Raw genomic sequence first — 57,082 nt, forward strand, 5'->3', positions numbered from 1 at the left:
CGCGGGGCCTGCGCCGCGGCCGGGCCTACGGGCGGAGCCGCTGCTTGAGCGCCGCGATCGCCTCGACCGGGGTCGGGTCCACCCCCCGAAGATACGCGAGGTAGACGCTCGTGAGATCCCCGATGAGCACGAGCGACAGCAGGCGGGCGAGCCGGCCTTCGCCGATTCCCGTGACCTCGTGCGCGGGATGCGGCATCGCATCGCGGGCGGCCGCAATCAGCCGCCGCGCCCGGTCGGTCTCGCGGCCGGAGTATAGCACGACCATCTCGAGCAGGGCGATGATCGGCTCCGGCGCGCCCCACCCGACCACCTCGTTATGGGCGGCCTCCGGAAAGACGTTCCACGCGGCGAACGTCTTGCTGTTCTCGTTGAACTGGCACTTCCACCGGCGGGCGGCGGGCTCGACCTCCGGGCTCGCCGCATAGACGACGGGGATGCGGTCCAGGAAGCGCGCGGCGAGCCGTTTCGCGGAGTTGTCTTCCTCCGGGACGTCGGGGCCGAGTGCTGCGGCGAGCGCGTCCAGCACCTGCCCCGCCTCCTCCACCTCGCCGCCGCACGGCGGACACAACTGCCGGCGCTCCAAAACGGCCAGCACCGGCCCGAGCAGGTAGCCCAGCGACGCCCGCGGCGGCAGACCGCCCGGCACGCGGACGACCGTCTGCCCCCGGTCTTCCAACAGCGCGGCGAGGCGTCCGCCGGAAGTGACGCCCAGCATCGCCGCGCCCGCCTCGAGCGCGCCCGTCGCCGCCTCCAGCGTCTCGTCGGTGTCGCCCGAATAACTGGACGCGACGACGAGCGACTGTGGTCCTATATAGGAAGGAAGCCGGCCCTCGCGCACCACGCAGGCCGGCAACCCGGCGTCGGGCACGGCCGCCAGGAGCAGATCGCCGCCGATCGCCGACCCGCCCATGCCGACGATGACGAGGTGCGCGGGCCGCCCGCGCGACGGCGCAAGCGGCGCGGCGTGGCCGAGGCGCCATCCCTCGCGGAGCTGGCGGGACAGCGAGAGGGCGATGCCGAGCATGTCCGAGGGGTCGGGGGCGCGATGCACCGCTCGATCGTCGAGGCCGGGCATCCTTACTACTTCAGGAACTGCGGGTTCCCGCCCTGCCGCAAGGCGCGGGGGCCTACCGCAAGGCGCGGGGCCTACCGCAAGGCGCGGGGCCTACCGCAGGGGCATGGGCGTCTCGGCCCGAACGATTCGAGGTACATGCCTCTCCGGGGCCCCCAGGCGTCGATCGCGCTCGTCCACTTTACGAGCCCTCCGGTCATCGGCGGCGTGGAAGCGGTGCTCGGGCGGCACGCCCGGCTGCTGGCCGAGCGCGGCTGCGACGTCCGTGTCGTCACCGGCCGCGGCGGGTCGCTCGGCGGCCGCGTGCGGGTCCGCCGCGTTCCGCTCCTCGACTCCCGGCATCCGCGTGTCCTCGCCGTCACGCAACAGCTCGCGGAGGGACGCGCGACCCCCGCGTTTGCCGCCCTCTCCGCGCAGGTGCAGGAGGGCCTCGAGCGGGCGCTCGCCGGGGTGCAGGTCTGCGTGGTACACAACGCCCTCACGCTGCACAAGAACCTCGCCCTGACCGCGGCGCTGCACCGGATCGCGGCCCGCCGGCCGCCGGTCCGATTCGTCGCCTGGTGTCACGACCTCGCCTGGACGAATCCCCAGTACCGCGACGAGCTCCATCCGGGGCAGCCGTGGCGGCTTCTGACGACGCCGCTACCGGGCGCGACGTACGTCACGGTATCGCGGGACCGCCAGCGCGCGCTGAGCGCGGCCCTGCGGGTCGGGGCGTCGCACATCGAAATCATCCCGAACGGCATCGATCCCGCCGCGTTCCTGCGGCTCACGCCGACCGCCCGGTGGCTCGCCGAGACGCTGCGCCTCTGGGAGCAGCAGATCGTGCTGCTGCTGCCGGTCCGCATCACGCGGCGGAAGCAGATCGAGTATGCGCTCCGCGTCGCCGGCGAGCTGGTCCGCCGCGAGCTCACGGTGCGGCTGCTGATCACGGGGCCCCTCGGCCCCCACAACCCGCGCAACCGCGCTTATCTCGAGGAACTGCGGGCGCTGCGGGCCGCGCTCGGGCTCGAGGAACAGGTCGTGTTCACCGGCGACGTTCCCGGCCCGGACGGGACGCCGGTCGAACTGAGCGATCGCGTCGTCGGCGATCTGTACGCGATGGCGGACGCGCTGCTGCTGCCGAGCCGCGAGGAAGGGTTCGGGCTGCCGCTCCTCGAGGCCGGTCTCGCCCGGCTGCCGGCGTTCGTGAGCGAGATCCCGCCGTTCCGCGAGATCGGCGGGGACGCGGTGCGGACGTTCGGTATCGAGGACTCGCCGGCGGCCTGCGCCCAACGCGTCATCCACGGCCTCATGGACGATCCCGGCTACCGCCTGCGCCGGCGCATCCTGAGCACGTACACGTGGGACGTCATCATGCGGGATCGCATCGTGCCGCTCTTGACGCAGCTCACCGCGGCGGCCAAGCCCTCGTGACGCCGGACGGTCCCGGCCCCCGGGGCGGCGCCGCCGCCCCGGGCCGCCCGTGGCGCTCCGCCGTTGACGCCTGGTTTGCGCGGAACACCTTCCACGCCCGGACGTTCGGCGACCTCACGCGCCTGGCGGCGTTGAAGCGCCGCCGGGGGGTCACGATCAGTCTCGGGCTTCCGGCCCTCAACGAAGAACGCACGATCGGCGACGAGATCACGGTCCTCCGCCGCGCGCTCATGGAGGAGGTCCCCCTGCTCGACGAGATCGCGGTCATGGACAGCGGGTCCTCGGACCGGACGGTGGCGGTGGCGCGCGCCCTCGGCGTCCCGACCTACCAGCACGCGGAGATCCTGCCGGAGACCGGCACGTTCGACGGCAAGGGCGAGGCGCTGTGGAAGAGCCTGCACGTGCTGCGTGGCGACCTCATCGTCTGGCTCGACACCGACATCCACAACATCGACCCGCAGTTTGTGTACGGACTGGTGGGCCCGCTGCTCTACGAGCCGCGCATCGCCTACGTCAAGGGGTACTATCAGCGGCCCCTGCAGGACGGGACGTCCCAGTCGGCCACCGGCGGGGGCCGCGTGACCGAGCTCACCGCCCGGCCGCTGCTCAACCTGTTCTTCCCGGAGCTCTCGGGCCTGATCCAGCCGCTGGCCGGCGAATACGCCGGGCGCCGCGAGGTGCTCGAGCGGCTGCCGTTCTTCACCGGCTACGGCGTCGAGATCGGCCACCTGATCGACATCCTCAACCGGTTCGGCCTCGACCGCATCGGGCAGGTGGACCTCGACGTCCGGGTCCACCGCAACCGGGGCCTGCAGGCCCTCTCGCTCATGGCCTTCGCGATCATTCAGGTGGTGATGGCCAGGGTCGGCGACCGCGCGGGCCATCCGCTGCGCGCGGAGATGAACACCGCGATGAAGCTCATCCGCACCGTCCCCTCGCTCGCCCTCGACGTGACGGAGCTGCGCGAGCACGAACGGCCGCCGATCCTGACCGTCCCCGCCTACCGCGGCCGCGCGACGGCCCCCGCGGGGCCTGCCCCGCGCCTTGCGCGGGGCGCCGCGGCGCAGGACTGACGCGGACGATGTCGGCCGCCGAGATCCTCCGCCAGATCGCCGGCGACGTCACCAACCCGCGCACGTGGGCGGGCATGGTGGAGGCCGCCGCGACGCTGCTCGCGATCGCGCTCGCCGCCTGGGGCGCCCTCCGCGTCGTGCCGGCCGCCATCCGCCGGGCCGGCCGGCGCCCCGGCCGGCCCGTCACCTTCGGTCCGCTCGCCGAGAGCGCGGCGCGGTACGCGATCGCATTCGCGGCGCTCATCCTGATGCTCGGGGTCGTCCACGTCAACATCACGGCGATCCTCGCCAGCGCCGGCATCGTGAGCCTGGCCCTCGGGTTCGGCGCCCAGTACGTGATCCGCGACCTGCTCGCCGGCCTGTTCCTGCTGTCGGAGGGCATCGTGCAGGTCGGCGACGTCGTGCGCGTCGACGGCGACACCGGCACCGTCGAGCGGGTCACCCTCCGCACGCTGCAGATCCGGAAGTTTAACGGCGAGCTCCTGACGATCCCGAACGGCGCCGTCTCCCGGATCGGCAACCTGAGCCGGGGCTTCGGCCGCGCGATCGTCCAGGTGACGGTGCCGTACGCGGCGGACGTCGGGCGCGCGCTCGAGGTCCTGCGCGACGTGGGACGCGAGTGGGCCGCTGCCCACCCCGAGGAGCTCCGGGGCGACCCCTCCGTCGACGGCATCGTGGATTTCAAAGACACGGGGGTCACGGTCCAGCTGTCCGTGCAGGTGCCGCCGGGCCGCCAGTTTGGCGCGGAAGCCGCCCTGCGCCGGCGGACGTTGGAGGTGCTGGCGGAGCGTCAAATCAAGATCGACACGCGCGTTTCTGTTACAATATAAGCGGCAGACTAACCCAGTGCGCGGACGTTCGCGGCGGGACCGGGGGTAACCGGCTCATCCTCTGAGCCGGGGGGGACCACCGGCGTCGAAAGTTGCGGCGCGTTTCCCGAGAGGCCACATGGCAAAAAGCGACGCGTACCTGGTCTTCACGCTGCACACGCATCTTCCGTTCGTGCTGAACCACGGCCGCTGGCCGCACGGCAGCGACTGGCTCTGCGAAGTCGCCGTCGAATGCTACCTGCCGCTCGCGGCCGCGTTCCGGCGCCTCGCCGAGGACGACGTGCCCGCCGCCCTCACGATGAACATCTCGCCGGTGCTCTGCGAGCAGCTCGCGAGCGCCGCGTTCCGCGAGGAAGTGGACGCCTACCTCGCGCACCGGCGGGAGGCATGCGACAGCACGCGCCGGCATTTCGTCGACCAGCACGATGAGGGCCTCGCCGCGCTGACCGACTACTGGGCCGCGCAGTACGATCGGGCGCGGGCCGATCTCGACGCGCTGCACGGGGACATCCTTGGAGCGTACAGGCGGCTCGCGGAGCGCGGGACGGTCGAGCTCATCACGACGGGGGCGACGCACGGCTACATGCCGCTCCTCAGCCGCGACGAGAGCGTCGACCTGCAGTTCCGGGTCGCGGTCGCCACCCACACCCGGCACTTCGGGCAGGCCCCGCGCGGGGCGTGGCTGCCGGAATGCGCGTACCGGCCGCGATACGAGTGGACCCCGCCGGTCGGTCCGCACAGCGGGAAGAAACGCTACCGCCGCCGCGGCGTCGAGGAGCACCTCGCCGCCCACAACCTCGGATTTTTCTTTACCGACACGCACCTGATGCGGGGCGGACGTGCGCTGTCGGCCTACGGCGATTACTACCCGCGGCTCCGGACGGTGCAGGGACCGGAGACGCAGCTCACCCGGCGCGGCCGCGACCACAGCCCGTACGTGCCGCACCGCGTCGCTTCGCGCGGAGGCACGGGCGACGCCGCGGCGTACGTGCGCGACCCCGAGACCACGCTGCAGGTCTGGAGCCGCGACGCCGGCTATCCCGGCGACGGCGCCTACCTCGAATTCCACAAACGCCACTTCCCCGGAGGGCTGCGCCTCTGGCGCGTCACCGACCCGAAGGCGGACCTCGGGCTGAAGCAGCCCTACCAGCCGGAGCGGGCCGACGAGCGGACCCGGGCCCACGCCGCGCACTTCGTCTCGCTCGCCGGTGACGTCATCGACCGCCACGCCCGCCGGCTCGGCGGGCCGGGGGTGCTCTGCACGCCGTTCGACGCGGAGCTGTTCGGGCACTGGTGGGCGGAGGGCCCCGCGTGGCTGGAGCGGGTCTTGCGCCTGACCGATGATCGCGGCGTCACCGCCACCACCGCGTCGGCATGCCTGGATCAGTTCCCGGTCCAGCAGGCCGTCACCCTGCTGGAAGGGTCGTGGGGCGAGGGCGGCGACCACCGGGTCTGGCTGAACAAGGACACGGAGTGGACGTGGGAGATGGTCTACCAGGCGGAGGACGACCTGTGGAGTTTCGCCGCCACGCCGGGGTGGGCGCGCCATCCGCTGCTGCGGCGGCTCGTCGCGCAGCTCGGCCGCGAGCTCCTGCTGATCCAGGCGTCCGACTGGCAGTTCCTCATCACGACGTGGGCGGCGCGCAACTACGCGGAGACCCGGTTTGCGGAGCACTGCGCGGACTTCCGCCGGCTGCACGAGTTGGCGAAGCGGGTGCGCGACGGGGGCGCGCTCACGTGGGACGAGGAGCAATTCCTCGGCGGCAAAGAGGCGCAGGACTTCTGCTTCCCCGACATCGCCGAGCATATTGAAGCCGCCGCGGCCCTGCCGCAACCATAGATGCGCAGGCGGGCGGCGCTCCATCGGAAGCCCCGGGGCCCCCGGGCGCCCGCGGCATCTCGGCGAATGCCCGGGGTGGGATAGGTGGCGGGGCGGTCGCGGGTCCTGGGGCTGATCCTCGCCGGGGGCAGGGGCGAACGCCTGCAGCCGCTCACGAAGGATCGCAGCAAGCCCGCGGTCCCGTTCGGGAGCAAGTACCGGATCATCGACTTCGTGCTCAGCAACTTCATCAACTCGCAGATCTACTCGCTGTACATCCTCGTCCAGTACAAGTCGCAGTCGCTGATCGACCACATCCGGCGGGGGTGGCGGCTCGGCGGGCTCGTCCCCGAGCAGTTCATCATCGCCGTCCCGCCGCAGATGCGCTGGGGCGACAGCTGGTACCGCGGCACGGCGGACGCGGTGTTCCAAAACCTGAACCTGGTCCGGGACGTCGATCCGGATCTCGTGGCGATCTTCGGGGCGGACCACATCTACCGCATGGACCTGCAGCAGATGATCGACGCCCACCTGTCCCACCGGGCCGACGTCACCGTGGCGACCCTGCCGACGCCGCTCGAATCGGCGACGGGGTTCGGGATCGTCGAGACGGACGAGGAGGGCCGCGTGATCGGCTGGGAAGAGAAGCCGGCCTCGCCGCGGCCGATGGCGGGCGATCCGACGAAGGCGTTGTCCTCGATGGGCAACTACATCTTCAACACCGACCTGCTCGAGGACGTCCTCGTCGAGGACGCCCGGCGCAGCACCGACCACGACTTCGGCCGGACGATCGTGCCCGAGCTCTACCCCTACGCCCGCGTCTTCGCCTACAACTTCACGGCCAACCAGATCCCGGGCCTGCGGCCGACCGAAGAGCGCGGCTACTGGCGCGACGTGGGGACGATCGAAGCGTTTTGGCAGGCCAACATGGACCTCCTCGGCGACGCGCCGGCGCTCGATCTGGACAACCCGCGGTGGCCGATCCTCGCCGCGCCGTTCGAGGGACCGTCGGCGCGGGTGATCACCGGCGAGGTCACGGACGCGATCCTCGGCGAAGGCACGGTGATCGCCGGCGGCACCGTCCGGCGCTCCATCCTCGGGCAGGGGGTCGTCGTCGAGCGCGGGGCCCTGATCGAGGACAGCGTGATCATGGACAACACGATCGTCGGCGGCGGGGCGCGGATCCGGCGCGCCATCATCGACCGGTTCAACGTGATCGACGCCGAACAGACCATCGGCTGGGACCGCGCGCGCGACGTCGAGGCCGGCCTGCTCGATCCGCAATCCGGCATCGCGCTGATCCCGCGGGGCACGACCCGCGTGCGGGGAGCCATCCCGATCGCGCGTTGAGCCGACCCTGATGCCCCCGGGGACCGCGGCCGCACGGCTCGTCTGCGTGCACGGGCATTTCTATCAGCCGCCGCGCGAGAACCCGTGGCTCGAGGCCGTCGAGGTCGAGGACTCGGCGCGACCCTACCACGACTGGAACGCCCGGGTGACGGCGGAGTGTTACGCGCCGAACGGCGCCTCCCGCGTGCTCGACAGCGAGCGGCGCATCCTCCGCATCGCCAACAACTACCGCCGCATCAGCTTCAACATCGGTCCCACGCTCGCCGCCTGGATGGAGCGCGCGGCGCCGGACGCCTACGCGCCGATCGTCGCCGCGGACCGCGAGAGCACTCGGGAGCGCGACGGACACGGCAACGCGATCGCGCAGGTCTACAACCACATGATCCTGCCGCTCGCGACGCGCCGGGACAAGGAGACGCAGGTGCGCTGGGGGATCGCAGACTTCCTCCACCGCTTCGGCCGCCGGCCGGAGGGCATGTGGCTGCCCGAGACCGCGGTGGACACGGAGACCCTCGAAGTGCTGGCCGCGCAGGGCATCACGTTCACGATCCTCGCGCCGACCCAGGCGGCCCGCGTCCGGCCCCCGGACGGCGAGTGGACCGACGTGAGCGGCGGCCGGATCGATCCCCGGCGGCCGTACGTCTGCCCGCTGCCGAGCGGCGGGCGCATCGCGCTCTTCTTCTACGACGGTACCATCGCCCACGGGGTCGCCTTCGAAGGCCTGCTCAACAGCGGCGACGCGTTCGCGGCCCGGCTGCTCGGCGCCTTCGCCGCCGGCGACCCTGGCCCCCAGCTCGTGCACATCGCGACGGACGGCGAATCGTACGGCCACCACCACCCCTTCGGGGAGATGGCCCTGACCTATGCCCTCGCCATGATCGAGGCGCAGGGCCGGGCGCGCGTCGTGAACTGCGCCGAGGTCCTGGCGCAGCGCCCGCCGGACCACGAGGTGCAGATCGCCGAGCCGACGAGCTGGTCGTGCGCGCACGGCGTCGAGCGGTGGCGCTCGGACTGCGGCTGCCGGGCCGGGCACCCGGGGTGGTCGCAGGCGTGGCGGCGGCCGCTGCGGGAGACGCTCGACTGGCTGCGCGACCGGCTGGGCGAGGCGTTCGAGCGGCACGGGCCGCGCTATCTCCGCGATCCGTGGGCGGCGCGCGACGCCTACATCGACGTCGTCCTGGACCGCTGGCCGGACAGCGTCGAAGCGTTCTTTGCGCTGCAGGGCCGGCCGGACCTCGACGACGCCGGGCGGATCGCCGCGCTGCGGCTCCTCGAGATGCAGCGGCACGCGATGCTCATGTTCACGTCGTGCGGCTGGTTCTTCGACGAGGTGTCGGGCATCGAATCCGTCCAGGTGATCAAGTACGCGGCGCGCGCGCTGCAGCTGGCCGAGGAGTTCGGCGAACGGCTCGAAGACGAGTTCACCCGCCGGCTCGCCGAGGCCAAGAGCAACGTACCCCGGTGGCGCGACGGCACGACGGTGTACCGCCGCCTGGTGCGGCCGTCGTTCGTCACGCTGCCGCGGGTCGTGGCCCACTACGCGATCAGCTCGCTGTTCGAGCCCTACGCGGACACGGAAGAGCTGTTCTGCTTCACCGTGCGGCGGCACGACGCCCGGCGCGAGAACGGCGGCGCCCACGTGCTGGCGATGGGGCTCGTCACCGCCACGTCCCAGATCACGAGCGAGTCCGCCACCGCGGCCTACGCCGTGCTCCACCTCGGCGGCCACGACATCCAGTGCGGCGTGCGGGCGGACGCGACGCCGGAATGGTACGAGGCGATGAAGCGCGGGGTGGGGGACGCGCTGCTCGAGCACGGAGCGAGCGCCGCGGTGCGCATGTTGGACGCCCAGTTCGGCGGGTCGCTCTACGGCCTCCGCGACCTGTTCAAGGAGGAACGCCGCAAGATCCTCGAGTTGCTGATGGAGGAGCGCCTCGGACGGTTCGAAGGGGTCTACGACGCGCTGTACGAGGAGTCCCGGCCCCTGATCAGCTTCATGCGCGACTCGGACGTACCCGTCCCGCCGGCGTTCCAGATGGCGGCCGAGGCGACGCTGATCCGGCGCATGACCGCGGAGCTCCGGAGCGCGGTCACGGAGCCGCTGTCGGACCGCGCCTTCGACCTGGCCACGGAGATGGCCGCGTTCGACCTCCCCGGGCACTGGACCGACGGCTCCCCCCTGCTTCGCCGCGCGATCGAGGCCCGCGCGGAGGGCCTGCGGCGGCGGCCGCTCGGTCCCGACCTCGATCAGGTCCACCGGCTGCTGGATCTGGCCGAGGCCCTCGGCATCGCCCCCAACCTGTGGCAGGTCCAAAACACCTATCACGCCGCGGCGATGTCGCATCGCGACGAGCTGCGCGACACCGACGACGCGTCGGATCGCACAGCACTCTTCTGGAAGCTCGGCGAGCGCCTCCACTTCAACCTGGACGCGCTGCGCGGCGCCGCTGTCTAGCCGCGTGTCTGAGCCGGCTCGACCGCGCTAGCCTCGGTGGCGCACCCGCAAACAGTGGCCGATCCCGAAACGGCCCATCACGGCCCGCTCGACGGCGCCGAGGCCCGCGGCGGCCGCCGCGGCGGCGTCGACCACCTCGGGGTGCTCGACGGAGTACGCACGGCTTTTCCAGCGGATCACGCACCCGCCTGCCGCGCGCACATTGCGGTACCAGTCGGTGTGCTCGCCCCAGGGCATCGGGATGAGGAACCCGTCGCCGGCCGGCCGCACGACGACCGGGGTGCGGAACGTTCTCCCGGAGCGGCGGCCGCGGTGCGTGATCACGCCGTACAGAGGCAGGAACCGCGTGCCGGCGAGCAGCAGCACGAGCGGATTGAACAGTCGAGTTGCGCCGAGCAGCACTCCGTGAGAACGTGGGGTCGAGGAAGGATTTGCGCTGGACATGGTCATCTAATCAGATTCATCGAAGGTGGTCGTGAATGCTTACGCCGGCAATGGCCAGGTCCAACACGAGCGCGGCCACGGCCAGCAGCAAGAACCCGATCGCCAAGCCGAACTGCGGGGAATAGTCGCCCGCACGCACGTGGGTGTAGATGGCACAGACGAAGAACAGGATGAGGCCGATTGCGGCAGCCGTTCCGATCAGTGGCACGCCGATGACGCCGAGCAGCAGTCCGGCCGCGCCCGCTGTTTTGAAGGTGCCTATCGGGAAGGTCAGCCAGGATTCCGGCACGCCTGCCTTGACCATGGCGGGGACGATCGGCCTGAAGTGGACGAGGGCGGCGACGCCCGAAAAGGCGTTCGCGGCGACGGCGAGGAGGGTGACAACGACGTAGGCGGTAAACATTATCTTAGACCGCCCGCAATTTGTCCGGATTCCCGATTGCCCACACCGTCCGAATCCGGTCGTGATCGACCTCGATGCTGACCACAGCAAACGGCGTTCCGCCCGCCCGCTGCACCAGAAGCGTTGGTTTCCCGTTCACGTTGGCCACCGCATACCGCGCGTCGGCGGGCGCGAACCGCGCGGTCACGCCGATCAGGAACCGCGCCGCATTCAGGCGGCCGTGCACCGGCCGCAGCGCCGCGCCCGGCACCTTGCCGCCCCCGTCGGCCCACACCGTCACCTCGTCCGCGAGCATCGTCATCAGGCCGTCGAGGTCGCCGGTGCGGGCCGCGCGCATGAACTGTTCCAGCAGGCGGCGGTGCTCGTCGGGACTGGCCTCATACCGCGGGCGGTGCTCGGCGATGTGCTCCCGCGCGCGGCTGAACAGCTTGCGACAGGCGACCTCGGAGCGGTCGAGGATCGTGGCGATCTCGTCATACTCGTACTCGAAGACCTCGCGCAGAAGAAACACGGCCCGCTCCGCGGGCGTCAGCCGCTCCAGGAGCACCAGAAACGCGAGCGAAATCGTGTCGGCCTCGGGCCCGGCCAGTTCGGGATGCGCCGCGTCCAGCACCGGTTCCGGCAGCCACGGGCCGACGTACGTCTCCCGCCGGACCCGCGCCGAGGTGAGGTGGTTGAGGCACAACCGGATCACAATCGCGGAGAGGTAGGCTTTCGGCGACTCGATGCCCTCCAAGGGCGCCGGCTGAAAGCGCAGGTAGGTATCCTGCACGATGTCTTCGGCCTCCGTCGCGCTGCCGAGCATCCGGTACGCCAGCGAGAAGAGCAGCGGACGGTACTCCTGGAAGACGGCGGCGTGGCCGCCCTGCGCCGTGCTCACGTCACCGCTCCACCGAGTCCAGACTGCTTCATGGTGCACCTCCCTGTTCGGGGTCTCAGCCATAGGACCGGGGAGGTGCCGATTTTGTGACGCGCGAGGCGTTAGATCGCCGGGCCGGGCCGCGGACGCGGGTGCGGGAGCAGCGCCGGAAAGAGAATCGCGAGCACGATCCCGAGCAGCATGATCCCGCCGATCAGGACCGTCCATACGACCGCCGCGCGGGTCCACACCCGCTGGCAGGCGAGGAAATCGTCGAAGTCGCGCCACCGGCGGGTTTCCCAGGCGATGCGCTTGCCGTACAGCCCGTAGACGATCCAGACGATCCAGGTCGCGGGCGGCACGATCACGCTGAACACGAACGCGATCGCCGCATGCCCCCACGCCCGCATCGCGAGGAGGTAGATCCAGTTGAAGAACGCGGCCCCGTAGGACCCGGACTCGATGACGCGGCGCCGGTACGCGTCGTCGGCGGCGATGGCCACCGCGGGTGCGCCCGGGAGAACGGGGCCGCCCGGCGCGGCCCGCGGGGTCTCGCTCATGCCGGGGCCACTTAGATGGGCCGGCCCGCGGCACCTGCCGCGCCGGCCGGCCCTTGACAGACGGCCCCGGCGGCGATATAGTTCAACCGCATGGTTGAATATCCGCACCGAACGCTCGATACCGTGTTTGCCGCGGTGGCGGACCCGACGCGGCGCGCCATCCTCGACGCGCTCGCCCGCGGCCCCGCCAGGATCACCGAGATCGCCCGGCCCTTTCCGCTGTCCCTCAACGCCGTGTCCAAGCACGTCAAGATCCTGGAGCGCGCGGGGCTGGTCCGGCGCGACGTCGTGGGCCGGGAGCACTACTGCCACCTGGATCCCCGGCCCCTGCGCCGCGCCACCGCCTGGCTCGAGCACCACCGCGCGTTCTGGGAGGCGCGTCTCGACGCGCTCGAGCGGCACGTCGCATCGACCCGCGGGCGTCCGCGCCCCGGCGTCCCGCGGATCGACCGGCCGTAGCACGTCCGACACGGAGGTCCCGATGGCGGCCGACGAGGAACGCCGAGACCGGCTGGTGGTGCGGAAAGTCATCCCCGCGCCCCGCGAGGAGGTCTTCGCGCCGTGGATCGATCCGGAGAGCCTCCGGGACTGGATGTGCCCCGGAGACATGCTGACCGCCGACGCGCAGATCGACGCGCGGGTCGGCGGCGCGTTCCGGATCGTGATGAAGGACGCCACGCGGGCCGTCCACCACACCGGAGAGTACCTGATCCTCGAGCCGCCCTCGAAGCTCGTCTTCACGTGGATTTCCAGCAGCACCGGCAACCGGCCGACGCTCGTGACCGTCGAGCTCTTCGAGCACGGCGACGCCTGCGAAGTGGTCCTCACCCACGACCGCTTCGTGGATCCCGGCGAGGTACGCCGTCACACCCGCGGCTGGGGCAGCATCCTCGACAAACTGGCGGACCGGTTTGCGCGGCAAGGAGGCACGGCGCGATGAGGCCGGCGTCTCGCTGCGAGGTCCGACGCATCCCCGGGAGGTAGGCGCATGCCGGAACGTCACACGATCGTGTCCCACGACAGGTGGCTGGAGGCGCGTCGGAAGTTCCTCGTCAAAGAGAAGGCGTTCACGCGGCTGCGCGACCGGCTGAGCGCGCAACGCCGCGCGCTTCCCTGGGAGCGCGTCGACAAAAAGTACGTGTTCGACGGCCCGGACGGCAAAGAGACGCTGGCGGCATTGTTCGAGGGCCGCCATCAATTGGTCGTCTATCACTTCATGTTTCTCCCGGAGTGGCACGCCGGGTGCCCGAGCTGCTCGTTCTGGGCCGACAACTTTGACGACAATATCGTGCATCTCGCCCACCGCGACGTCACGATGGTCGCCATCTCCCGCGCGCCATATCGGAAACTGGCGGCCTACAAGAAGCGGATGGGCTGGCAGTTCAAGTGGCTCTCCTCGTTCGGCAACGACTTCAATTTCGACTACCAGGCCTCGTTCCGGCCGGACGCATTGGCCAGGGGACGCGCCCTGTATAACTTCAAGATCCAAAACCCGGGCATATCGGACCGTGAAGGGGTCAGCGTCTTCTATAAGACGAAGGGCGCTGTGTTTCACACTTACTCGGCCTACGCCCGCGGGATCGACATGTTGAACACGGCCTACCACTACCTCGATCTCGTGCCCAAGGGCCGGGACGAGGCCGGCCACGCCTTCACGCAGTTTTGGGTCCGGCGGCACGACGAATACGACCGGCCCGCCCGCCGGCGATAGGAGGGAGCCATGTCCGAGCCGCATGCACGACCGGCCGCAATTTTGGGTGCGGCGCCGCGATGAGTACGGTCGGTAACCCGCACGGGAGCGCCGGCCTAGTCCTCGGCGGGCTCGCCGGCGTCGCCGGCGCGTCGTGGATCCTACCTTGCCACCGGCGCGGGGCTGGGTCCCGCCATGCGCGGGACGGACATGACCGGCGGCGGCATGATACCGATGGCGCCCGGGTGGACGCCCGGCTACGCCGCGCTGATGCTCGGCATGTGGACCGTCATGACGACGCTCGCCGGCCTCGTGGTGGCGGCCGTCGGAGTCTACCAGTTGACCCCGCTCAAGCGCTTGGCTCACGGATGAGCGCGCGCAGGAGCAGCACGGCCGCGCCCTTGTCGAGCGGCTCGTTCAGGTTGCCGCACTTCGGGGACTGAATGCAGGAGGGACAACCGGCCTCGCAGGGACACGAGTCGATCACTTCGAGCGTCCGGGCGAGCAGGCCGTCCAGCAGTTCATACCCCTTCTCCGTCACGCCGACGCCGCCGGGATAGCCGTCGTAGATGAAGATCGTGGCGCGGCCGGTCTCGGGGTGCACCGGGTAGCTCACCCCGCCGATGTCCCACCGGTCGCACATCGCAAACAGCGGGAGCAGGCCGATCGCGGCGTGCTCGACGGCGTGGATGCCGCCCGCGAGATCGAGCCCGCGGTCCTCGACGTCGCGGGCGAGTGACGGCGGAAGGACGAGCCACAGCGCGGTCGTCCGCAGTTCTTCCTCCGGCATGTCGAGCGGATGCACGCCGAGGACCGTCTCGCTCGTGAGTTGCTTGCGGCGGTATTCGACGACCTGCTGCGTGACGCGTACGTCCCCAAAACAGGCGACGGCACCGGTGTCCCCGCCGGCCGGCCGCGAGGCCCGCTCCCCGAGGATCGCAAGATCCGTGAGCACGCGGGCCTCCGTGTAGTAGCCGCCGTCGTTGCGCTCGACGAGCGCGAGCCGCGCCTCCAAGTCCAGCCGGGCCACCCGGTAGGCCTCGCCCTGGTGCAGGTAGATCGCCCCCGCGTGCACCTGCTCGAAGGCCCGTGAGGCATCCACGGTGCCGATGAGCCGACGCGATGTCGCCTCGACGATCCGGTAGGTGTCGCCCGACGCCGCCCGAATGTCGACGTGCCGCGCCGGGTACGTCCCGCTCCGCAGGTGCCACTTGTCGCGGCGCCGCACCAACTCGCCGAGCCCATCGAGGGCGGTCGCGACTTCCACCATGCGCGGCCCAAACAGCGCCCCATCGACCGGCGCAAGCGCAAGCTCGGCCGCGGCGCAGCGCAGGTGGGCGGCGAGAATGTACGGGTTTTCGGGGTCCACCGTGGCGTGCTCAACCGGCCGCCCGAAGAAGTACGCCGGTCGCCGCATCAGGTACTGGTCGAGCGCGTCCTCGAGCGCGATCAGCACCGCGAGCGCCTCCCCGGTGCCCCGCCCCGCCCGGCCCGCCCGCTGCCAGACGCTGGCCATCGTCCCCGGGTAGCCGACCATCACGGCGGCGTCGAGGGCGCCCACGTCGATCCCGAGCTCGAGCGCGCTCGTGCTGACGACGCCGAGCAGGTCGCCGCGAAAGAGCCGCTGCTCGATCGCCCGCCGTTCCTTCGGCAGGTACCCGGCCCGGTACGGGCTCACGCGGGCGGCCACCTCGGGCTGCTCGGCCAGGGCGTCCGTCGCGTACCGATAAATCAGTTCGGTGATCTTACGGGCCTTGGCAAACACGATCGTGCGCACGGCCTGCCGGACGAGCGAAGCGAACAGCCAGGCGGCCTCCGCGTACGGACTGCGCCGCCGCATCTCGGCGCGGCCAACCACCGGCGGATTCCACAGCACGAAACGGCGAGGCCCGCGGGGCGCGGCGTCGTCCGCGATGAGCCGCAGCGGCCGGCCGGTGAGCCGCCCGCCGAACTCCTCCGGGTTGGCGATGGTCGCCGACGTGCAGATCACCTGGGGATCGGCGCCGTTGACCCGGCAGGCCCGCCACAGGCGCCGCAGCACGAGTGCCACGTGGCTGCCGAACACGCCGCGGTACACGTGCATGTCGTCCACGACCACGTAGCGCAGCGAGCGGAGGAACGGCCGCCACCACCGGAAGTGCTGCGGGAGGATCCCGACGTGCAGCATGTCGGGATTGGTGAGGAGGATCCGCCCCGCCTGCCGCAGCCGGCGGCGCTCGTCGGCCGGCGTGTCGCCGTCGTACGTCCCGTAGACGAGCCCGGGGAGCAGCGAGCCGAACTCGCCGATCGCATCGGCCTGATCCTGCGCGAGCGCCTTTGTCGGATAGATGAACAGCGCGCGGGCGTCGGGATCCCGGACGAGCGTCTCGAGGACGGGCAGCAGGTAGCACAGCGTCTTGCCGCTCGCGGTCCCGGTCGTGACGATGACCGACGCCCCGTCGCGCGCCGCGTCGAGCGCCGCCGCCTGATGCGCGTAGAGCCGGGCGACGCCGCGTTCGCGAAGTGCATGAGCCAGCGGCGCGGGGAGGGGCCGCGCCGGGTCGGCATACCGCCCCGGTCGCGCCGGGAAACTCTCCTCGTGCACAATCTGGTCGCGGTAGCGGGGATCGCCGCGGAGTTCCTCGAGGACGGCGGCGAGGTTCATGTCGTGCTGTTCGGGACGGAGCGGTTGGACGCCTCGCGGACGCTGCCGCCCGACCGGCGACGACAGGCGAAGCGCGTTACGTCAATGGCCGGCGAACCTGAACCCCACCGGGAGCAGGATGGAAACGACGAGCAAACCGAGGACCCAAAAGAACTGCCGGTCCATCCTCGCAAGGAACTCGCTTCTGAGGCTAATCTCGATCCGGTGCATCTCGCCTTGCAGGCTGCTCTCGATGCCGTGTATCGCCCTTCCGAGCCCTGCGATCTCCGCGCGAACTTGTGCGAATCCTCCCCACCCAGTATAACATCGGCCATCCTGGAGCGTGATCACGGCATGAGTGTAGATAAAGGCGCCCTCACGATCGCATCCTCTCGACGGTGATCAAACGATCTTGTAGATCTCGGCTCAAGATTTCAAGAGCGCGCCGCTCGAGCACAAAGACGGGCCGCACCCGTTTGACCCAACGAAGCGCGGCCCATCGAACTATCGTCGCCTGGGCTCTGTCACCGCCGCCGAGGAGCCGGAATGCCAAGGCGGAATCGACTCGAGCTTCGGCAGGCCGGCTGCCACGGCACACCACCCGCACCCGGGGGTCGTCGGCGCCGCCGCGGTCGAGGAGAGCGTCAACAAACGCGCAAAGTATCGATCGATCATCGTGGACGCCGTCATCCTCCAGATCGCCTGACTGGGCGGCTGCCATGGACGACGGTGCGGCGGCGACGGCCCCGAGTGGTGACGGCGCTGGCTCCAGAGGTGCCGTCACAGGGAGAAGCGGCCTCGAGAACGGGGCGCAATCAGACGACCGCCCTGTCTTGCGCCACTGCCATACGAGACGGTGCCGGATCGCGATGTCGATCGTGTGCGGCGGGACATCCGGGACAAGTGCACGATACTCAGGCCGCGCGTGAAACGGCGGACACCACAACCGCGCCGGCGGAAGCCGGGGACAGCGGACCACGATCTCGTCCTCGAATGCGTCGACACCTTGGAGAGACTCGGGACGCCGCAGCGGCACTTCGATGGCCCGCGTCTGCTCGCTCTCCTGTCTGCCCGCGCCTCCCCACCCTCGACTCCGTGACACTTGGTTGACGACCGCTGTGCCGAGCGCACGGCTCAGCCGCGCGGCATCCGGGTCCGCCAACGACGGAAAATAAATCTTGCTGACGAAGTTGGCCGTGATCGCCGCCCACCCGGCCGATCCGTATACGGCCTCCCCCTGCGCGTCGCTTTGCACGGTCGCAAAGATCGCCACGTCGCGGCTGCGAAAGGTTGCGAGGTGGTCGGCCAAACCCGGGAGCGGGCCCCAGGCAGGCAACTCCTCAAGCACAAACAACACGGGAACTGTGTGCTCCGGTCCGCGGGGGAGCAGCAGAAACGCGGCCAGCGTGCGCATGAACACGTGGCACAATACGCGGAGCCGGGGCAGCGCGGCCTGAGGTACGCCGACAAGCAGCAGCGTGGGTTCACGCCGCAACCGCGCCAGATCGATCTCGTCCCACGATCCCGCGGGATGGCCCTCCACGGTCGCCCGCGAGACGCGTTCGTCCGCCCACGGGTCAAGGCGCGCGGCAATGCCCTGCAGGATGCCCGCTTGATCCTTCGGCAGCATTGCACGGTACGCGCCAAGGCGGAGCGCAAGATTGGAGGCCTGAGGGTGGCGGCGGGCGTAGGCGGACACCGCCTCAGGGCCGGCTTCGGCCAAGGCGCGAAGCCGGCTCACGGAGCGGCCTCCCTCGTCTGAGCACAGCGCCCATGCCAGCACCGCACAGACATGGCGTTCCGCACCCGTCCAGTACGCAGGATCGGCTTCCTCGCTCGGACCGTCGGGAAACAGCTGTACGGCGAAGTCATATGCGGCGGCGAACGACCGGCACGCCGCGAGCGGATTCCATCGCAGTGTGGCGGAGTCGAGCGGCGCAAAGACGAGCACGTCACGGCGGTTGCGCCACCATTCGGGTGCAGCACCGGCAAGACTGTCGCGCTCGGCATACTTCAGATCAAATGCCACCACGGAGACGCCGGCGCGGGCCGCCTCGAGCAGAACGGGCAGCGTGAGCGCCGTGGTCTTGTGCGCGCCGGTAAGACCCGTCACAAGAACGTGCCGGGCCAGATCCGCGTTCGGGAGACAGAGCAGCGGCCCCCGCAGAAGCCGCGGGACCGGCGCGTCCGACAGCCGTCGCCACGCCCCGACCGCGCGCGGCCAGGTTGGGAGGTATCCCAGCGGAAACCAGGCGGCCTCCGTCGGACGGAGCCGGGCCCGCAGTTCACTCCTGCGCGCGAACCGCGCACCGGGGCGCACTGTCTAGCGCACGAACGGAATACCGTACCCCTCAGGCACCGCGCGGAGCGTCACGCCGCACCGCCACCCTTGCCAAGTAATGAATGCGAAGACGGCGTACCCGTCTCTTTCGTAGGTCGCCAAATCGGCGATCAGGGGGGCCCACGCTTTCACGGATTCGAGGAACGGGTCACCCGGCGTGCGCAGGCTCGAGGACATACGCATGAGATCGTCGTGCTCACCGGCCTCCCCGCGCCCTGTCTCCCGGACCGCGGTTGAAAGCCGCGCCGCAATGTCTGGGAGTCGCGCGAGGCGACCCTCATTCGACGAGAACGCGCCGGGCGGCGACGCCGCCGGGCCGGTCACGAGAATCATGACGGCGCCTGGCCCGGGACAACCGTTCCAGAAATAGGGGACAAAAGGATACACATCGACGTCGACCGGGGCCTCCGGCCAGTGACGCGCGATCTCAACGCGCCCCGCGGCCCCGTCGACGAACGACAGAACCGCGGCCGTGGACCCGGCCGGGTGAATCTGGCCCCGAACCGGCTCCGCGCCGTCGCACAACAGGCACAGCATGGCAACAACGGCAACCAAGCCGGCCGCGCGACGCGTCTTCGCGCACGCCGAGAGTCGGGCGCGGCGGTTCAATGCCAGGACCTCCGGTGACCGCGCAACGGGGTGGCTTCCTGGGCGCCCCCGTGCCCGCTCGCGCCTGCCGGCGGCACGTCGAGCGGGATCACGGCATCGGTCACGTTGACCTCCGGAATCCGGTGCGCCGCCCGGATGTACGAGGCCGCGATCTGGCTGCGAAGCCACATCGGACCTGCCAGAACGGCGTCGCCGAACGACGCCCCCTCCACGAACTGCCCAACGAGCCTCTCCACTCGCAGCATCGCGTAGACGCCCACGCCCGTGCCGACCAGCATGAGAAACAGCAACGCGGTAAGACGCCACAACAATGACCCGAGTGCCACCGGGCCCACGTCCGCCGGCGGAACGGGCAACGCCGCCGCGACGTCACGAAACGGCACAATCACCGCAAGATACAACGTCGCCGCGTGGACCACTCGCACGCAGAACACGACGAGGCCGACGCGAATCACGATCAGGGCCCACCTGGCGGTCCACCGCTGGGTGGACGGAGTCCCGAGCAGCGCGACCGCCAGCGGCGCCAGGAACAAGGCAAGCAGCAGCGTCAGGTGCGCGAAGAACAGAATCCCAAGATAGACGGCGGCGCCGACTGCGAACAGCACAACGCCCAGGCCGGCGCCCGCAGCGAGCACGGCTATGGCCCACGGATAGGCGAACCACGCGGACGATACGCGAAGCATCTGTTCAAACTGCGGCACCAGCGTGTCCTGAACAAACTGCACCCACGTCTGACCGATGAGCCCGTTGAGCACGGCGGCCCCCGCGCTCCGAAAGGTGTCAAAGCCCAGGAGAATCACGCGCGTGAGACCGCCGATGCCGGAGAGCAGTCCTCCGGCAAGAACCAAGCGGGCAAAGGCGCCGACGAGGTCAGGCTCGCGGCCGGGGCGGATCGAAATCGCGACGTGGCCGAGCCACAACACCGACAGGACGGCCCACGCGAAACGCATAACCGACTCTGTCGCGCCGGTCGACACGAGCCACGTCTGGAAGGCTGAGAAGACCTCCCCGATACCTCGCTCGATGCCGGTCACCGCGGCCCTTCAGTACAGCGGATCGAGCCGAATCTCGGCGCCGGGCTCTCCCGCTCCCGCGAGCAGCTGCCGGAAGAGCGCGGCGCCGCCCCGCGCGGCATCGGCCACGCCGAGGCGGGCATCGAGGGCGCGACGGTCCCGCTCCAGATTGCGCTCCGTCAGCACGCCGATCGTGCCGGCGAGTGCGCCCATCTGTCCGCTCAACTGCGCGGTCTGCTGGAGCAGTCCGGTGATGCGATCCGCGAGGGCGACGCTGAGCGCGGCCTGGTGTCGTAGGCCGGCGCCCATGCCGGCAACCAGCAATTCGATGCCGGCGCGCGCGCTGGGCAGCCCCCGCGCATCGCCGATCAGCTGGTCGCCGGTTGCCTGCGCGGCATCGGCGGCCGCCGGCAGCGCCGGGTCCCGGACCGCCGCTACGGCGACCGCGGCGGACGCGCGAATGGCCACTTCGTGCTCGACGGCGCCGGAGATCACTTGTTGGTCTGCGGCGACGATCGTGCCCGCCTCGTGGGAAAGCTCGGGGCTGTCCGCGATCTCGGCGGCGCGGCGTGTGCTGGATCCATCGGACGACGCCGGCACGCCGACCTTGGCCAGGGCGGCTGCGACAATCGCCCGCCATTGCTCGGGCAACGCGGCAAGCTCCGCCACGATGTCGGCGGGCCCGGCGCCCGCCGGAGAGTCCGTCGGCAGGGGCACGACGATCCGCGTAAGCGTCCCGGCCGCGGCCTGACGAAGCAGCTCGACCCATTGCGCCAAACGGTCCACGCCGTTCTGCAAGGCCGCAAGGGCGGCATGCAGCGACGCAGCCAGCGCGCCGGGATCGAGTGGACCGGTCGCCGGTGCCGGGGGCGCCGTCACAAACGGTACCGGCGCGGGCACCGGTGGCGGCCACGGCAGGAACTGCATCGGCGCGGACTGGGCGGAGACCGCGCCCGCACCGGCCGGGGCGGCGGCGCTCAGGGCGCAAACCAACACGACGGCGATCGCAACAATCCTATGCATGGGGCCTCCGTTGGTCCGCAAGACGTTCGATCGCAGGCCAGACGCCGATCTCGGCTGCGAGCCGGTCGCGCTCGCGGCGTTCTGCCGCCGTGGTCGTACCGATGAGGTAGTCTTCAGGAATCTCGCGCACGGAAACGACGCCGCCCTCGCGGCCTTCCATGAGATCGAGCAGGATCAACACCTCGTTGTAGACGCCGCGGTGCTGCGTCAGCCCCTTCCAGAGCGCCCGATGCTGATCGTTCAGATTTAGGATCGGCGCGACACGGTCGACATCGGCGGCGCGGGTCAGGATCTTGAGCGGTGCGTTTTCGAGGATGCCGCGCGCATGCTCGTTCTCGAAGTCTCCCAGTCGCTGGCTGATCGCCATGATCCCGGCCCCGAACTTTCGGAAACGCCGGAACATGCCGACGAGCGACTCGGCCGCGACTCGATTGAGCAGCGCGGCCCACGTTTCGTCGCTCACCACATATTTGAGCCGGCCCGTGTCCGCGCGGACCCGCTGATAAATTAGGTAGTTGGCAAGAAGCGCGACGATGGGCGCCAGCTCGGGATACTGTTCGTCGAGACCCTCGGTATCGAGACAGACAATATCCGCGCGCAGGTCGACGGTGGACGGCCGATCCAGGAGCCGGCCGTAGAGACCGTCCCCGCACCAGAGGTCAAGACGTGCCGCGATGTCCCGGGCCATCCGCCACTCCTCGGGTCCGGCGTCGTGTCCGCCCCCCTGTTCGAACGTGCGGAGCGTGTGGACTACGTCGTGGAGAAACACCGGCGCGGCGGCGGCCCGTGCATAGGCCTGGCGGAGGGCGGTATCGATCACCGCCATCTCGCGCCGCCCCGGCGCGTCGTCCGGCTCGGCGACCATCAACGCCACCAGGCTGCGAAGGAGTCCGAAGTGCGCCGTATCGGGCTCGTGCTCGCCGGGAAGCAGCGCAAACGGATTGATGGATACGTCGGCCCCGGGGTCGACATGCACGTGCTGCCCGCCGTACACATCGCAAAACGTCCGGTACGCGCCGCCCTTGTCCACGATGAACACGATCGGATCCAAGGCCAGGAGACGCGACAGCCAGGCAAGCGCAAAATGGGTCTTGCCGCCACCGGACTCGCCGACCACGATCGCGTTCCACGAAGGCAGGCGGGGATCAAACGGGTCGAGCGCGACGAGCGTATGCGCCCGCGTCGTGAGCAGACAAACCGGACGCGCGGCGCCCCGCCAGGGAGAGGAGCACGGGACAAAATCGGCGGCGTTGCTCGTCAGCATGCGCAGCAGCCGTTCGTTGGGCAGCCCGCTGAAGGGCGCGAGCTGAAAGAACTGCCGCCGGAGGGCCACGGACTCGACTCGCGCGTCGACGCCGGGGATCTGCCGGAAGGCATCGAGCGCACGGCGGGCCGCGTCGCGGGCTTCTTCAGGGCTTCGCTCCTGCACGAGAACGGCCACGCCGACCCGCACGACCCGCTCACTCGTCAACTGAATCAGATCCAACGCGCTCGAGACCTGCTGTTCAACCGCGCGGGCATTGGAATCGCCGCCGTCCTGAGCCAGAACGGCCTGACGGCTCAACCGGCTCTTCAGTTCGAGACGCTTCAATTGATCCGACCTGCGATCGTTCCATACCTCGACGATCAGCCAGTAGGTTCCCGGCAACTCGAGCAACGGTACCACCGTGTTGGGCGTCGTCGGTCGATCGGGCAGGAGGTCCATGGCCACGACGGCATGCGCGTGCCCGTCCATCCAGAGAAAATCCCAGCGCCGGTACAGATCCGAACGCACGACGGCGGTTCGGAGCGACCCGCGGCCCAGCGAGGGCGAGGCGGCAAGCAGATGCCTCGGAATCTCCAAGTCGAGATCGGTGGGCACGGGCGGCGGTTGTTCGGTTCGCTTTCGTCCCGGGTTGAAATAGCGCCACATCGTCGCCACGAGCGCGGCATCGCCCAACGGACGCGCATGGAATCCGCATCGCGCGCAATGCGTCACCATGGCCTCACGCAACGCATGGAGCTCGACTTGATGAAGCCGGTAGGTCGCCGTATCGATCGATCTCCACCAACGGCGGGCGCGGCGCGGCGGATGGTATGAGAGATCGAACACCAGCCGGTAGTTGACGAGGCGGCCGGCATCGTGCGCCTTGGCAAGTGCCGCGGTGCGCCGGCGGTGCAGGTCTCGGACGCGGTCATGCCGGCTCTCCGCGACCGCCGAGTACGCGCGCAATACGTCCCGACAGTCGTCATGAACCTCGAGGAGAATCCGGAGGCACTCGCCTTCCGGCACGGCCGCATTGAGCAACGCGCGCAATTGGTCGTTACTCCGCGATAATTGCGCGGCGTCCCAGACTTCCGTGCCCGGCAGGGTGACGGCGAAGCCGAGGCGGTAACTGCCGTCGCGCAATATGACCGCGCCGTCTCGAACCATCCAATACGGCAATTCGCGCGTGAGATTGCCGGGCAATTCGAGCGGCGACACGCGCGTGTTCAACCGACGTAGGGATTGGCGTCCTGGTCCGCGGCCAGAACGTAGGCGTTCGGCTCGCCGAGAAACTCCACAAGATGGCGGAGGAAATGCCGCGGTGCCCGTTCTCGCACACGCCGCCATGCGAAGAACAACAGGCCGGTGGCGGAGACGGAAACCGCGGCCTCGGCCCGCGGCCAACCGAACGCCTGCCCCACCACCAGATCGCTGAGCCGGGACAGAACGACGAAAGCGATACCGAGCCCGAACCAATCTTCCAGCTCGACTCCAAGAAACGTAACCGGCGCATCAAGCTTGCGGTACACCGGGTGCCGGGGCAGCATGCTTCACCTCCCGCGGCCGGCCGGGCGCGTCCAATGCCTCCGCGCTCTAGCCATGAATCATGCGGATGATTTGACCGCCGAAGAACAACACGACAGAACCAATGATGACCCACAGCGCGTTGCGAATGCCGTTGCGATGATCGGCGATGATAACCGCTCCGGCCACGAGGAGAGCGGCCGTGGCGTAGGCCAATCCGAACGCGCCGGAGAGACTCAGTGCGGCCTGATTGAAGAGGTTCGTGAGGGGCGCGAACAGATCACCCGACGGTACCCCCGGCGTCTGGGCGTCCGCGCGGGCGGCAACGCCGGACACCAGTATGAGCGCGAACGCGCAAGCGGCGTACCGCATCTCATGGCGCCTCCGTGATGAGAATCACGCATGACGTCCCCGCGGGAATCTCGACCGTCTTAATCGTCCCGGACGCCTGCGCCCTCAAGGTCTCGGCGAGACGTGCGGCCACGTACGTCCAGCCGGGAGCGGGTGCGCCGAGCGACACCTGCTCCGTGCCGTCTGTTACGGTAACTTGTCCGGCGTGTGCGAGGGCGGCGGCGTAATCGGATGCCGCCTGGAAGACGGCGCCGATCGCGGCTGCGGCCGCGGCCCGGCGGCGGATGACGACGCGGCCCGGCAATCCCGCCGATAGCCGACCGGGCTCAAGCGCCACACCGCGGAGCGGGGCCGTGCCCGGCACGGGGAGGCTGCCGGGCGGCGGCATCAACTCTACCCGGGAGCCGTCTGCGTCCGCCGACTGAAACGAGAGCTGAATGCGGTCGTCCGGTCCCGCAACGGCTCGACCAAGCCACGCCGACCCATCGGTCACACCTTCCGCCACAACCGGAACCGGCGGAGCGCCGGGCGCCACCACGACTCCGGTGACGAGACGCGCCAACAGCCGATCGCCGGGCCTGCGCACCCCCGGCCGCTCAACACCGGCGGCGATTCGCGGCCATGCCGGAGGCGAATCCGGGGCATCGGCGGCGCCATCGCGGGCATAGACGACGGGAGAGGCCGGTGCACTATCGGCGCCACGCACCCGTGTGTCACCCGGCACCGCCCGGTTGAAGACGATCGCGGGCGGCGGACCGCCTGCCGCTTCTCGGCCGAAAGGGAAGGGCGGCAGCGGCAGCGCCGGCACGGGCGGCAACTGCGGCGACGGACGGAGCGGCGGGGGCGCAGGCATGTGCGATAGCTTTGTCCGGCCAACGATTCGGCGGCGTTCCGTCCCCGACTGCCGCACGGACGGCTGCGGAATCGACTCCGCCACCAACTCCAATGCAGCGGGTTTTGCGCGGGACGCACGCGCCGCCGGCCGTGCCGCCGATGCACTGTGCGACCGATGCAGCAACGCCGAGCATCCCCCCACAATCAGCATGACCGCCGCAAGCCCAATCGGCGCCGCCGCCGCCAACCGGCGCTTGGCGAGGAGCCGGTCGCCCGCTTCACTCTCGTATTCACCCCACCCGAAGACCGCGCGACGCAGTGCGGCGCGCCGATGCCGCCGATGAAGAGTCCGCTCGCTGTCGAGCTGGATCTGGGAGCCGGACAGTTCGCTCAGCACCTGCGAGTAAACGTCCGGCGCGTCTTCGGCGAGCCGCGCGAGCACCTGCGGCACGGCGCCCGGCGAGAGATCAACGGTAGCTCCGAGCACCGCCCGAATCCGCGCCTCGGAGTGCGGGGCGAGCGCGATTTCCACGACCGCCTCCCATGGTGTCAGGATATGTACATATGTTTAGATGTGTGCACCTGCCAATATACTCCACCCCCGATTCCCGTCAAGAGGCGAACACATGGTCTTGGACGAACGTGGAAGGCAGAATGAGTTCCCCCCTCACGGACGACCGGCGCCTTCCGCCCGATGCGCTCCGCCGCACCTGCGATCCGGCGAGCCTCGGGTTTGCCACGACCCGCGACCTCAAGCTCGACGGCCCGATGCACCTCGTCGGGCAGCCGCGGGCGGTGCGCGCGCTCGACTTCGGGCTGCGGGTGGACCAGCCCGGCTACAACCTCTTTGTGAGCGGGCCGCCCGGGACGGGGCGCATGACGTACACGCGCTCCGCGGTCGAGGATGCGGCGCGGACCGGACCGGTCCCGCCGGACTGGTGCTACGTCCGCAACTTTGCCGCGCCGAGCCAGCCGATCGCGATCTCGCTGCCGTCCGGGACCGGCCGGAAGTTCCAGCACGACGTGCAGGAGCTCATCACCGAGATCCGCGAGGGGCTCCGCCAGGCGTTCACGAGCGAGATCTACGAGCGCCGGCGCGCGGAGGTCGTGAAGCGGTACGAGCAGCGCGTCGCGGAGATCTGGGAAGGCCTCGAGGCCACGGCGCGGACCAAGGGCCTGATGCTCCAGCGGACCCCGACCGGGATCGCGACCGTCCCGGTCGACCTCCAGGGCAAGCCGATTCCCGAAGAGGTCTTCAACCAGCTCCCCGAGGCCGACCGGACAAAGTTGCAGCAGCGCACCGGGGAAATCGGGGACGCGGTCACGGAGGCCCTCCGGCAGGTGCGGGCGCTCGAGCGTGAAGGGCGCGACGCCCTGCGCCAGCTGGAGCGGCAGACGGCGCAGTACATGATCGACGCGCCGGTGGGCCGGCTCCGCGACCAGTACGCGGACCACCCGCGCGTGACCGCGTACCTGGACGCGGCCAAGCAGGACATGCTGGACCACCTTTCCGAGATCACGCAGACCGGCGACGAGGAAGGCCAGACGCCGCAGGTGCAGCTGCCCGGGATGCCGCGGCGCGATCCGTTCGCCCGCTATCAGGTCAACCTGCTCGTTGACCACGCGGAGACGAAGGGCGCCCCGGTGATCTTCGAGACCAACCCGACCTACTACAACCTCGTCGGCCGCGCCGAGCTCCGCGTCGAGTTCGGCGCGCTCGTGACCGACCTCACGATGATCAAGCCGGGGGCGCTCCACCTCGCGAACGGCGGCTATCTCGTCCTGCACGCGCGCGACGTGCTGACGAGCCCGTTCGCCTACGAGGGGCTCAAGCGCGCGCTGCGCAGCCGCGAGATCCGCATCGAGCCGCTCGGCGAAGCGGCGGGTATGCTGCCCACGGCGACGCTGCGGCCCGATCCCGTCCCGCTCGACCTCAAGATCATCCTCGTCGGCACGCCCTACATCTACCACCTGCTCTACGCGCTGGACGAGGACTTCGAGGAGCTGTTCAAGATCCGCGCCGACTTCGACGTGACGGTGGAGCGCACGCCCGAGACCATCCGGGAGTACGCGCGGGCCGTCGGCGAGATCGTGCGCGGCTGCGGCCTCTGCCAGTTCGACGCGGGCGGCGTGGCCGAGATCATCGACCACAGCACGCGCATCGCCGGCGAGCAGGGCAAACTCAGCACGCGCTTCAACGAGGTCATGGAGATCGTCTTCGAGGCGGCCGCCTGGGCCACGCAGGCCGGGCGCGACGTGGCGGCGCGCGACGACGTCCGCCGGGCGATCGAGGAGAAGGTCCTCCGCAGCAACCTGATCGAGGAGAAGATCCGGGAGCTCATCGAGACCGGGACGATCATGGTCGACACGCAGGGCCGGGTGGCCGGCCAGATCAACGGGCTCTCCGTGCTCGCACTCGGGGACTACATGTTCGGCCAGCCGAGCCGGATCACGGCGCGGGTCTTCGTGGGCTCCCGCGGCGTGGTCAACATCGAGCGCGAGACGCAGATGTCGGGGCGCATCCACAGCAAGGGCGTGTTCGTGATGGCCTCGTTTCTCGCGAGCCGGTTCGCCCAGCAGGCGCCCCTCAGCCTGTCGGCGTCGCTCACGTTCGAGCAGCTCTACTCCGACGTCGACGGCGACAGCGCGAGCTCGACGGAGCTCTACGCGCTCCTGAGCGAGCTCTCCGGCCTGCCGATCGATCAGGGCATCGCGACGACCGGCTCCGTCAACCAGCGCGGCGAGCTGCAGCCGATCGGCGGCGTCAACGAGAAGATCGAGGGCTTCTACTACACCTGCAAGGCGAAGGGCCTGACCGGCGGCCAGGGCGTCCTCATCCCGCAGCAGAACATCCGCAATCTGATGCTGCGGGGCGAGGTCGTGGACGCCGTGCGCGCCGGCCGGTTCCACGTCTGGGCCGCGCGGACGATCGACGAGGGCATTGAGATCCTGACGGGCGAGGCGGCCGGGGCCCCGGACGGCGACGGCAAGTACCCCCCGGACTCGATCAACGGCCGCGTCCAGGCCCGCCTGGCGCAGCTGGCGCGCAGCCTGCAGCTGTCCGGCGCGGACCGGCGGGACGGCACACCGGCGACGATCATCGTCCCCGCGGCGCCGGCGCCGCCGCCGGTGCCGGGTCCGCCGCCCGGTCCTCCCGAGCCTCCGCCCCCCGGCGAACCGCCTGGGCCCGGCACGCCGCGGACGTCCCGCGGCCCGGCCTCAGATCGCTGACCGCCGGCTCGGCCCCGGGCGGCGGTGGGCCACCTTGGGAAGGGCGGCCGCCCGCCGGGGTCCCCAGGAGCCCGAGAGCAACTGCCCGATCCGCTCGTAGATCCGCCGCAGGCCGCCGGTCGTATTGGGATCGTCGGCGTCGCTGCGGGTCAGATAGTCGTGCAGCACGCAGAGAATGAGCCCGGACGACATCCGGTTGAGCAGCCGGCGCCTGGCGCGGGCGATGGCCTCCAACTCGACCACCTGCTCTTCCAGCACGTCGTCGTCGAGGTCTTCGCCGGCGCGCTGCCGGCGCGCGTGCACGAGCTCGTGCAGGACCGTGAACTGCTTTTCGGGTTCGGGCAGGCCGGCCTCGACCCAGATCTCGTTGCCGTCCTCCCCCATGTTGAGCAGCCCGTCAAAGGTCGTATCGGGGCTGAGCGGGATGTCCGTCAGCTGACGCGCAAGCGTGCGGAACTTCCGGAGATACTTCTCCCGAATGACATACGAGCGCTTCGGCAGCCGCGTCACGCGGGCGGCGCGCTTCCAGGGCCGAATGAGACCGACGGCGCGGCGTGCCCGCCGCCTCAGGCGCACGGCGGCGGCCCGTGTCGTACTCGACATATATCCTCCTGTTGCGAAACAACCTGATGCGGTGGTGTACCGGGCGAAACGTGGGCCTCGCGCGGAATGTTCCAGATCCCATAAGGGGACCTGCGATCACACGTTCGTTTTTCGGCCCGCGGCCCGCACCCGATCTTTTCCCAGGGGCACGCCGTGCCCATAACCCGCCGTTGATCGCCGCCGGCTTTGCAGGCTCTCGCCGTCGTATGCTAATGTGGGGGCGGCCCCGATCGTCTAGGTCGGCCTAGGACATCGGCCCTTCAAGCCGGTAACGCGGGTTCAAATCCCGCTCGGGGCACCATCGAACACATGCGCGGCCTGGGGCCGCCGCGCCGTCGCGGGTCCGGGGGGCCGCGTGTTCATCGAGATACTGCTCGTTTCCAGTTTTGCGGGGGTCGCCGGCGCGCTGCTCGGGCTCGGGGGCGGCATCATCATCGTCCCCGCCCTCACGCTCCTCATCGGCCTGCCCATCCGGTACGCGATCGGGGCCAGCATCGTCTCGGTCATCGCCACCAGCAGCGGCGCGGCCGCGGCCTACGTGCGGGGTGGGATCGCCAACCTCCGGATCGCGATCGCCCTCGAGGTGGCGACGACGATCGGGGCCGTCTCCGGCGCGTTCCTCGCCGGGCACGTGCCCGTCCGGGCCCTCTACATCATCTTCGGCCTGCTGCTGGCCTACTCGACGGTCGCGCTGCTCGAGCGGGTGAAACTCGAACTGCCGGGCGAGGTCCCCTACGACCCCCTGGCGGGGCGGCTGCAGTTCCGCGGCGACTACTTCGACCACGTGCTGGGGCGGCGCGTCGCCTACACGGCGACCGGCGTGATCCCCGGCGCCCTCATGATGTACGGCGCGGGGCTCATGTCGGGGCTGCTGGGCATCGGCAGCGGCCTGTTCAAGGTGCTCGCGCTCGACGTCGTCATGCGCCTGCCGATGAAAGTGTCGACCGCGACCAGCAACTTCATGATAGGCGTGACGGCCGCCGCGAGCGCGGGCGTGTACTTCGCGCGCGGCGACATCCATCCGCTGGTGGCCGCGCCGGTGGCGCTCGGCGTGCTGGGCGGCGCCTGGGGCGGGACGCACGTCATGGAACGCCTGCGCAGCACGACGCTGCGGAAGCTTTTCGTTCCGGTCCTCGCCGTCGTCGCGATCGAGATGATCTTGCGCGGCCTGGGAGTGTAGCGGCGTGCGCGAGCCCCTCGCGGTGACGGAGGCCCAGGGCAAGGTGGACATGACCGGCCGGGTGCTCGGCACGATCCTGCGCTGGGGGGTGCTGTGCTCCGCGGCGATCATCCTGCTCGGCGTGGTGCTGTTCGTGGAGCGGCGCGGGCTCCGCGTCATCCTGCTGGCCCCGCGCGGCATCCCCGTCGGCGCGGAGGACGATCCCCGCACCCTGCATCAGCTGCTCACCGACTTCGAGGGCAACGCGCACGTGCCGACGGCCGTGACCGACATCGGCCTCCTCACGCTCATGGTCACGCCGGTCCTGAGCGTGATCGTCTCGCTCGTGGCGTTTGCGCGCGGGCGCGAGTGGACCTACGTGCTGCTGGCCGCGATCGTGCTGTGCATGCTCGCGCTCGGCACCGTGATCGGACGAATCTAAAAGGAGGGGACCGGCCCACGCGAGCGCCCGGGCCACTAAAGCATTCGTCCGCTCTCGGCTGACGCTACCCGCCGCGCCTGACATACCCAAGCCGCCGAAGCGCCCGAACGAGCGTTGGCCCGTCCAAATCCCCCGGCAGCTTGTCGGTCACGCGGGGATGCGCACTTCCTCGATCGTCACCTCGGTGTCGTCTGGGATGGGGAGCTTACGATGGCGGAGTGAATCCACGTACAGGTGGATGGCGTCGGCTGCATTCGCGAGCGCTTCGTCCTGCGTCTCCCCCTGCGTCACGATGGCCGGAAGGCCGGCACGGTGACGGTGAACCCGCCCTGATCGTTCCGTTCGAGCACCACCTTGTACCGTCTCGCGTCGCCCATACCATCACCCGGCTTAGTCTACCACAGTGCGTCATCCACTCTCCCTGGTCCGGCCCCGGCGGTCTGGCCCTACCCGAGCAGGAGCGCCTGCAGCAGCACCACCGCGCCCGCGGCGCCGGCGATCATCCCGCCGTACAACAGCGGCGGCCGGCGGACGATCGCCGCGACCGAACACAACACGATCCCGACCTGAAACGACGCCACCGCGCGGCCGAACCGTTCGTGAAGCGCGTCGTACCGCTCGGCGACCTGCTGCGCGCGGTCGCGGCGGCGCTCCAGCGCCTGCGCGTCTTTGCTGATCTTGGTCTGATCCGAGGTGTACCGCGTCACTTCGCGGTCGTAGCGGGCCGCCAGGGCGGCGGCCCGCGGCGTGCTCTGGAGGCGCAGCACGTCGCGCTGCACTTCGAACACGTGGCGCTTGATGCCCTTGGCCTGATAAAACGCCCACTGATCCGACGCTTGGTTCTGCAGCACCGCGGCTTCCGTCAGGCTGGCGAGCGAATCGTGGACCGCCTTGCCGCCGGCGAAACTGGCATAGGCCGCCAGCACGGCGAGCAGCGCGGTCGTGATCGCGACGGCCGTGACGAGCCAGCGCGGGTGGCCCTCAGCCGGCTCGCCCTTCGACTCGACTTCGAACCCCTCTTCCACTGCGCCTCCCGGCCGCGACGGACCTCCGTCGCGGCGCGACCCCGGTGACGGCGGTCGCGACTCGATCGTTTTTCCGGGCCGCGCGCGCGCACTCCTGCGCATGCGCGGCGAAGTACCGGCGGGTGGTCTCGATGAACCGCGCGAGGGCCGCCGACACAAACGCGTCCCGGCGGCGCACCAGCATGATCGTCACCCTCGCGTCGTCCGGCGGCAGCGCGTGCAGGGCCACCCGGCCCTCGGAGGCCGCGCGGGCGGCGACGGCTAAGGAGGCGTCACGATGCAGGCGGCCCGGTTGACGGTTCGGGATGTGCGCGCGCGTCCGGTCAATGTGCCGGTCGATCCGCCGCTCGAGACGGCGAGTGGCACGATCGGCACGGCACCATTCGTGCTGATCGACGTCCTCACGGAAGAAGGCGTGACCGGCCTGGGGTACGTGTTTTGCTATACCACGACGGCGCTGCACCCCACGGCGCGCCTGGCGGCCAACCTGGCGGATCTCCTCCGCGGCGAGCCGGCGATCCCCGCGGTGGTCGAAGGGCAACTGCAGCGGCATTTTCGCCTCCTCGGCCCGCAGGGCCTCACCGGCATGGCCGCCGCCGGCGTGAACATGGCCTTGTGGGACGCGCTCGCCAAGGCCTGCCGCGTCCCGCTCGCCACCCTGCTCGGCGCGGCGCCCAGGCCGGTGCCGGCGTACGCCAGCCTCCGCGCCATGAACCCGGAGCGGGTCGCGGCGGAGGCGGAGGCGGCCCTCGGCGCCGGGTTCATCGCGATGAAGTTGAAGGTCGGGAGCGGCGATCTGGCCGCGGACCTCGCGGCGATTCGCGCGGTCCGGCGCGTCGCCGGCGATCGGACGGCTCTGATGGTGGACTACAATCAGTGCCTCACCGTCCCGGAGGCGATCCGCCGCGCCGCGGCGCTCGACGGCGAAGGCCTCGCCTGGATCGAGGAGCCGGTACAGGGGGACGACGACGCGGGGCACGCGGCGGTCGCGCGCGAGGCGCGGACGCCGATTCAAATCGGCGAGAACTGGTGGGGACCACGCGACACGGCCAGGAGTCTGGCCGCGGGCGCGTCGGACTGCGTGATGGTGGACGTCGCGAAGATCGGGGGGGTCGGAGCCTGGCTGCGCGCCGCCGCGCTCGCGGAGGCCGCCGGACGTCCGGTGTCGAGCCACATCTTCCCGCACGTGAGCGTCCATCTGCTCGCGGCCGCGCCCGCCCGCCACTGGCTCGAATACCTGGACCTCGAGGCCCCGCTGCTCGCGAGACCGCTCGCGCTCGAGCGCGGGCACGCCCTGGTACCGTCCCGTCCCGGCATCGGCCTCGAGTGGAACGACGAAGCCGTGAAGCGGTTTCTCGCGGACTGAGCGCGGCCGTACCGCGCGCCGGACGGCGGGACGCGGGGAGTCCGGCGCCCCGCCGTGGCTACCGCCCGGTCCAGCGGGGCGGACGCCGTTCCAGAAACGCGGCGATGCCTTCCCGGCAGTCGTCGCTCGCATAGAGCATCCGCTGGAGGTCGCCTTCGAGTTTGAGGCCGTCCTCGAACGGGTGCGTGAGGCCGAACCGGATCGCCTCCCGCGCCGAGCGAACGGCCAGCGGCGCGTTCGCCGCGATCGTGCGCGCGGCCTCCTCGGCGGCCGCCCCGAGGCCGGCCCCGGGAACGACCGCGTCGACCAGACCGAGGCGGTGCGCCTCCGCGGCGCCGACCCGCCGGCCCGTCAGCACGAGATCCATCGCGCGCGCCGGCCCGATCAACCGGCCGAGGCGCTGCGTCGCGCCGGCCGCGGGCATGATGCCCCTCGTCACCTCGGGGCACCCCAACTCCGCGGTGTCCGCGGCCCACCGCAGGTCGCAGCCGAGCGCGAGCTCGCATCCGCCGCCGAGGGCCAGGCCGTTGATCGCCGCGATCGTCGGAATCGGCAGCCGTTCGAGTGCGAGCGGGATCTGAAAAATGGCCCGGTTGTGCTTCCACATGTCCTCCGCCGTGGCGCCGATCCGTTCCCGGAGGTCGGCCCCGGCGCAAAACGCCCGTCCCTCGCCGGTGAGGATGAGCACGCGGGCCGCCCGATCCCGGCCGGCCTCGTCGAGTGATGCGGCCAGATCCCGGCACAGCGCGGTGCTGAGCGCGTTGAGCGCCTCCGGCCGCCGCATCGTCAGCGTGACGATGCCGTCGCGCGCCTCGAGCGAGACCATCGAGCCCGTCATCTGCGCTCCCTCCCCATGTTGGCGGCCGTCCGCGCCGTCCGCGTCCGCGCGCCGGCCAGCGCGCCGACCGCGCCGGCGATCGCGTCGGCCAGTTCGTCGGCGTCCCGGTCGGTCATGGTCAGCGGCGGCGCCGCGATGACCGGATTGTCGATGAAGCACAGCACGCCGCGCTGCCGGACCTCGCGCTCCAACCGGTCGAGGCCGCGGGTCCCCAGCGCCAGCGGGGCGCGCGTGTCGCGATTGGCGACCAATTCCACCGCCGCCATCATGCCGATCCCGCGGATTTCGCCGGCGATCGGACAGCCGGCCAGACGCGCGGCGAGCCCGCCTGCCAGCCGGCGGCCGAGGGCCGCGGCCCGCTCGACGAGGCCTTCGCGCTCGATGATCCCGAGGCAGGCGAGCGCCGCGGCGCAGGCGGCGGGATGCCCGCTGTAGGTGAACCCGTGGGGAACCTGCCGGCGTGCGAGCCGCTCGGCGACCCGGCGCCGCAGCGCCAGGGCGGCCAGCGTCTGATAACCGCCGGTCATGCCTTTCCCGAGGATCATGATGTCTGGGACGACCCGCCAGTGGTCGCAGGCGAACCACCGGCCGGTGCGGCCGAATCCCGTCACGACCTCGTCCGCGACGAGCAGGACGCCGTGTCGGTCGCAGATCTCGCGGAGGCGCGGCCAGTACGCCGCGGGCGGCACGAGCACGCCGCCGGGCCCGGGCACGGGCTCGGCAAAGACCGCGGCGACGCGGTCCGCCCCCGCGTCGAGGATCGCGCGGTCGACTTCGTCCGCGCAGGCGAGCGTGCACTCGCCCAACGCGGCGCAGTGCGGGCACCGGTAGCGGTACGGCGCGCGCACGAACCGGATGCCCGCCAGGCGCGTGCCGATGCCGCGGAGGAGCCCGCGATCGGGATCGCTGAGCGACGATCCGGCGTACGTGCTGCCGTGCGCGGAGTACTCCCGGCTGATGATCACGCGCCGGCGGCCCGCGCCCGCGGCGCTGTGGTACAGCCGCGCGAACTTGAGCGCCGTGTCGACGGCTTCCGACCCCGTCGGCACCGGGACGATGGTCTCGAGGTCGCCCGGGAGGACCGTGCGGAGGTGTTCCGCCAGGGCTTCGACGAGAGGGGAAGCGGCGTCGGTCAGCGGCGCAAAAGACAGCGTCCGCAGCTGTCCGGCGATCGCGTCGATGATCTCGGCGCGGCCGTATCCGACGAGGGCCGCCCACAGCCCGGACCGCGCATCGAGGTAACCGCGCCCGTCCGCGTCCCACACGCGCGTGCCGGCGCCCCGAACGAGACGGAGGGGCCCGCCGCGGCGGGCGAGTGTCGCCTGGACTTGGCCCTGGTACCAGACGGCGGGTGGAGACGGCGGGCGGTGCGCGGGCATCGGGACACAGTTCTCGGCGATGGAGTCTGTCACCCCTCCGTGATCGTCGCGGGCCGCGACGGCGCGTGCAGGAAGCCCCGGGACCCCGCAGGAAATCGTCACGATACCCGAGGATCGCGAAGGGGGTACCGTAATGGCGGTCAAGCAGTATCCGCTGTTCATCGACGGACGCTGGGTCGACGGCAACGGGCGCGGACGGTTCGACGTGCTGAATCCGGCGACGTCCGAGCCGATCGCCGCCCTCCCGGACGGCGGTCCCGACGACGCCCGCGCGGCCGTGGACGCGGCGGCGCGCGCCTTCCCCGGTTGGGCGGCGCGCACGGCGCTCGAACGCGGCGCCATTCTATTGAAGGCGCGCGACATTCTCGCGGGCCGGCTCGACGCGCTGGCGCACCTCGTCACCGAGGAGAACGGCAAGCCCGTCGCGGAGGCGCGCGGCGAGGTCGCCTTCGCGATCCAGTACCTCCCGTGGTTCGCCGAAGAGGCCCGCCGCGTCTACGGCGAGATCGTGCCTCCGCCGGTGCCGCACAAGCGGCTGTGGGTGGTGCACCAGCCGCTCGGCGTCGTCGGGGCGATCACGCCGTGGAACTTCCCCGCGACCATGGTGCTCCGCAAGATCGCCCCCGCCCTCGCCGCCGGATGCACCGTGGTGCTGAAGCCGGCGAAAGAGACGCCGCTGACCGCGATCGAAATCGCGCGGGCGTTCGAGGAGGCCGGCCTGCCGCCCGGGGTGTTCAACGTCGTCGTGGGGCGGCGCGCGGCGCCGATCGCCGAGGTGTTCCTTGGGGACCCGCGCGTGCGCAAGATCGCGTTCACCGGGTCGACCGAGGTCGGCAAGATGCTGATGCGGGGGGCCGCCGATCAGCTCAAGCGGCTGACGTTCGAGCTCGGCGGGAACGCGCCGTTCATCGTCTTCGACGACGCCGACCTCGACCGGGCGGTCGCGAACGCGGTCGCGATCAAGTACCTGCGGGTCGGCGGCCAGTCGTGCATCTGCGCGAACCGGCTCTACGTGCAGCGGAGCATCGCCGACCGCTTCGTCCCCAAGTTCGTCGACGCGGTCCGGGCGATCAAGGTCGGGCCCGGCACGGAGCCCGGCGTGCAGGTCGGACCGCTCATCAACGCCGAGACGCTGGAGAAGGTCGAAGGAATGGTGACGGAAGCCGTGGGGCAGGGCGCCCGGTCCCTCGCCGGCGGGCGGCGGCTGACGGACGGGGCGTTCGCGCGCGGGTTCTTCTACGCGCCCACCGTGCTCACCGACGTGCGCGAAGAGATGCGGGTCTCGAAGGACGAGACGTTCGGCCCGATCGCGCCGCTCCTCCTCTTCGACACCGAAGACGAAGTCGTCGCGCGCGCCAACCACACCTCCTTCGGCCTGGCCGCGTACCTGTCGTCGCGGGACCTCGCACGCGTCGTCCGCGTCGGCGAAGCGCTGGAGTACGGGCTGGTCTGCGTCAACGACGCCACCGGCTACACGCACGAGATTCCGTTCGGCGGTTTCAAGGAGAGCGGCCTCGGGCGCGAGGGCGGCCGCCACGGGATGCACGAGTACACCGAGGTCAAGTCGATCTCCGTCAACATCAGTTAGCCGCGCCGCCCGCGGCGAATGCAGATCACCTCCCAGGTCTCGGACATCACGTGCGACGTGCTCGTCTGCGGCGCCGGCCTCGGCGGCGTGGCCGCGGCCCTGCGCGCGGCCCGGTTGGGCCTCCGCGTCTGCCTGATCGAGGAGACCGGCTGGCCGGGCGGCCAGATCAGCACGCAGGGCGTGTCGGCCTTCGACGAACACGAGTACATCGAGACGTTCGGCGGCACCGCCCTGTACTATGAACTCCGCAGCGCGATCCGCGCCTACTACCGCGAGCGCTACCGGCTCTCCCCGGCCGCCGAATTCGGGGGGCCGTTTAACCCCGGCAACGCCTGGGTGAGCGGGCTGTCGTTCGAACCGCGCGCCGCGGCGGCGGTGCTGGAAGGGATGATGGCCGGTCCGCACAACTCGGGGGCCCTGCAGATCTTCTATCACACCCGCGCGGTCGCGGCGGAAGTCTTCAGCGGACAGGTCCGGTCCGTGCTGACCCGGCAGACTGAGAGCGGGGCGCTCATCCGGTTCCGGACAGCGTTCGCGCTCGACGCGACCGACCTCGGCGACCTGCTGCCGCTCACGGCGACGCCGTACGCGGCGGGGGCCGAATCGCGGGCCGAGACGGGCGAACCCTCGGCGCCCGATGCGGCGGACCCGACGTGCTTCCAGTTTCTCACCTTCTCGTTCGCGGTCGAATTCCGGCCGGGCGAGACCCACACGATCCCGATGCCCGACGGCTACGCCACCAACCGCGCGGCGCAGCCCTACTCGTTCGTGTACCGGACGACCGATCCGGAGGCCCCGGCGTATCAGATGTTCGGCCGGGCGCCCGGCACGCACGGCGCGTTCTGGACCTACCGGCGGGCGCTCGACGCCTCGAACTTCGAGGATCCGCAGGTGCCCAATGACGTCAGCATCGTCAACTGGACCAGCAACGACTACCGCGGCCCCTCGCCGGTCGACCGGCCGCCGGCCGAGCAGGCGCGGCTGCATCAAGACGCGCGTCTCTTGAGCTTCGGGTTTCTGTACTGGCTCCAGACCGAAGCGCCGCGGGACGACGGCGGCACCGGCTATCCGGAGCTGCGGCCCCGGCCGGACCTCATGGGCAGCGTCGACGGCCTGTCGCAGATGCCGTACATCCGCGAAGGACGGCGCCTCCGGGCCCTGACGACGATCCGCGAGCCGGACATCGCCGCATCCGCGCAGCCCGGGGCGCGGGCCGCGCCGCAGACCGCGGCCGCGGGCATCGGCCTGTATCCGATCGACCTGCATGGCTGCAGCGTGAACACCGTGACCATCCCGGCCCGGCCGTTTCAGATTCCGCTCGGCGCGCTCATCCCGGTCCGGACGGTCAACCTACTGGCCGCGGGCAAGAGCCTCGGGACCACGCATCTGACCAACGGCGCGTACCGCGTCCACCCGGTGGAGTGGGCGGTCGGCGAGGCCGCGGCGGTGCTGGCGGCGTTCTGCCTGCGCGCCGGCCGCACGGCGCACGAGGTTCACGACAGTCCCTGGCTCGTGCTGCGCCTGCAGGTGCTGGCGCTGGATCAGGGCATCCCGCTGTACTGGTACGACGACGTCCCGCTCGGGCATCGCGCGTTTTTCGCCACCCAGCTCCTCGCCGTGGCCAACGTCTGGCCGGGTAGTACGGACACGCTGTCGTTCCGGCCCGACGAGCCGTTGACCCAGCTGGACGCCAAGCGGGCGATCATCGCGACGGCGGAGCTGGTGCAGGCTGCGGGCGCCGGCGCGAACCCCGCGGCGCTCAGCCTGACGTTCGGCGACGCGCCGGTCCCGATGCCCCGCGACGCCGCGATCCAGGCCCTCGCCAGCGCCATCCCCGGCGCGAGCCCGCCGCCGGACAACCCGCTCGCCGATCCGCCCACGCGCGCCGATTTCGCCCGCTGGCTCGGCGCGATTGTCCGGTCCGCGATCGAGCGCGATCGCGGCGGCGGCTGAAACCGCGGGAGCGGCCGGTCACGAACGCGGCCCGGCCCATCGGCGATGCCCCGGGCGCACGCGCGCCGCATCGCGTCCCCGCCCTGCCCCGGCTGCCCTGGCCGGTGATCGCGACGGTCTGCCTCGGCACGTTCATGGGCGCGCTCGACTCCAGCGTCGTCACCGTCGCGTACCCGACCTTCACGGCGACGTTCCGCGTGCCCGTCTCCATCGTCGGGTGGGTGGGCGTCGCGTATCTCCTGACGTCCTCCAGTCTCGTCGCCGTCTTCGGCCGCGTCTCCGACATGGTCGGGCACAAGCGGATCTATGTCGCCGGCTTTGCGGTGTTTCTCGCGGGGTCGGTCCTCTGCGGCGCCGCGACCGGCATCGGCGCACTCATCGGGTTTCGGGTGCTGCAGGCCGTGGGGTCGGCGATGCTGGTCGCGAACAGCGTGGCGATCCTGGCATACACGGTCGCGGCCGAGCGCATGGGGACCGCGCTCGGCGTGCTGGAAACCGCGGTGTCGGTCGCGCTGGTGGTCGGCCCCGTGGTCGGCGGCCTGCTGATCCAGACGTTCGGCTGGCGGATGATCTTCTACGTCAACGTCCCGGTCGCGATTGGGACGATGTTGCTCGCCCGGCGCGTCCTGCCGCCGCTCGAACGGCCTGGCCCGCGGGAACGGTTCGACGTCGCGGGAGCCGTGACGTTCGGCGGGGGCCTCGGCGCGCTCCTGCTCGGCGCGAGTCTCGGCCCGGTTTCCGGCTGGACCGCCGCTCCGGTGGACGCCCTGCTCGCCGGGGGGGCGGCGCTCGTGGCGGCATTCTTCTCGATCGAGGCGCGGGTCCGGCCTCCAATGCTCGATCTCTCGCTGTTTCACAATCGTGTCTTCGCGCGCGCCAACGCCGCCAAGCTCTGCGCCTACGCGGGCTCGTTCACCGTCGTGTTCGTCGTGCCGTTCTATCTCCAGCACCTACTGCACTACAGCCCGGGGCGCGTGGGCATTGCGATGGCGCCGATGCCAGCCGCCCTCGCCGCGGGATCGTTGCTCGGCGGTCCGTTGTCCGACCGCGCCGGCTCGCACGTGCTGGCACCGCTCGGCATGGCGATCGCCACGGCCGGCGGCTTTCTCTTCACGCGGGTGTCGCCGGCGCACGGGTACGGGGCGCTCGCCGCGGCCATGGTGGTGTTCGACTTCGGCCTGGGGCTCTTCATCGCGCCCAACGACGCCGTGATCATGAACAACGCGCCGCGCGACAAACGCGGCGTCGCGGGCGGGGTGCTCGCGATGATGCGGAGCGTCGGGATGATCACCGGCCTCACGCTCGCGGCCACGCTGCTGCAGGCGCGGCTGGGCGCCGCAGCCGGCGGGGGCGGCGGCATCGCTCCCGCGGCGCTCGCCCGCGGCATCCAGGACGTCTACCTGGCGACGATCATCCTCTGCCTGCTCTCGACGGCGCTGTCACTGCTTCGGGACCGGGCGCGCGGCGGCCCGTGACGGAACGGCGCCGCGGATGGCGCGCGCAGGCCTACGCTTGATCGTAGGCCTGCTTCAAGTGCGCGATGTCGATCTTCTCCATCCCCAACATCGCCTGCATGACGCGTTGCGATTTCTGGGGATCCTTGTCCTGCAGCATCGTGCCCAAGACGCTGGGAACGATCTGCCACGACAACCCAAACGTGTCTTTGAGCCAGCCGCACGGACCCGGTGCGCCGCCCGCCGACAGCGCCTCCCACAACGCGTCGATTTCCCGCTGCGTCTCACAGGTGACGAGAAACGAGACCGCTTCGGTGAATGTGAACTGCGGGCCGCCGTTTAACGCCATGAACTTCTGTCCCTCCAGCTCGAACGTGACCACCATCACGGCGCCCTTCGGTCCCGGGCCGGCGTCTCCGTAGCGGGTGACGCTCAGGATCTTCGAGTTCTTGAAGATCGAGACATACAGGCGCGCCGCCTCTTCCGCCTGATCATCGAACCACAGAAACGGCGTGATCTTCTGCATCGCCATGTCCTCCTTGGGGTACGGCGCACGACCGGAATGCTCCACCACCGGATAGTCGTGCGGCGACCCGGGAATCGACAGGCCGTCCCGCCCCCACCGGTCAACCCCGCCGGGCGGTTCAGGGCGTCAGATATTCTTCCCGCAGCGGGTGGAAGACGTCCAGGACGATCGCCCGGCCGTTGACCGGACGGCCGCCGTGCGGGGTACCGCCGGCGATCATGTACATGTCGCCCTTGGACAACACCTTGCGCTCGTCGCCGATCCACATCTCGAACTGCCCCTCGACGACCATGCCGCCCTGCTCGTGCGGGTGGCTGTGTGTCGGGACTTCGCTGCCGGGGGCCAGTTCCACGTAGCTCAGCATGACGTTCCGCCCCGGCAGCGGCTTCATCATGACGCCTTTCGCGATCTCCTTGCCGCGCAGTTCCGCCGCGGACGTGAAGTGACTCGGCATCGGTCGCCTCCCGAGTGACGCGTCAGTGCGATGGTGCGAGCGCGTAGATTACGGTCACCTCGACCCGCCACAAGCCTTCGCCCGGCCGGACGAAGACCGGGTGCGGCGGGCCGACCGTCAGGCGCTGCAGTGGGCCCAACGACACGCCCAACTGCGCCGCGGCCGCGCGGACCGCCGCCTCGGCCTGCCGGGTGGCCTGGCCGACGGCCGGCGCGAGCGCCGCCTCCCCCGGCACCGCCATCCGCTGGACGCTCGGAAAGGCCGAGACGGAGGTCGCGCCGCCCGTCAGGACCGCCCGCATCACGGCATCGCCCAGAGGGGGACCGGAAATATCCACCTGCAGGGTGCGGTTTACGATGTACCCGCGGATCACCGGCTCGTCCCCAGGGGATGGCGTCGGGCCGTATTCCGGGGAGACGCTCATCGCCATGGTGCGGATGTGCAGGGGGGAAATCCCGAGGGCCTGCACCGATGCCCGCACCCCCGCGGCCTTCCGGTCGGCCGCCTCGACGGCGCTCCGAAGGTCCGCGCCGTTGGCGCGCGTCTGAAGATACACGGTGACGGTGAGTTGCCGCGCGGCGGCGCCGCTGTCCCACACGTCGCCGATGCCGGTCGCCGACACCACGCGGCCCCCGACGGACACGGCGGTAATGCTGACGCTCGAGCCCGCGGTTCCGGGGACCGGGGTAAGCGGTGGGGTGATGTTGGCCGGCGGCTGCCCCACCGCGGCCTGGCCCAGGGCACCCAGGAATCCGATCACGAAAGCGAGCACCACGCCGGTCCGGCGCACCGTCCGCATATCACCCCCGCAGTCGTCGATCTGGGAACATTCTACCGTAGTATCGGCGGGCCGCGCGGAGACATCGCGCCGACCTCGCGGCGCGGCAGGATTCCCCTGCCGCGCCGCGAATCCCGTGGCAGGGGAGATCGTACGGAAGGAGGTGGATCCCGTGGCATTTGTCGCATTCCTCGCGCTCATCGGCCTCATTTTGTGGGCAACAGGCCACCTGATCCTCCGCTGATCCAAGCCAACACGATTGCCACGCACCACCCGCGATTCGGCGAGGGGAGCGGCGGCCCACAGGGCACCGCGCCCCTCCCGTCGTTTTCAACCTTGTCTGCGCCCCGGTTCGACTTCGCGCCACGCTAGGTCGAGGCCGATCCGGGGAAAAGCGGGAAGAAGGAACCTCTACACCAGTTCCGGCGTTTGCCCCAGGTGGCGGAGCGCAACGTCCGCCGTACGCCGTTCGGAGGTGAGTAGATCGTGCGACACACGACAATCCAGGGACTCGCGGCACTCGGCGTGCTCATCGCAGTCGCGATCGGCGGGCCGGCGACCGTGCCGGCGTCCGCGCAGTCGGCGCCCGCGCAGCCCGTCGCCATCCAGCTCGACAGCGTGGTACTGGCCCACGGGGTCAAGTCCGACAATCTCTTCGGCCAGGGCGACGTCACACCCATCAACCCCGGCACCTCGTTCACCACCACGGATCTGCCCTACGCGCTCGTCAAGGTCAAGTCCGCACCGGCCGACACGACGGTGACCCTCCGGCTGCTGGACCCGTCGGGCTTGGCCTATTCCGTCGATACGAGGACGCCCAAGCGGCGCGATACCAAGCCGTGGCAGTCGTTCCAGTTCGCGGCGCCGCTCTACATCCTCGGGACCGATCTCGAGTCGAGCACGGGCACCTGGCACTTCCAGGTCGTCATGAACAACAAGGTGCAGAACGATACGCCGTTCCAGTGGCAGCCGGCGACCGTGCTGTCGCTCCCCAACGTCAAGGCCGCCGTCGACGCCTCCCCGATGCAGGCGGACCTGCACTGGCGGTACGGCGCGGCGCTCGCCCTCTTCAACCACAACGCCGAGGCGATCACGGAGCTTCGCAACGCGATCCAGTTGGATCCGAAGTATGCCCTCTACCACATTACGTTGGGGCGGGTCTATGAGCGCGCCGGCAGGAAGGCCGACGCGATGCGCGAGTTCGAGGCGGCCCTCACCATTCACGGCAGCTTCTACGACGCCGTGTTTGGCGGCTGGGCGCAGGCGCACCTCAACCACCTGAAGGCCGCCCAATAGGGCCGGGTGCACCCCGCGGGGGTAGGGCGGCACGACGCGTCGACGTCCGCACGCTCTGCTTCGTGCGGGACGGCGATCGCATACTGCTCCTGCGCCGGCGGCACCCGCCCAACGAGGGGCGCTACAACGCCCCGGGCGGGAAGGTCGAGACGGACGAGGACCCGTACGAGGCCTGTCTGCGCGAGATCCGCGAAGAGACGGGCTTCGACCTGCCCCACGTCCGCCTGCGCGCTGTCCTGACCGTCATCGTCCGCGACACCGGGGCCCAGTGGCTGCTGTTTGCCTTCGTGGCCGAGCGGCCGGCCGGCGAGGCCGGTCCGATCACCGACGACGAAGGCGAGCTGCGGTGGGTCCGCATGGACGAGATCGCCGCGTTGCCGGTGGTCTCGGACATTCCGGTGATCCTGCCGCACCTGTGGTCGGCCGAGCCGGGCGTGCTCATGGCAAAGATCGATTCCGCCACCGACGACGCCGACAGCATGCTGGGATACCGGTTGCAGATGAGTTGAGCGGTCGCCGCGGCCGCCCGCCAGGATTCCCTGCGCCCGAACACTAACACCCTTCCGTGCCCGAACAAGTCCTCGTCGTGCCGCGCGCCCGGCTGTTTCCGAACGGCGGTTTCTACGGCTTCAGCCGCGAGGGATTGTCGGCATATCTCGCGGCCATCGCCGCGCATGCGTTTTTTGCGCGCCGGGACCAAGTGGAGGAAGACCCCTCTCTCAAGCAGATCATCCCGTACGCGGTCGTCCGGCACGACGCCCGGATCTTTCTCGCCGGCCGCACGCGGCGCGGCTCGGAAACGCGCCTCAGGGAGAAACTCTCGGTCGGCCTCGGAGGTCATATCAATCCGGTGGACAATCAGGCGGACTTATTCGCCGGGGCTTCGGCCGGAGCCGCCGTCGAGCCCGGGGCAGGCACGCTGGTCGACGCGGCCATGGCCCGCGAACTGATGGAAGAAATCGAGCTGCCCGCCGGCTGGACGGCGCGGCCGATCGGCGCGCTCAACGACGACGTCGAGGCGGTCGGCCGCGTGCACTTCGGTCTCGTCTACCTCGCCGACGTACCGTCGCCCGACGTGCGGATCCGCGAGACGACCAAGCTGACCGGAGCCTTTGCGACGATGGCGGAGATCCGGGACGCGTACCCGCGGCTCGAGTCTTGGTCCCAGTTCATCGTCGACGGCGTCGACCTGCTGGACGCGTGACCGGCGCGGGCACGCGGCTCGCCGGCAGCGCGGGCGTCGACCTCCGCCGCACGCTCGACTCCGGCCAGGCCTTCCGGTGGCGCTGGGACGATCGGGTCTCGCCCGTCGCCGTCGGAGTCGTCGGGCGGCGCGTGGTGCGCCTCGTGCAGGACGACGGCGGCATCCGGCTCCTCGCGCCCGACACGCCGGAGGCGCGCGAGACGCTCCGCCGCTACCTCGGCGTGACCCCCCGCGGCGGACATCCCCGCCGCGCGGAGGCCGCGCTCGCGGCCGATCCGGTGCTGGCCCGGGTGCTGGCGGAGACGACGGGCATCGCGCTGCTGGCGCAGGACCCCTGGGAGATGCTGATCTCGTTCATCGTCTCGCAGAACAACAACATCCCGAAGATCCGGCATTCGATCGAACGGCTGGCCCGGGCGCTCGGGGACCCGCTCGACGATGGGGTCGCGGCGTTTCCGTCGCCGGAGCGCCTTGCGGCCGCGTCGATGCCTACGCTCGCGGCCTGCGCGCTCGGGTACCGCGCGCCCTACGTGCGCGCCGCATCGCGCCTCGTCGCGGCGGGGCGGCTGAACCTCGCCGCACTCTCGCGGCTGGATCATGCCGCCGCCCGGGAGGCCCTCCTCGAGGTGCCGGGCATCGGCGAGAAAGTGGGCGACTGCGTCCTCTTGTTCGGCCTCGGCCATCACGCGGCGTTCCCCGTCGACGTATGGGTCCGCCGCGCGGTCGAACGGCTGTATTTCCAGGGCCGGGCCCGGCGGCTGCGGGACATCCAGGCGTTCGCCCGAGAGCGCTTCGGCCCGCTCGCCGGGTACGCGCAGCAGCACCTCTTCGCGTACGCGCGCGCCCGGTGGCGGACGGCGCCGTCTACGCCGCGCACGGCCCGCGAGCGCACGGTTTCGAGCCGGGGCGTTTCGTAGACGAGCGGGAGGAGCTTCTTGACGCGCCGGCGGTAGCCGGCATATTGCGGGTACGTCCGGGCCAGCCAGTGCTCCTCGCGGCGCGACTTGAGATCGAAGAGCGCGAAAAGGAGCACGCCGAGACCGAGCGTCACCGGACTGCGCCACACGAGGGCCCAGCCCAACGCGCCGAGACTCACGCCTCCATATATGGGATGCCGGACCATGGCGTACACACCGTCTTCCACCAACGTCGCACCGCGTTTCGGATGAGGGAACGGGCTGAGGTTCTTGCGACCCAGGCTCCCGAGCCCGGCGAGACCGAGGAGCAGTCCCGCCCCGCCGATCAGGACGCCCGCATACTCGCCCCGCGCGTTGCGCCACCACGCGGCGCCGTTCACGTGTCGCCTCTCGTGCAGGATGGCACCGGCGCCCTCCCGGTCAGGCCTGTCCGTTGGGACAGGCGGTCTCCCGACCATTGTACCGGTGGAGCGGCGCCGGCGCGGCGGGTATTCTGGTGTGCAAAGGCCGGCCCTTCGCCGGAGCAAGGAGGACGCCATGTCTGTTCGTGGCGCTGGTGATCAGATCAAGGCAATCGTATCCACATGGGACGGAATCAGCCCGCAGGCGCACCGGTTCGGTGGGACCGAGTACCGCCTGGGCAGCCGCGAGATCGGCCACGTCCACGGCGATCGTCTGGTCGATATCCCGGTCCCCACCAACGTGCGGAACGAGCTGGTGGCGGCGGGACAAGCCGCACCCCACCACGTCCTCCCGGACAGCGGGTGGGTCAGCTTCTACATCCGGGAACCGGCCGACGTGCGGCGGGCGATCGCCCTCCTCCAGCGGTCGTACGACATCGCGGTGGCCCAGAGGACAAAGCCGCGCCCGGGGGGATGCCTCGCGGCCGGCGTGAGCGACGTCACGGGGAAGGCCGAACCGCCGGGGAGGCCCATGATGATCCACCAACTTCGGATCTACGAGATCTTCGAGCGGAACAAGCCCGCGTTCCATGCGCGCTTCCGCGACCACGCCGCGCGCATCATGCGCGGCTACGGCTTTGACATCGTCGCCATGTGGGAGGCGCGGACCCCCCGGCGGACGGAGTTCGTCTACCTGCTGGCATGGCCGGACGAGGATACGAAGACGGCGGCGTGGGCTCAATTCATGGCGGACGAGGAGTGGAAGGAGATCAAGCGCGTGACGAGCGCCGCGCACGGCGACCTGGTCGGCGAGATCGAGGACCGCGTGCTCGTGCCGGCCGGGTACTCGCCCCGGCCCCTGCCCGGGCGCTGACCGCCGGCGAATCTCGGCCGGCGGTTCCCGTTGCGCGTTCCACGCCCGGACGCTCAGCCGAGAACGGCGATCTCCCCCCGCCCCGGTCCGGTGATCTCGCCGATCACCGCGGCCACGGGCAGGCCGCCCGCCTGCAGCGCCTGCACGAGCGTGTCGCACCGCGCTTCCGGTACCGCGATGAGGAGGCCGCCGGAGGTCTGCGCGTCGCAGAGGAGCACTTGGGCGTCCTCGCCCACCCCGTCCCACGACACCACGTCCTGCAGCGACTCGCGGTTGCGCTGCGTGCCGCCCGGGATCGCGTGGGCGTGCACGAGCGGCCAGGCGGCGTCGATGATCGGCACGTCGCGAAGCCTGACGCGCGCGCCGACCCCGGCCCCGCGTGTCATCTCCGCCAGGTGCCCCAGCAGGCCGAACCCGGTGATATCGGTCGCGGCGGACACGCCGACCGCCATCATCACTTCCGCGGCGGGCTTGTTGAGCGCCGCCATGATCCGGATCGCCTCGCCGACCGCCTCCGGCGGGGCCTTGCCCTGCTTGAGTCCGGTCGTGAGAATGCCCATCCCGAGCGGCTTCGTCAGGACCAGCCGGTCGCCGGGGCGGGCCGCCGCGTTCGTGATGACGCGGTCGGGGTGGACAAACCCGGTCACGGCCAGCCCGTACTTCGGCTCGGGGTCGTCGATCGTGTGCCCGCCGATGATGGTCACCCCCGCTTCCGCGCACTTGTCGGCGCCGCCGCGGAGGATCTCGCCGAGCACGCTCAGGGGGAGTTTCGCGCGGGGGAAGCCCGCGAAATTCAGCGCCAGACGCGGCGTGCCGCCCATCGCGTAGACGTCGCTGAGCGCGTTCGCCGCCGCGATCATCCCGAACCAGTACGGATCGTCGACGACCGGCGTGAAGATGTCGATCGTCTGCACGAGCGCCATCTCCGGCCCGAGGCGGTAGACGCCCGCGTCGTCGGCGGTGCTCGTGCCGACGAGGACGTTGGGGTCGGTGATCGGTGGCAGGTGGCGCAGAACCTGCGCCAGGTCGCTCGGACTCAGCTTGGACGCTCAGCCCGCGCAGGCCACCATGCTGGTGAGCCTGATCCGCTCGCGGTCGCTCATGCGGCCTCCCGGGGGCGGCCGGTCTCGCCGCCGCCGGGATCAATTGTAGCACGGGCCGGCCGCTGCTATAGTATCGCCGGGGCCACCATGGCGATCAATCTCCACCTGCTGAAAATCTTCCACGCCGTCGCGCGATCCGGCAGCTTCTCGCGCGCGGCCTCAGAACTGGCGATCAGCCAGCCCTCCGTCAGCATTCAGGTCGGCGAACTCGAGCGGCAGTTCGGCGTGGAGCTCTTCGAGCCCGCGGGCAAGTCGGTGCGTCTGACCGAGGCGGGGCGGGTCTGCTACGATTACGCCGGCCGCATCCTCACGCTGATCGACGAAGCACAGCGGGCCATGGACGACGTCAAGGGGCTGCAGCGCGGCCGGCTCCTGCTCGGCGCGACGCAGGTCCCCGGGACCTACATTCTGCCGGCGCTGCTGGGCCGGCTGAAGGCCCAACTGCCTCGCCTCGAGATCGCACTGCGAATCGACGAGCCGAGAAAGATCCAGGAGATGGTGCTGCGGCACGAGCTCGACCTCGCGGTCACGGGCTCGCGGATCGCCCTGCCGGATCTCGAGGCCGTTCCGCTGGCCACGGACGAGCTGGTGCTGATCGTCGGGCCCGCGCACCGGTTCGCCGGCCTGTCCGAGGTCGCGGTCGGTGACCTCGCGGCGGAGCCCTTCGTCCTGCGCGAGCGCGGGTCGGGCAGCCGCGAGCTGCTCGACGACGCGCTGCACCGCGCCGGCGTGTATGTCACGCCGGCGCTGGAACTCGAAGGCGTCGACGCGGTCAAGCAGGCCGTGATCGCGAACCTCGGAATCTCGATCCTCTCCCGCTGCGCGATCGACCTTGAAGTCGCGGCCGGCCGGCTCCACGTGATCCCCGTGCGGGGGCTCGCGGTCCGCCGGACGATCTGGCTGGTCCGGCACCGCGACCGGCAGCTGCCCCGCGTCGCGCAGGCGTTCCTGACGCTCGTCACGGCGCCGCCGGGCATCGCGGCCGCGCCGGCGGCACCACAGGCGACAGGATGATCGCCGGCGCCGAAGGAGATCCACAACTCTGCCGGAGCCGCTGATGCGAGGGTGAGCGCCGCGCTGCGCCGCCAGGCGTTGGAGTATCTGGGGACGCATAACACCCTGACCGTGGCCACGGCCGGCCCGGGCGACGTCTGGGCGGCCGCGGTCTTCTACGTCAACGACGCCTTCGTGTTGTACTGGCTTTCCGATCCCGCGAGCCGCCATTCCCGGAACATCGCGCACCATCCGGACGTGGCGATCGCCATCCATGAAGATTACCGGGACTGGCGCGTGATTCAGGGGATGCAGATGGAGGGGACGGCCCACGAAATCGGGCCGATTCGAGCGGCCGACCGCGCCGTGCGGCTGTACGCGGCCAAGTACCCGTTCCTCGGCGACTGGCGAAATCCGCCACCCGCCCTGGCCGCGGCGCTCGAGGGTACGCGGGTCTACCGATTCACCCCGCGCAGGGTCTTCTTCATCGACAACACCCGGGAATTCGGACACCGCGAAGAGATCGATCCGGCCGGGTAGCCGGCTGCGACTAAACGGCCCATGCGTTCTCCAATCCGATCCCGGCCGCGGTGCGAACGGCAGGGTGTATGGTGCAGGTCGCCGCGCTCGTGCTGTACGCCGCCGCCCTGCTCGCCGTGGACCAGTTTGTCGACCGCGGCGGGCAAGTGGTACTCGGGTGCGTGACGGCCGCCGTGCTCGTTGTGGCCTGCCGGCCCCTGTCCACCGAAGACCGCGTGCAGGTCGTGGTGGTGGTGCTCGTGGCCACGTGCTTCGAGGTCATCGGTTCGGTCCTCTGGGGACTGTACCGGTACCGGCTCGGCAATCTGCCCCTGTTCGTGCCGCCCGGTCACGGGCTCGTGTACCTGACCGGCCTCCAGGTCAGCCGCCTCGCACCGGTGATTCGCCATGCCCGGAGCTTCGTCCGGCTCGTGTTCGCGCTCGGCGTCGCCTGGGCCGCCGTCGGTCTCTCGGGCGTCCTCGGGAGAGTGGACGTGTTTGGCGCAGTCGGGGTCTTGGTGTTTTCGACCTATCTGGTCCGCGGGCCGGCCCCGACGGTGTACGGAGGTGTCTTTCTGATGGTCGCCTGGCTGGAACTGTACGGAACGGCGCTCGGAACGTGGCGTTGGGCGGCGTTCGTGCCGGGTATCGGGATCCCGGACGGCAACCCGCCGTCCGGTGCGGCGAGCGGCTACGTGCTGTTCGATATTCTGGCGATGGCCGCTACGCCGCTGTTGATCGCCGCCGCGCGCCCGCACAGCGTTCGAGTCGGCCCGCGGGTCCCAGCCCCGGCCGCCGCCTGAGAACGTTCACAACGCCTCGGGCTCTATTCCGGGAACAGCCAGATGCCGAACATGAGGGCCGTCCCGATCACCGCGATCAGCACCGGGCTGCCGACGAAGAGCGGAAAGACGGTTAGGACGCTGCCTCCGATGACGGCCCCGATCCGGTCGGTTTTCCGGCCATAGGCGATCGCCGCCATGCCGATGAGGCTGAAGAAGCCGCCGAGAATCAAGGTTGCCGGCGTGAAGCTCAGCATCTCGTACCGATTCATGCCCGCGCGCGTGCGGGAATAGACACGGCCGGGCGAAACTTGGGTGACCCTCGGCCGCACAGCAGCCGAGAACGAAGAGGAAACCGGGATGGAATCCTTCAATACAATTCCGATATGTCTCGGCTCGACGCCGGCAAGCGGGCCGGCCTTCCGAACAGCGCTTTCGCCTACATCGACGCTCGCGGCCGGCGGCGGCTGCCGATCCACGACGAGGCGCACGTGCGGAACGCGCTCGCGCGCTTCAACCAGGTCGCCTTCGAGGACGATGCCGCGCGGGAGCGCGCCCGCAAGCGGCTGCTGAACGCGGCGAAGAAGTACGGGCTTGTGCCTGTCGGTTTCATCACGGGTCAGCTGCAATACGAGCAGAAACTGGGGAAGACCGGTCGCCTCGTCATCGAGCTCGGCCGGAACGGGGCTCCCGGTGAGCTCGAACAGCGCTTGCGCCGCGTCCTCCGGGATCCGACCCTCACGGTCCTCCACTGGTCGGACGCAGCGGGAGCATACCTCGACGCCGCGGGCAAGCCGGTCCCGCTCCCCGCCGAAGAGGGGCGGCGCGCGGTGACCTATCTCGAGCGCCACGGTCGACCGATGACTGCGCTGGTGCACGATCCGGCGGTGCTCGACGATGCGGATCTCGTGGAGACCGTGCTGGCCGCCGTGCGCTTCGTCGTCGAAAACGACCGCGCGCACGGGCAGATTCAGGCAACGGCAACCGATGCGGCGGCGCTCCCCACCGGGTTCGTCACTCTGCTGATGACCGATATCGAGCGCTCCACCGCCCTTCTCCATCGACTCGAGGACCGCTACGGCGACCTGCTGGACGGAGTCCGACGCGTACTCCGGGCAAACGTGTCGCAGGCGAGCGGCCGCGAGATCGATTCACGAGCGGACGAGTTCTTCGCGGTCTTCGGGCGCGCCGCCGACGCCGTCGGGGCGGCGGTGTCCGTCCAGCAGGCGCTGCGCCAGCGCGATTGGCCCGACGATCTTGACGTCCGGGTCCGCATCGGTATCCACAGCGGCCGGCCAACCCTCACCGATGTTGGCTACATCGGCCTACCCGTCCACACGGCGGCCCGCGTCTGCGCGGCGGCCCACGGGGGACAGATCGTCATTTCCGGTGAGACGAAGGCAGCCGTGGAGGGATCGGTACCGGCCGGCATTCGCTTCCGCAGCCTGGGCCGGCATCGCCTGCCCGGTCTGGCGAATGCCGAAGCGCTCTTCCAGGTCGAGGCGGACGGCCTGTCCGTCGACTTCCCGCCGCCCCGGATAAAGGCCGCAGAATAAAAATCCTGGCGTTCTCATTGGCGAGAGTACTGTGTTGACCCATTCTGCGGCGGTCTGTTATGATGCAGAAAATCATACGGGCGATGACGGAGACCCGAAGTCGCGCGATCCCCTAAGAGAGCCGGTGATCGGGTGCAAGCCGGTGGAATCGCGGACCTAGTCCACTCCTGAGCCCGCGGCCGAACGCGCCCGGTCGTCCCGGCGCCAAGGCCGCCGGGTCTGCCCGTTATCGCTGTCGAGCGCCGGCCCTCCGCCCCACGCACATACCAAGGGGCCGGCAGAGGAGTGGCACCGCGAGCGCTCTCGCCTCCTGTGGCGGGAGCGCCGTCATTTTGCGGCGGTGCCCCGAGCACATGATTGAAACGGCGCGCCCCTGGGACGCGTCGATGCCAAGCACCTGGAGGACCGCGATGCGCGAGTTGCCGGACGACACTCTGTTGATCCCCGGACCCACGCCCCTGCCGCCCGAGGTCCTCGACGCCATGCACCGGCAGATGACCAACCATCGCGGACCGGCGTTCGGCGCGATCATGCGCGAGATCCTCGAGGGTCTCCGCGAGGTGTTTCAGACGCGCCACGACATCCTGACCTTCGTCACCTCGGGCACCGGCGGACTCGAGGCCGCGGTGGTCAACCTCATCTCCCCGGGCGACCGCATCCTGTCGGTCAACAACGGCCATTTCTGCGAGCGGTGGGCCGAGGTCGCGGAACGCTTCGGCGCCACGGTGGACCGGATTACTGCGCCGTGGGGCGAGCGGGTGCCCGTCGCGGAAGTCGCGGCCCGCCTGCGCGCCGATGCCGGTGGCGATTATCAGGCCGTCCTCGTGACGCAGAGCGAGACGAGTACGGGCGTGCACAACGACGTGCGGGCGATTCGCGAGGCGATGGGCGGCCACCCGGCGCTGCTGATGGTCGACGCGATCAGCAGCCTGGGCGCGATCCCGCTCGCGACCGATGCCTGGGGAGTGGACGTCGTGGTCGCCGCCTCTCAGAAGGCGCTGATGAGCCCGCCCGGCCTCGCGTTCCTGAGCGTCGGCGACCGCGCCTGGGCGGCCGCGGAGCGCTGCGCCACGCCGCGGTTCTACCTCGACTTCGCACGGGCCCGGACCGCGGCGCGGCTGGCCAACCCGTCCACGCCGTTTACGACGGCGGTGACGGTCGCGTACGCGGTGCAGGCGGCGCTCCGCCTGATTCGGCAGGAGGGGCTCGAGCAGGTCTACGCCCGGCACCGGCGGATGGCACGCCTCGTCCGGGCCGGCGTTCGCGGCATGGGACTCCAGCCGTTCGTCGACGACGCCGCGGCCGTGGACACGGTCACGACGGTGCGGATGCCCCAGGAGGTCGACGGCCTCAAGGTCGTCGCGCATGCCCGCGAGCGGTACCAGGTCCTCCTGGGCAGCGGCATCGGGCGCCTCGAGCACGACGTCATCCGCATCGGCCATCTCGGCTACACGCGGTCGGAGTGGCTGCTCGACGGGCTCGAGACTCTCGGGCGGACCCTCGCCGACCTCGGACACCCGGTGCGCACCGAGGACGGCCAGCGGGCCGCGAAAGACGTGCTCGAAGCCGCGGTGGGGTAGGAGCGCCGCGATGCGCGTCCTGGTCGCGGACGGCCTCTCCGACGAGGGCCTGCGGCGCCTCGCCGCCGCCGGCGAGGTCGTGGTGTGCGCCGGCGTCCCGGAGGACGAGCTCCGGACGCTGCTGCCGGCGTTCGACGCGCTGATCGTCCGGAGCCGCACGCGCGTGCCGGCCCGGGCCGTCGAAGACGCCGGTCACCTGCGGGTCATCGCGCGCGCCGGCGTCGGGGTCGACAACATCGACGTCGAGGCGGCGACCCGGCGCGGCATTCTCGTGCTCAACACTCCGGAGAGCAGCACGACGGCCGCGGCCGAGCACACGTTTGCCATGATGCTCTCGCTCGCCCGCCACGTCCCGAGCGCCGCGCAGGCCCTCGCGCGCGGGGAGTGGGCCCGCGAACGGTTCGTCGGCACGGAATTGACCGGCAAGACTCTCGGCGTGGTGGGGCTCGGCAAGATCGGCAGCGAGGTGGCGCGGCGTGCGCTGGCCTTCGCCATGCACGTCGTGGCCGCGGACCCGTACGTGTCGGAGGAACGGGCGCGCCGGCTCGGGGTCGAGCTCGCGCCCTGGCCGGCCATCCTCGAGGCGGCCGACGTCCTCACGCTCCACGTCCCGCTCGGGGCGGATACCCGCGCGCTCATCGGTCCGGACGAACTCGCCCGCATGAAGCCCGGCGCGTTTCTGATCAACTGCGCGCGGGGCGGGCTCGTCGACGAGGCGGCGCTGCTCGCGGCCCTCGACCGGGGACAGCTCGGCGGCGCGGCGCTCGACGTGTTCGCCCACGAACCGCCGGACGCCGATCATCCCCTGCTGCGCCATCCGCGTGTCGTCGCGACGCCGCACCTGGGCGGCTCGACGGTCGAGGCGCAGCGCTCGATCGCCGTCGAGGTCGTCGATCAGCTGCTGGCCGCGCTGCGGGGCGAGCCGGTGCGGGGCGCCGTGAACGCGCCGGCGCTCGGCGAGGACGCCTGGCAGCGGTTGGACCCCTTCATGCACCTGGCCCGCGCGCTCGGCGGCCTGACCGGGCAGCTCGCCGACGGCCAGATTCGCGCGGTGGCGCTCGCCTACGAAGGCGAAGTCGCCCGGCTCGACACGCAGCCGCTCACGGCCTCGGTCCTCGTCGGCCTGCTCCGCCACGCCTCCGACCAGCCTGTCAATCTGGTCAACGCGGTGCTCCTCGCCAAGGAGCGCGGGCTGCGCGTGAGCGAGGCCCACGCCGACATCTGTGAGGACTTCGCCAGCCAACTCGTGGCCGAGGTCGAAACCTCCCGTGGGGCGCTGCGCCTCGGGGGGACCGTGTGGGGGCATCGCGAGCCGCGCATCACCCGGCTCCAGGAGTGGCGCCTCGATCTCGCGCCGGCTCCGCACATGTTGTTCGTGTGGAACGCCGACCGGCCGGGCATGATCGGCCACGTCGGGACGATCCTGGGCCGGCGCGGCGTCAACATCGCCAACATGCACGTCGGGCGCCGCGACGCGGGCGGGACCGCGGTCATGGTGCTCACGCTCGACGCCGCCCCGCCGGCCGACGTGGTCCGGGAGATCGGCCGAAGCGACGGCATCACCGCCGTCCGGGCGACCCAGCTGCCGCGGGAGTTGTGAGGCCGTGCTGGACCTGCGCCTGATTCGGGAACGGCCGGAGGAGATCAAAGCCGCGATCCGGCGCAAGGGCGCCGATCCGGCCCTCGTCGACGCGGTCCTCGAGGCCGATCGGCGGCGCCGCGACGCGCTCTCGCGGGTCGAAGCCCTGCGCGCCGAGCAAAACCGCGCGTCCCAGGAGATCCCGCGCCTCGCCGGCCGGGAGCGCGAAGCGCGCATCACCGAGATGAAGCGGCTCGCGACCGACCTGCGCGCGACCGAGCCCGTCCTCGCGGCCGCGGACGCGGGGCTCGACGCGGCACTCCGGCGCCTCCCGAACCCGCCCCACCCGGCGGTCCCCGACGGCGGGCCGGAGTCGAGCGTGACGCTCCGGACGTACGGCGAACCGCCGCGTCCGCCGTTCGAGATGCGCGATCACGTCGAATTGGGGACGCGGCTCGACATGCTCGATATGGAGCGGGCCGCCAAGATCTCCGGATCGCGATTCACCCTCCTGCGCCGGGACGGGGCGCTCCTCGAACTGGCGCTCGCGCGCTTCGCGGTCGACCGTCTCGTCGGCCGGGGGTTCGTGCCGGTCATCCCGCCCGTGCTCGTGAAGCGCGAGAGCCTGCTCGGCACGATGGGTGGCGACGGGCTCGACGAGCAGATGGTCTACCGGATCGAAGGCGAGGATCTCGCCCTCGTCGGCACGTCGGAAGTCGCGCTCGGCGCGATGCTCGGCGGAGAGGTGCTCGACGAGGACGATCTGCCGATCCGGCTCGTCGGCGTCTCCACGTGCTTCCGGCGCGAGGCCGGCACGCACGGCAAGGACACGCGGGGGATGTTCCGGGTGCATCAGTTCGACAAGGTCGAGATGTTTTCGTTTTGCCATCCGGAGCAGTCCTGGGACGAGCACGCCCGCCTCGTCGAGATCCAAGAATCGCTCTGGCAGGAGCTCGGGCTCCCCTACCGGGTGATCGACATCGCCGCGGGCGACCTCGGCGACCCGGCCGCTCGCAAGTACGACATCGAGACGTGGATGCCGGGCCGCGGCGGCTACGCGGAGACGCAGTCGTGCAGCAACTGCACCGACTTCCAGGCCCGGCGGCTCAACGTGCGCTTCCGGCCGCGGGGGCGGCGCGGATTGGACTACGTGCACACGCTCAACGGGACCGCGGTCGCGGCGCCCCGCACGATCATCGCCATCATGGAAAACTTCCAGCGGGCCGACGGCGGCATCCGCATCCCGCAAGTGCTGTCGCCCTACATGGGCGGCCGGACGGAGATCGGGCCGCCGCAAGAGCCGGCGCGACCGTAGCGCATCGGCGGTGCCGGATGCGCCCATCTGCGAGGCCACGAAGCCGGGCAAGAAGGAGATCATCGGCAAGAAGCAAATCGCGGGTAAGTCAAAACATAGGGGGGACGAGATGATGCGACTTCGTGTGCTCGCAGCCTTCGCGGTTCTGGCCTGTGGCCTGGGTTTCTGGCCCCGGGCGGCTTCGGCGGCCACCGCCGGGCAGTTTGAGCTGAAGATCAACTACTGGCCCGCCAATTCGAGCTGGACGTTCAATCCCGGCGGGGTGAGCGGCGCCTGGAACTCCCAATTTCTCGGTGGAGACTTCCGTTGGACCAGCAACTCGGGATGGGGCATCCACCTGAAGTACGACACCGGCCCCGAATCGGCATGGAGCGGCTATTTTCAAACCGGCGTCGGCACGACCTCGGGCCAGGACACCATCTGGAGCGGCGATGTCTTTTACGCGTGGCAGCTCAGCACCGCCACACTCCGGGGGTTTGTAGGATACGGCCACATCGAATTCAGCGACACGGATCCTATCTTCGGCAACGTGGACATCACGGCCACCGGATATCGGTTGGGCGCCGACGTGACGATTCCGATCTCCGGCACCGGGTTCTCCTTCAACGCGAACGCGGCGTGGTATCCGTCCA

At 70.5% G+C, this 57,082-nt stretch carries 56 protein-coding genes and 1 tRNA gene (1 of these 57 cut by a window edge); 32 read left to right on the forward strand and 25 right to left on the reverse strand.

The window, feature by feature from the left end; all coding sequences use genetic code 11:
- Positions 1–25: 25 nt before the first annotated feature.
- The gene (locus tag VGZ23_00180; protein ID HEV2356028.1) at positions 26–1,075 is read right to left on the reverse strand and encodes a bifunctional phosphoglucose/phosphomannose isomerase; all 1,050 of its coding nucleotides are present in this window, start codon (positions 1,073–1,075) and stop codon (positions 26–28) included.
- A gap of 135 nt (positions 1,076–1,210) precedes the next feature.
- On the opposite strand from VGZ23_00180, the gene VGZ23_00185 reads away from it, so the two are divergent.
- The 6 genes from VGZ23_00185 to VGZ23_00210 all read left to right on the forward strand — a co-directional run bounded on the left by VGZ23_00185 (position 1,211) and on the right by VGZ23_00210 (position 10,015).
- The gene (locus tag VGZ23_00185; protein ID HEV2356029.1) at positions 1,211–2,488 is read left to right on the forward strand and encodes a glycosyltransferase family 4 protein; all 1,278 of its coding nucleotides are present in this window, start codon (positions 1,211–1,213) and stop codon (positions 2,486–2,488) included.
- Positions 2,485–3,561 (forward strand): glucosyl-3-phosphoglycerate synthase, encoded by a 1,077-nt coding sequence (locus VGZ23_00190; protein ID HEV2356030.1) that lies wholly within the window; start codon positions 2,485–2,487, stop codon positions 3,559–3,561. Before VGZ23_00185 ends, VGZ23_00190 begins: the two co-directional genes overlap by 4 nt.
- An 8-nt stretch (positions 3,562–3,569) precedes the next feature.
- Positions 3,570–4,391, forward strand: coding sequence for a mechanosensitive ion channel family protein (locus VGZ23_00195; GenBank protein ID HEV2356031.1), 822 nt, complete (start codon positions 3,570–3,572; stop codon positions 4,389–4,391).
- Positions 4,392–4,509: 118 nt separating this feature from the next.
- On the forward strand, positions 4,510–6,231 hold the full coding sequence (locus VGZ23_00200; GenBank protein ID HEV2356032.1) for a 1,4-alpha-glucan branching protein domain-containing protein: 1,722 nt from the start codon (positions 4,510–4,512) through the stop codon (positions 6,229–6,231).
- Between the two features lie 84 nt (positions 6,232–6,315).
- The gene (locus tag VGZ23_00205; GenBank protein HEV2356033.1) at positions 6,316–7,560 is read left to right on the forward strand and encodes a glucose-1-phosphate adenylyltransferase; all 1,245 of its coding nucleotides are present in this window, start codon (positions 6,316–6,318) and stop codon (positions 7,558–7,560) included.
- A 10-nt stretch (positions 7,561–7,570) separates the two neighbouring features.
- Positions 7,571–10,015, forward strand: coding sequence for a DUF3536 domain-containing protein (locus tag VGZ23_00210; GenBank protein ID HEV2356034.1), 2,445 nt, complete (start codon positions 7,571–7,573; stop codon positions 10,013–10,015).
- Positions 10,016–10,042: 27 nt separating this feature from the next.
- Here VGZ23_00210 and VGZ23_00215 read toward each other — a convergent pair whose 3' ends face one another.
- From VGZ23_00215 to VGZ23_00230, 4 genes are all read right to left on the reverse strand, one after another.
- Positions 10,043–10,417: a nitroreductase family deazaflavin-dependent oxidoreductase gene (locus VGZ23_00215; GenBank protein HEV2356035.1), complete on the reverse strand. Its 375-nt coding sequence runs from the start codon at positions 10,415–10,417 to the stop codon at positions 10,043–10,045.
- Positions 10,418–10,475: 58 nt separating this feature from the next.
- Positions 10,476–10,862, reverse strand: a complete 387-nt coding sequence (locus tag VGZ23_00220; protein HEV2356036.1) for a DoxX family protein — start codon at positions 10,860–10,862, stop codon at positions 10,476–10,478.
- Positions 10,863–10,866: 4 nt separating this feature from the next.
- The gene (locus VGZ23_00225) at positions 10,867–11,742 is read right to left on the reverse strand and encodes an RNA polymerase sigma-70 factor (GenBank protein ID HEV2356037.1); all 876 of its coding nucleotides are present in this window, start codon (positions 11,740–11,742) and stop codon (positions 10,867–10,869) included.
- Between the two features lie 101 nt (positions 11,743–11,843).
- Positions 11,844–12,281 carry a hypothetical protein gene (locus tag VGZ23_00230; GenBank protein HEV2356038.1) on the reverse strand — a complete coding sequence of 146 codons (438 nt, stop codon included), beginning with the start codon at positions 12,279–12,281 and terminating at the stop codon, positions 11,844–11,846.
- Between the two features lie 90 nt (positions 12,282–12,371).
- Between VGZ23_00230 and VGZ23_00235 the strand changes: the two genes are divergently transcribed.
- From VGZ23_00235 to VGZ23_00250, 4 genes are all read left to right on the forward strand, one after another.
- Complete coding sequence (locus tag VGZ23_00235; GenBank protein ID HEV2356039.1) at positions 12,372–12,740, forward strand: metalloregulator ArsR/SmtB family transcription factor; 369 nt, start codon at positions 12,372–12,374, stop codon at positions 12,738–12,740.
- Between the two features lie 22 nt (positions 12,741–12,762).
- On the forward strand, positions 12,763–13,221 hold the full coding sequence (locus VGZ23_00240) for an SRPBCC domain-containing protein (GenBank protein ID HEV2356040.1): 459 nt from the start codon (positions 12,763–12,765) through the stop codon (positions 13,219–13,221).
- Positions 13,222–13,269: 48 nt separating this feature from the next.
- Positions 13,270–13,992 (forward strand): thioredoxin family protein, encoded by a 723-nt coding sequence (locus VGZ23_00245; protein ID HEV2356041.1) that lies wholly within the window; start codon positions 13,270–13,272, stop codon positions 13,990–13,992.
- 174 nt (positions 13,993–14,166) lie between these two features.
- Entirely contained in the window at positions 14,167–14,343 is a 177-nt protein-coding gene (locus tag VGZ23_00250; protein ID HEV2356042.1) for a hypothetical protein, read from the forward strand.
- Here the strand turns inward: VGZ23_00250 and VGZ23_00255 are convergent.
- On the reverse strand, positions 14,321–16,615 hold the full coding sequence (locus VGZ23_00255; GenBank protein HEV2356043.1) for a DEAD/DEAH box helicase: 2,295 nt from the start codon (positions 16,613–16,615) through the stop codon (positions 14,321–14,323). The genes VGZ23_00250 and VGZ23_00255 overlap by 23 nt on opposite strands.
- 3 nt (positions 16,616–16,618) lie before the next feature.
- On the opposite strand from VGZ23_00255, the gene VGZ23_00260 reads away from it, so the two are divergent.
- Positions 16,619–16,996, forward strand: coding sequence for a hypothetical protein (locus VGZ23_00260; protein ID HEV2356044.1), 378 nt, complete (start codon positions 16,619–16,621; stop codon positions 16,994–16,996).
- Here the strand turns inward: VGZ23_00260 and VGZ23_00265 are convergent.
- Genes VGZ23_00265 through VGZ23_00300 form a run of 8 tightly spaced genes read right to left on the reverse strand, consistent with a single transcriptional unit; the run spans position 16,971 to position 26,067 of the window.
- Positions 16,971–18,914, reverse strand: coding sequence for a type IV secretory system conjugative DNA transfer family protein (locus tag VGZ23_00265; protein ID HEV2356045.1), 1,944 nt, complete (start codon positions 18,912–18,914; stop codon positions 16,971–16,973). The two genes, VGZ23_00260 and VGZ23_00265, sit on opposite strands and share 26 nt — an antisense overlap.
- A 3-nt stretch (positions 18,915–18,917) precedes the next feature.
- Positions 18,918–19,544, reverse strand: a complete 627-nt coding sequence (locus tag VGZ23_00270) for a hypothetical protein (GenBank protein HEV2356046.1) — start codon at positions 19,542–19,544, stop codon at positions 18,918–18,920.
- Positions 19,541–20,578 carry a hypothetical protein gene (locus VGZ23_00275; protein HEV2356047.1) on the reverse strand — a complete coding sequence of 346 codons (1,038 nt, stop codon included), beginning with the start codon at positions 20,576–20,578 and terminating at the stop codon, positions 19,541–19,543. The genes VGZ23_00270 and VGZ23_00275 overlap by 4 nt, the downstream gene beginning before the upstream one ends.
- 9 nt (positions 20,579–20,587) lie before the next feature.
- Positions 20,588–21,580 (reverse strand): hypothetical protein, encoded by a 993-nt coding sequence (locus VGZ23_00280; GenBank protein HEV2356048.1) that lies wholly within the window; start codon positions 21,578–21,580, stop codon positions 20,588–20,590.
- Complete coding sequence (locus VGZ23_00285; protein ID HEV2356049.1) at positions 21,573–24,044, reverse strand: TraC family protein; 2,472 nt, start codon at positions 24,042–24,044, stop codon at positions 21,573–21,575. The genes VGZ23_00280 and VGZ23_00285 overlap by 8 nt, the downstream gene beginning before the upstream one ends.
- 8 nt (positions 24,045–24,052) lie before the next feature.
- Positions 24,053–24,373, reverse strand: coding sequence for a hypothetical protein (locus tag VGZ23_00290; protein HEV2356050.1), 321 nt, complete (start codon positions 24,371–24,373; stop codon positions 24,053–24,055).
- Between the two features lie 46 nt (positions 24,374–24,419).
- Entirely contained in the window at positions 24,420–24,722 is a 303-nt protein-coding gene (locus VGZ23_00295) for a TrbC/VirB2 family protein (protein HEV2356051.1), read from the reverse strand.
- A 1-nt stretch (position 24,723) separates the two neighbouring features.
- Positions 24,724–26,067: a hypothetical protein gene (locus VGZ23_00300; GenBank protein HEV2356052.1), complete on the reverse strand. Its 1,344-nt coding sequence runs from the start codon at positions 26,065–26,067 to the stop codon at positions 24,724–24,726.
- 122 nt (positions 26,068–26,189) lie between these two features.
- Here VGZ23_00300 and VGZ23_00305 point away from each other — a divergent pair, with 122 nt between their 5' ends.
- Positions 26,190–28,766 carry an AAA family ATPase gene (locus VGZ23_00305; protein HEV2356053.1) on the forward strand — a complete coding sequence of 859 codons (2,577 nt, stop codon included), beginning with the start codon at positions 26,190–26,192 and terminating at the stop codon, positions 28,764–28,766.
- Here VGZ23_00305 and VGZ23_00310 read toward each other — a convergent pair.
- Entirely contained in the window at positions 28,755–29,369 is a 615-nt protein-coding gene (locus tag VGZ23_00310; protein HEV2356054.1) for a hypothetical protein, read from the reverse strand. The two genes, VGZ23_00305 and VGZ23_00310, sit on opposite strands and share 12 nt — an antisense overlap.
- Before the next feature lie 223 nt (positions 29,370–29,592).
- Here VGZ23_00310 and VGZ23_00315 point away from each other — a divergent pair.
- The 3 genes from VGZ23_00315 to VGZ23_00325 all read left to right on the forward strand — a co-directional run bounded on the left by VGZ23_00315 (position 29,593) and on the right by VGZ23_00325 (position 30,970).
- A tRNA-Glu gene (locus VGZ23_00315) sits at positions 29,593–29,670 on the forward strand.
- A gap of 54 nt (positions 29,671–29,724) precedes the next feature.
- Positions 29,725–30,549, forward strand: a complete 825-nt coding sequence (locus VGZ23_00320; GenBank protein HEV2356055.1) for a sulfite exporter TauE/SafE family protein — start codon at positions 29,725–29,727, stop codon at positions 30,547–30,549.
- A 4-nt stretch (positions 30,550–30,553) separates the two neighbouring features.
- Positions 30,554–30,970 (forward strand): DUF1634 domain-containing protein, encoded by a 417-nt coding sequence (locus VGZ23_00325; protein ID HEV2356056.1) that lies wholly within the window; start codon positions 30,554–30,556, stop codon positions 30,968–30,970.
- A gap of 147 nt (positions 30,971–31,117) precedes the next feature.
- On the opposite strand, the gene VGZ23_00330 is transcribed toward VGZ23_00325, so the two are convergent.
- From VGZ23_00330 to VGZ23_00340, 3 genes are all read right to left on the reverse strand, one after another.
- Positions 31,118–31,261 carry a hypothetical protein gene (locus VGZ23_00330; protein HEV2356057.1) on the reverse strand — a complete coding sequence of 48 codons (144 nt, stop codon included), beginning with the start codon at positions 31,259–31,261 and terminating at the stop codon, positions 31,118–31,120.
- A gap of 155 nt (positions 31,262–31,416) precedes the next feature.
- Positions 31,417–31,995 (reverse strand): DUF4337 domain-containing protein, encoded by a 579-nt coding sequence (locus VGZ23_00335; GenBank protein ID HEV2356058.1) that lies wholly within the window; start codon positions 31,993–31,995, stop codon positions 31,417–31,419.
- Positions 31,952–32,224, reverse strand: a complete 273-nt coding sequence (locus VGZ23_00340; protein HEV2356059.1) for a hypothetical protein — start codon at positions 32,222–32,224, stop codon at positions 31,952–31,954. The genes VGZ23_00335 and VGZ23_00340 overlap by 44 nt, the downstream gene beginning before the upstream one ends.
- A 48-nt stretch (positions 32,225–32,272) precedes the next feature.
- On the opposite strand from VGZ23_00340, the gene VGZ23_00345 reads away from it, so the two are divergent.
- Positions 32,273–33,361 carry an enolase C-terminal domain-like protein gene (locus VGZ23_00345; GenBank protein HEV2356060.1) on the forward strand — a complete coding sequence of 363 codons (1,089 nt, stop codon included), beginning with the start codon at positions 32,273–32,275 and terminating at the stop codon, positions 33,359–33,361.
- A gap of 58 nt (positions 33,362–33,419) precedes the next feature.
- Here VGZ23_00345 and VGZ23_00350 read toward each other — a convergent pair whose 3' ends face one another.
- Both VGZ23_00350 and VGZ23_00355 read right to left on the reverse strand, forming a co-directional pair.
- On the reverse strand, positions 33,420–34,199 hold the full coding sequence (locus tag VGZ23_00350) for an enoyl-CoA hydratase-related protein (protein HEV2356061.1): 780 nt from the start codon (positions 34,197–34,199) through the stop codon (positions 33,420–33,422).
- The gene (locus VGZ23_00355; GenBank protein ID HEV2356062.1) at positions 34,196–35,578 is read right to left on the reverse strand and encodes an aminotransferase class III-fold pyridoxal phosphate-dependent enzyme; all 1,383 of its coding nucleotides are present in this window, start codon (positions 35,576–35,578) and stop codon (positions 34,196–34,198) included. The genes VGZ23_00350 and VGZ23_00355 overlap by 4 nt, the downstream gene beginning before the upstream one ends.
- Positions 35,579–35,711: 133 nt before the next feature.
- On the opposite strand from VGZ23_00355, the gene VGZ23_00360 reads away from it, so the two are divergent.
- The 3 genes from VGZ23_00360 (at position 35,712) to VGZ23_00370 (ending at position 40,594) form a co-directional block, all read left to right on the forward strand.
- Entirely contained in the window at positions 35,712–37,166 is a 1,455-nt protein-coding gene (locus VGZ23_00360; GenBank protein ID HEV2356063.1) for an NAD-dependent succinate-semialdehyde dehydrogenase, read from the forward strand.
- A gap of 18 nt (positions 37,167–37,184) precedes the next feature.
- A complete protein-coding gene (locus VGZ23_00365) occupies positions 37,185–39,119 on the forward strand; it encodes an FAD-dependent oxidoreductase (protein ID HEV2356064.1) in 1,935 nt (644 codons plus the stop codon).
- Between the two features lie 104 nt (positions 39,120–39,223).
- Entirely contained in the window at positions 39,224–40,594 is a 1,371-nt protein-coding gene (locus tag VGZ23_00370; GenBank protein HEV2356065.1) for an MFS transporter, read from the forward strand.
- A 31-nt stretch (positions 40,595–40,625) separates the two neighbouring features.
- Here the strand turns inward: VGZ23_00370 and VGZ23_00375 are convergent, their stop codons facing one another.
- From VGZ23_00375 to VGZ23_00385, 3 genes are all read right to left on the reverse strand, one after another.
- On the reverse strand, positions 40,626–41,099 hold the full coding sequence (locus VGZ23_00375) for a VOC family protein (GenBank protein ID HEV2356066.1): 474 nt from the start codon (positions 41,097–41,099) through the stop codon (positions 40,626–40,628).
- Between the two features lie 118 nt (positions 41,100–41,217).
- Positions 41,218–41,553, reverse strand: coding sequence for a cupin domain-containing protein (locus VGZ23_00380; GenBank protein ID HEV2356067.1), 336 nt, complete (start codon positions 41,551–41,553; stop codon positions 41,218–41,220).
- Between the two features lie 22 nt (positions 41,554–41,575).
- A complete protein-coding gene (locus VGZ23_00385; GenBank protein HEV2356068.1) occupies positions 41,576–42,352 on the reverse strand; it encodes an SIMPL domain-containing protein in 777 nt (258 codons plus the stop codon).
- A gap of 465 nt (positions 42,353–42,817) precedes the next feature.
- Between VGZ23_00385 and VGZ23_00390 the strand changes: the two genes are divergently transcribed.
- From VGZ23_00390 to VGZ23_00410, 5 genes are all read left to right on the forward strand, one after another.
- A complete protein-coding gene (locus tag VGZ23_00390; GenBank protein ID HEV2356069.1) occupies positions 42,818–43,627 on the forward strand; it encodes a tetratricopeptide repeat protein in 810 nt (269 codons plus the stop codon).
- Entirely contained in the window at positions 43,624–44,136 is a 513-nt protein-coding gene (locus VGZ23_00395; protein ID HEV2356070.1) for an 8-oxo-dGTP diphosphatase, read from the forward strand. Before VGZ23_00390 ends, VGZ23_00395 begins: the two co-directional genes overlap by 4 nt.
- A 56-nt stretch (positions 44,137–44,192) precedes the next feature.
- The gene (locus tag VGZ23_00400) at positions 44,193–44,831 is read left to right on the forward strand and encodes a hypothetical protein (protein HEV2356071.1); all 639 of its coding nucleotides are present in this window, start codon (positions 44,193–44,195) and stop codon (positions 44,829–44,831) included.
- Positions 44,828–45,748 carry a DNA glycosylase gene (locus VGZ23_00405; protein HEV2356072.1) on the forward strand — a complete coding sequence of 307 codons (921 nt, stop codon included), beginning with the start codon at positions 44,828–44,830 and terminating at the stop codon, positions 45,746–45,748. Before VGZ23_00400 ends, VGZ23_00405 begins: the two co-directional genes overlap by 4 nt.
- Before the next feature lie 537 nt (positions 45,749–46,285).
- Positions 46,286–47,023 (forward strand): luciferase family protein, encoded by a 738-nt coding sequence (locus VGZ23_00410; protein ID HEV2356073.1) that lies wholly within the window; start codon positions 46,286–46,288, stop codon positions 47,021–47,023.
- Between the two features lie 53 nt (positions 47,024–47,076).
- On the opposite strand, the gene selD is transcribed toward VGZ23_00410, so the two are convergent.
- Positions 47,077–48,126 (reverse strand): selenide, water dikinase SelD, encoded by a 1,050-nt coding sequence (gene selD, locus VGZ23_00415; GenBank protein ID HEV2356074.1) that lies wholly within the window; start codon positions 48,124–48,126, stop codon positions 47,077–47,079.
- 87 nt (positions 48,127–48,213) lie between these two features.
- Between selD and VGZ23_00420 the strand changes: the two genes are divergently transcribed.
- From VGZ23_00420 to VGZ23_00430, 3 genes are all read left to right on the forward strand, one after another.
- Positions 48,214–49,140, forward strand: a complete 927-nt coding sequence (locus tag VGZ23_00420; GenBank protein ID HEV2356075.1) for a LysR family transcriptional regulator — start codon at positions 48,214–48,216, stop codon at positions 49,138–49,140.
- Between the two features lie 51 nt (positions 49,141–49,191).
- Positions 49,192–49,659, forward strand: coding sequence for a pyridoxamine 5'-phosphate oxidase family protein (locus tag VGZ23_00425; protein HEV2356076.1), 468 nt, complete (start codon positions 49,192–49,194; stop codon positions 49,657–49,659).
- Between the two features lie 68 nt (positions 49,660–49,727).
- Entirely contained in the window at positions 49,728–50,441 is a 714-nt protein-coding gene (locus VGZ23_00430; GenBank protein ID HEV2356077.1) for a hypothetical protein, read from the forward strand.
- 23 nt (positions 50,442–50,464) lie between these two features.
- Here VGZ23_00430 and VGZ23_00435 read toward each other — a convergent pair whose 3' ends face one another.
- Positions 50,465–50,692, reverse strand: a complete 228-nt coding sequence (locus tag VGZ23_00435) for an amino acid transport protein (protein ID HEV2356078.1) — start codon at positions 50,690–50,692, stop codon at positions 50,465–50,467.
- Positions 50,693–50,806: 114 nt separating this feature from the next.
- Here VGZ23_00435 and VGZ23_00440 point away from each other — a divergent pair, with 114 nt between their 5' ends.
- The 5 genes from VGZ23_00440 to VGZ23_00460 form a co-directional block, all read left to right on the forward strand.
- A complete protein-coding gene (locus tag VGZ23_00440) occupies positions 50,807–51,976 on the forward strand; it encodes an adenylate/guanylate cyclase domain-containing protein (protein HEV2356079.1) in 1,170 nt (389 codons plus the stop codon).
- 410 nt (positions 51,977–52,386) lie between these two features.
- Positions 52,387–53,556 carry an alanine--glyoxylate aminotransferase family protein gene (locus tag VGZ23_00445; protein HEV2356080.1) on the forward strand — a complete coding sequence of 390 codons (1,170 nt, stop codon included), beginning with the start codon at positions 52,387–52,389 and terminating at the stop codon, positions 53,554–53,556.
- Positions 53,557–53,566: 10 nt separating this feature from the next.
- Positions 53,567–55,156 (forward strand): phosphoglycerate dehydrogenase, encoded by a 1,590-nt coding sequence (serA, locus tag VGZ23_00450; GenBank protein ID HEV2356081.1) that lies wholly within the window; start codon positions 53,567–53,569, stop codon positions 55,154–55,156.
- A gap of 4 nt (positions 55,157–55,160) precedes the next feature.
- Positions 55,161–56,450: a serine--tRNA ligase gene (gene serS, locus VGZ23_00455; GenBank protein ID HEV2356082.1), complete on the forward strand. Its 1,290-nt coding sequence runs from the start codon at positions 55,161–55,163 to the stop codon at positions 56,448–56,450.
- Positions 56,451–56,559: 109 nt separating this feature from the next.
- A protein-coding gene (locus VGZ23_00460) for a hypothetical protein (GenBank protein HEV2356083.1) crosses the window boundary here: on the forward strand, positions 56,560–57,082 show its 5' portion. Its footprint extends 215 nt past the window's final position; 523 of the gene's 738 nt are visible here — the first part of the coding sequence; it begins with the start codon at positions 56,560–56,562; the stop codon falls past the right edge of the window.

This window comes from bacterium (assembly GCA_035945995.1).
Taxonomy (GTDB): Bacteria; Sysuimicrobiota; Sysuimicrobiia; order Sysuimicrobiales; family Segetimicrobiaceae; genus DASSJF01.

Coding starts and splice junctions, on each gene's coding strand:
- VGZ23_00255 (HEV2356043.1), bottom strand. CDS start 16,615: ATGAACCTCGCCGCCGTCCTCGAGGAACTCCGCGGCGATCCCCGCTAC.
- VGZ23_00445 (HEV2356080.1), top strand. CDS start 52,387: ATGCGCGAGTTGCCGGACGACACTCTGTTGATCCCCGGACCCACGCCC.
- VGZ23_00180 (HEV2356028.1), bottom strand. CDS start 1,075: ATGCCCGGCCTCGACGATCGAGCGGTGCATCGCGCCCCCGACCCCTCG.
- VGZ23_00290 (HEV2356050.1), bottom strand. CDS start 24,373: ATGCTGCCCCGGCACCCGGTGTACCGCAAGCTTGATGCGCCGGTTACG.
- VGZ23_00240 (HEV2356040.1), top strand. CDS start 12,763: ATGGCGGCCGACGAGGAACGCCGAGACCGGCTGGTGGTGCGGAAAGTC.
- VGZ23_00410 (HEV2356073.1), top strand. CDS start 46,286: ATGTCTGTTCGTGGCGCTGGTGATCAGATCAAGGCAATCGTATCCACA.
- VGZ23_00210 (HEV2356034.1), top strand. CDS start 7,571: ATGCCCCCGGGGACCGCGGCCGCACGGCTCGTCTGCGTGCACGGGCAT.
- VGZ23_00235 (HEV2356039.1), top strand. CDS start 12,372: ATGGTTGAATATCCGCACCGAACGCTCGATACCGTGTTTGCCGCGGTG.
- VGZ23_00345 (HEV2356060.1), top strand. CDS start 32,273: ATGCAGGCGGCCCGGTTGACGGTTCGGGATGTGCGCGCGCGTCCGGTC.
- VGZ23_00220 (HEV2356036.1), bottom strand. CDS start 10,862: ATGTTTACCGCCTACGTCGTTGTCACCCTCCTCGCCGTCGCCGCGAAC.
- VGZ23_00350 (HEV2356061.1), bottom strand. CDS start 34,199: ATGACGGGCTCGATGGTCTCGCTCGAGGCGCGCGACGGCATCGTCACG.
- VGZ23_00280 (HEV2356048.1), bottom strand. CDS start 21,580: ATGCATAGGATTGTTGCGATCGCCGTCGTGTTGGTTTGCGCCCTGAGC.
- VGZ23_00245 (HEV2356041.1), top strand. CDS start 13,270: ATGCCGGAACGTCACACGATCGTGTCCCACGACAGGTGGCTGGAGGCG.
- VGZ23_00250 (HEV2356042.1), top strand. CDS start 14,167: ATGCGCGGGACGGACATGACCGGCGGCGGCATGATACCGATGGCGCCC.
- VGZ23_00305 (HEV2356053.1), top strand. CDS start 26,190: ATGAGTTCCCCCCTCACGGACGACCGGCGCCTTCCGCCCGATGCGCTC.
- VGZ23_00195 (HEV2356031.1), top strand. CDS start 3,570: ATGTCGGCCGCCGAGATCCTCCGCCAGATCGCCGGCGACGTCACCAAC.
- VGZ23_00355 (HEV2356062.1), bottom strand. CDS start 35,578: ATGCCCGCGCACCGCCCGCCGTCTCCACCCGCCGTCTGGTACCAGGGC.
- VGZ23_00435 (HEV2356078.1), bottom strand. CDS start 50,692: ATGAATCGGTACGAGATGCTGAGCTTCACGCCGGCAACCTTGATTCTC.
- VGZ23_00365 (HEV2356064.1), top strand. CDS start 37,185: ATGCAGATCACCTCCCAGGTCTCGGACATCACGTGCGACGTGCTCGTC.
- VGZ23_00420 (HEV2356075.1), top strand. CDS start 48,214: ATGGCGATCAATCTCCACCTGCTGAAAATCTTCCACGCCGTCGCGCGA.
- VGZ23_00295 (HEV2356051.1), bottom strand. CDS start 24,722: ATGCGGTACGCCGCTTGCGCGTTCGCGCTCATACTGGTGTCCGGCGTT.
- VGZ23_00380 (HEV2356067.1), bottom strand. CDS start 41,553: ATGCCGAGTCACTTCACGTCCGCGGCGGAACTGCGCGGCAAGGAGATC.
- VGZ23_00230 (HEV2356038.1), bottom strand. CDS start 12,281: ATGAGCGAGACCCCGCGGGCCGCGCCGGGCGGCCCCGTTCTCCCGGGC.
- VGZ23_00310 (HEV2356054.1), bottom strand. CDS start 29,369: ATGTCGAGTACGACACGGGCCGCCGCCGTGCGCCTGAGGCGGCGGGCA.
- VGZ23_00185 (HEV2356029.1), top strand. CDS start 1,211: ATGCCTCTCCGGGGCCCCCAGGCGTCGATCGCGCTCGTCCACTTTACG.
- VGZ23_00430 (HEV2356077.1), top strand. CDS start 49,728: ATGGTGCAGGTCGCCGCGCTCGTGCTGTACGCCGCCGCCCTGCTCGCC.
- VGZ23_00440 (HEV2356079.1), top strand. CDS start 50,807: ATGTCTCGGCTCGACGCCGGCAAGCGGGCCGGCCTTCCGAACAGCGCT.
- VGZ23_00360 (HEV2356063.1), top strand. CDS start 35,712: ATGGCGGTCAAGCAGTATCCGCTGTTCATCGACGGACGCTGGGTCGAC.
- VGZ23_00200 (HEV2356032.1), top strand. CDS start 4,510: ATGGCAAAAAGCGACGCGTACCTGGTCTTCACGCTGCACACGCATCTT.
- serA (HEV2356081.1), top strand. CDS start 53,567: ATGCGCGTCCTGGTCGCGGACGGCCTCTCCGACGAGGGCCTGCGGCGC.
- VGZ23_00375 (HEV2356066.1), bottom strand. CDS start 41,099: ATGCAGAAGATCACGCCGTTTCTGTGGTTCGATGATCAGGCGGAAGAG.
- VGZ23_00385 (HEV2356068.1), bottom strand. CDS start 42,352: ATGCGGACGGTGCGCCGGACCGGCGTGGTGCTCGCTTTCGTGATCGGA.